Genomic DNA, 54,333 nt, shown 5'->3' with positions numbered 1-54,333 from the left:
TGCCGTTCCCGGTGGAACTGCTGCGGTTCCTGGAGAGCGCGACGGAGGTCCAGCAGCGGAACCTCCTGGCGGCCGCGGCGAGCGCGGCCGGGGCGAAGGCCGCGGAGGAGTCCGGTCTGGAGGGCGGCGAGGCCGAGCCCGGCGAGGACCGGCCGACGTCCGAACTGCCGTCGCTGGACGAGGTGCTGGAGCACTCGCCGCTGGACGGCGCCGACCCGTCCGGCACGGGGCCCGAGCACGGCAGGGCGGCTTGAGGACGGCCCGGAGGAGGCCCGCGGCCGCCCCGGTGGCGACCGTCGGCCGCCCGGACCACGATGGACAACGGGGACGGCAGGCACGTCAGGGAGGCGGACCATGACCAGAGCCAGCGACATCATGCACCCGGGCGCGGAGTGCATCCGCGAGCACGAGACGCTCGCCGCCGCCGCCCGGATCATGCGGGACCGGGGCGTCGGGGCGCTGCCCATCTGCGGCGAGAACGAGAAGCTGCTGGGCATCGTCACCGACCGCGACATCGTGCTCAAGTGCATCGCTGAGGGCCGGGACCCGTCCGCGGTGACGGCGGGCGAGCTCGCCGAGGGCCGGCCGATGACGGTGGAGGCGGACGAGGACACCGAGCAGGTGCTGCGCGTGATGGAGCAGTACCGGGTGCGTCGCCTCCCGGTGATCAACCACCCCGAGCACAAGCTGGTCGGGATGATCAGCGAGGCGGACATCGCGCGCGGGATGCCGCAGGCGCGGGTGGCGGAGTTCGTGTCTGCGGTGTGCGCGGAGGAGGAGCCCAAGACGGACGCGTGAGGCGCGTCCGCCCTTCGGGGGCGTCCGGTCAGGCGAGCGCGTAGACCGTGGTGGCGTGCGCGGCCGGCTCCTCGTCGCCCTCGGCGGTGAGCGTGATGTCGAGGAAGGCGATCCGCCGGCCGAGCTTGGTCACCCGGGCGCGCACCAGGACGTCCCGCTCGGCGACGGCGCGTTGGAAGGTCGTCGACTGCTGGACGGTGGTCATCGGACCGAAGCCGCCGCGGGCCGCCGACACGGCGATCACGCTCGCGGTGTCGGCGGCGGCCATCAGGGCCTGCCCCGACAACCCGCCGCCCTCCCGGGCCAGTCGCCCGGACCACGGCAGGCGCAGCACGGCGTGCCGCTCGCCGGTCCCGATCACCGACAGGCCGAGCTCCTGCACCCAGGGGGCGAAGGCGTCGGCCAGGATCTTGTCCGCCTCGGCGGTGGTGAGGGTCATCCTGCCATTGTGGCGCCGGTGGTGACCCCGTGTCAGCCACGTGGGGCGAGACTGCCGAGGCGCCGGCGCGGCGCCGCGATCGTTCGGCCTCGCCGCGGGCGCCCGCCCGGTCCGGCGCGCCATCGGCACCGGCTTCCCGGGCGAGGCCTCGGCCGTCGGCCACCGCGCCCTGTGCGGCGGCACGGCCTTCGGCCCCGGAAACCCGGGTCCTAGGGCTCCTTCCCCAGTCCCTCCGCGATCAGCTCGGCCAGGTGCAACGCTCGTCGGCCCCCGGTGAGTTGGGCGATCTGGGTGCGGCAGCTGAAGCCGTCGGCCAGGATCGCCGTGTCGGGGGCGGTGGCGCGCAGTTCGGGGAGGAGGACGCGTTCGGCGATCGCCTCGGAGATCTCGAAGTGTCCCTGCTCGAAGCCGAAGTTACCGGCCAGGCCGCAGCAGCCGGAGTCCATGACCCGGTTGTGCAGGCCCAGCCGGGCTTCGACGCGGCGGTCGGCGGCGGTGCCGAGGACGGCGTGCTGGTGGCAGTGGGTCTGGGTGACGGCGTCGCGCGGGATGCGGGGGAGCGGGGCGTCGGGGGCGTGTTCGTCGAGGAACTCGGCGAAGGTGAGCGTGCGTCGGGCGAGCGGGTGGCCGTCCGGGCCGAGCAGGCGGGGGAGGTCCTCGCGCAGACTGGCGGTGCAGCTCGGGTCGAGTCCCACCACGGGGGTGTCGGCGGGCAGGCCGGCCGCGTCGAGCGCCCGCAGGCTGCGGCGCAACACCCTCCGGGCGGAGTCGAGTTGGCCGGTGGAGTACCACGTGAGGCCGCAGCAGACCGGGCCGGCGGGCAGGTGGACGTCGAAGCCCAGGTGCTCCAGCACATCGACGGCCGCGCGCGCCACGTTCGGCTGGAGGTGGTCGGAGAACGTGTCCGGCCAGAGCAGGACGGGCGGTGCGCCCGCCGGGGCCGGGTGTGCGGCGCGGTGCCGGCGGTACCAGCGGGTGAAGGTCTCCGGCGGGAGGACGGGCAGGACGCGTCGCCGGTCGATCCCGCCGAGCCGCTTGAGCAGGGCGCCGGCCGGGGAGCGGGCGAGGGTGTTGGCGGCCCCGGGCGCGAGGGCGGCGGCGCGCAGCCAGAGCGGCAGCCGGCCCATCGAGTAGTGGGAGCGCGGGCGCAGGCGGTGCCGGTAGTGCTGGTGCAGGAACTCCGTCCGGTACGTCGCCATGTCGACGTGCACCGGGCAGTCGCTCGCACAGCCCTTGCAGCCCAGGCAGAGGTCCAGCGCCTCCCGGACCTCCTCCGAGCGCCAGCCGTCGGTGATCGCGGCCTCGGACCGGTGGCCGGGGGGCGTCCCGGCGCCGCGCAGCATCTCGGCGAGCAGCCGGGCCCGGCCCCGGGTGGAGTGCCGCTCCTCGCTCGTGGCCATGTAGCTCGGGCACATCACCCCGGTGGTGGTGTCCACGCACTTGGCGACCCCGACGCAGCGGTGCACGGCCTTCGTGAGGCTGCCGCCGTCCTGCTCGTACGGGAGGGCGAGCGGCAGGGCCCGGCGCGGGGCGGTGACGAAGCGCAGGTCGGCGTCGAGCGGGCGCGGGTCGACGAGGGCGCCCGGGTTGAGCAGGTTCTCCGGGTCCCAGATGTGCTTGAACTCGCGGAAGAGCGCCATGACGTCGGGCCGGTACATGCGCGGCAGCAGCTCGGCGCGGGCCTGTCCGTCGCCGTGCTCGCCGGAGAGCGAGCCGCCGTACGAGACGGCCAGATCGGCCGCCTGCTCCAGGAACTCCCGGAGGACCAGCACCCCTTGGGCCTCGCCGAGCGGGAAGTCGATCCGCAGGTGCACGCAGCCCTCGCCGAAGTGCCCGTACGGCACGCCGCGCAGGCTGTGCCGGCGCAGCAGCGCGCGCAGGTCGCGCAGGTAGTCGCCGAGCCGCTCGGGCGGGACGGCGGAGTCCTCCCAGCCCGGCCATGCCTCCCCGCCTCCCGGGAGCCGGGTGACGGTTCCGGCGCCGGCCTCCCGGACGGCCCACAGCTGCCGCTGCTCGACCGGGTCGGTGACGAGGGCGACGGCGGCCGACGCCTCGCGCCGCACCGCGTCGGCGAGTCGGCGGGCGGCCTGGTAGGCCTCGGTGCGGGTGGCGCCGCCGACCTCCAGGAACAGCCAGCAGGCGCCGGCGGGCAGCCGGTCGAGCGCGGGCGGGCGGGGGCCGGCGGCGAGGAGGGCCTCGATCAGGTCGGCCGCCATGCCCTCGGCGGTCAGCGGGCCGAGCGGCAGCAGGGCGGGGACCGCGTCGGCGGCAGCGCCCTCGTCCGGGTAGCCGGCCACGACGAGGGCGCGGGCGGGCGGGTCCTCGACGAGCCGGACGGTGGCGCCGAGAAGCAGCGCGCAGGTGCCCTCGGTACCGGTGAGCGCGCGGGCCAGGTCGTGGCCGTGCTCGGGGAGCAGCGCGTCCAGCGGGTAGCCGGAGCCGCGGCGCGGCAGGTGGGGCAGGCCCTGGCGGATGGTCGCGAGGTTGCGGTCGGTGAACTCCTGGAGCTGCGTGTGGAGTTGCCCGGCCCGCCCGGGCAGGGCGCGCAGCGCGTCGCGTTCGGCGGGGGCCAGCGGGCCGCCGACGGTCAGCTCGGTGCCGTCCGCGAGGAGCAGTTCCAGCCGTTCGACGCTGTCGGAGGTGCGCCCCCAGGCGAGCGAGTGCGAGCCGCAGGAGTCGTTGCCGATCATGCCGCCGATCGTGCAGCGGCTGTGCGTGGACGGGTCCGGGCCGAAGCGCAGCCCGTGCGGGCGGGCGGCGCGCTGGAGGTCGTCCAGGACGACACCGGGCTCGACCCGGGCCGTGCGCGCCTCGGGGTCGACGTCGAGCACCGCGCCCAGGTGGCGGCGGAAGTCCAGCACCACCGCGCCCGGCCCGATGGCCTGCCCGCCGATGCTCGTGCCCGCCCCACGGGCCACCACCGGCACCGCGTACCGGCGGCACAGCGCGAGCGCGGTGCGCACGTCGTCCAGGTCGGCCGGCTTGACGACGCCGAGCGGCAGGTGGCGGTAGTTGGAGGCGTCGTGGCCGTAGACCGTGCGTTCGGCGGCGCCGAAGCGGACCTCGCCGCGCAGTTCGGCGGCCAGCTCACGGGCCAGCTCGGCTCCGGGGACGGCGGACGGACGGCTCACCGGGTACCTCCGGGGCGGTGCGGCGACGGCTCCGGCCGATCATGACAGTTCGACCTGCCGCGCGGCAGTGGGCCACCCCGCTCGTTCCTCCGTCGGGGTGGCCGCCGTCGGAGGCGGCCCCGTGATCCCGGGATCAGGGCTTGCGCCGGTTGGCCCCCGTGAGCGTGCCGCGCGCGATGTGGGACAGCTTCGCCACCTCGAAGGCCGGGTACGCCCCGCCCGCCAGGAGCGTGAACTTGACACCCTCGCGCCCGCCCGGCTTCTTGTGCCCGGGCGGCAGGAAACGGCGGTGGTGCTCGGCGGCCCGGTGGAAGAACTGCGGCCGCTCGGCGCGCGTCACGCACCCGGCGAGGTCGAACACGAACAGGTAGTGCCGGATCATCCGGACGAACACCGCGTCGCGGACGGCGTACAGGTGCGGCTGGTCCTCCAGCAGCGCGAAGACGCGCTCGTACTGGTCGAAGAGGTCGAAGACGCTGCCGCCGGGCGAACCGGTCGGGTGGACGGTCTCCCGACGCCGCAGCTGCACGCACTCGCGCGGCAGGACGGCCACCCGCTGCGCGGCGAGCATCGCCTCGTACACGACCGGGATCTCCTCGTACCGGCCGTCGGGGAAGGCCAGCTTGAGCTCGGCCCAGTGGCCGCGGCGCACCAGGCGGTCCCAGATCAGCGGTGGTGCGCCGAGCAGCTCCGGGCGCTCGAACGGTCCGGCGACCTCGCCGCCGGCCGCGGCCAGCCGCTGCTCCGCGCCGCCGGCCCACTCGCGGCCGTTGTGCAGCCGGGTGTGCCCGAACTGCAGGACGTCCACCGGGCCGGTCTCGTCCAGCCGGTCCGCGAGCGCCTGGAGGCCGTCCGGCGGCAGCACGTGGTCGGCGTCCAGGAACAGCAGGTACTCGCCGGCCGCCCGCGCCGCTCCCGCGTTGCGCGCCACGCCCACCCCGACCGCGGCGTCCAGGTGCAGCACCGACACCTGCGGGTGCTTCGCCGCGAACGCGTCCACGAGGTCGCGCGGGGTCTCGGCGGAGCGGTCGGCGACCACGATCACCTCGACGTCCCGGAAGGACTGGCCGAGCAGCGAGTCCAAACAGTCCGCCAGCTGTTCGTGCTGGTCGTAAGCGGGGAGCACGACACTGATCAGGGGTGAGGGCATGACGCCGGAGCGTAAGAGGGCGCGCGAACCGTGGCAAAGCCCTGACGCCCCGTAATTCCGGGCAATCCCCGGCAAACCGCACGACCGTGCGCCATATCTTCACGCCGCCTTCCGGACGCGTCCACGCCAGAAACCTGGCCGTATCCGAACGGCGCGGGCCCGCGGCGCGATGCGCGCCACGGGCCCGTGGGGGTTCCGGAGGGGCCGGCTCGGTGCCGGCGGCCGGATCAGTACCAGTGGTGGGTCTGCCAGAAGGACCACGCGCCGCAGGGGCTGCCGTAGCGGGAGTTCATGTAGTCCAGGCCCCACTTGATCTGGGTGGCGGGGTTGGTGCGCCAGTCGGAGCCGGCGGAGGCCATCTTGGAGCCGGGGAGGGCCTGGACGAGGCCGTAGGCGCCGGAGGACGCGTTGACGGCGAGGGGGTTCCAGCTGCTCTCGCGGGAGACGATGTTGCTGAAGCACTGGAGCTGGCCGGCGGGCACGAGCTGGGCGGCGATCTGCTGCGGAGTGCCGGTGGGGGCCGCGGGGGCGGCGCTGAGGGTCTGGCGCTGCTGGGAGCGGGATGCGGCGGCGTCGGCATCGGCCTTCGCCTTGGCGTCCGCCTGGGCCTTCGCGTCCGCCTGGGCCTTCGCGTCGGCCTGAGCCTGAGCCTGGGCCTGGGCCTGGGCCTGCGCGGCTGCGGTGGCGTCGGCCTGGGGCTGCGCGGCGGCGGCGTTGGCCTGCGGGGCCTGCGGCGCCTGGGCGGCCTGGTCGGCGACCGAGACGGCGGCGACCGGGGTGGCGGCCTCGGCCGTGTCGCCGGCCTGCGGGATCGCCAGCGCGGCGGTGGCGGCACTCGCCACGACGAGGGTGGCGACACCGGTGATCAGGGAATTGCGGCGGGCATGGCTGAGCGGCATGACTGCGGAAGGTCCTTTTCCGTCGGGTGGCATCACGCGACCGTCCTCGGACGGCCGTGGCGCCCCGGCGGAACCGGCGGGGCGGGCCGGGCGGCGCGGCGGTGGGACCGTCGGTGCTGCCTGGCGACGAGCCATTCTTGGCAGGGCCGAGGACGGGTGGCAAAGGCGCTCGCTACTACGCCGGGTAGTGGGTGTGGCGCGGGGCGGCCGCCCGTTTTGAGTGGATTGCCCGAGTTGTGTGGTCGGAGGTCGCGGGTCGGTCGCGGGCGGTGATCCAGAGGGGGAACGGCGTGGTGGCCTGCGTTCTTCAGGCGGGGCGAGGCGGCGGGCGGGCCCGGGGTCGGGCGGGCCGGGCGCCCGGGGCGGGGCTTCTGCTACGGGGTGTCGTAGATGCGGAAACCCCTGTGGGCGGCCTCACATGTTTGGCGGCCGGAGTTCGGCGGAGAGTAGTCGAATGGTCACCGGGATGTGGCGGAATCCTACCTTGCCGTGTTCCTGCCAATCTCGGTCGGCAGGGCCCGACCCCTCCTGCCGCGCCACCGCGGCGCGCCACGCTCGATCCTCCCGACCTGTTCAGGAGGTATCGATGAAACGTCAATTCGGGAGGCTCGTCAGCCTGTTGGCCGGATTCGTGTGCGCTGCCGGCATGACGGCCCTGCCCGCGGCGGCCACCCCGGCGCCGTCCCGGACGGTCGTCGGCGGCACACCGGCCGCGCAGGGCGAGTTCCCGTTCATGGTGCGGCTCTCGATGGGCTGCGGTGGCGCGCTCTACGGCCCGCAGATCGTCCTCACCGCCGCGCACTGCGTGAACGGCACCGGCGCCGACACGAGCATCACGGCCACGCTCGGCGTCGTCGACCTCAACAGCCCCGACGCCGTCACCGCGCAGTCCGCATACGTCTACCAGTCGCCCGCCTTCAGCGGTGCGGAGAACGGCGACGACTGGGCGCTCGTCAAGCTGAGCGCGCCGGTCGGCGGCGCACAGGTGGCCACGCTGCCGATCACCGACTCCACCGCGTACGACGACGGCACCTTCACCATCGTGGGCTGGGGCGCGGCCGCGGAGGGTGGCGACCAGCAGCAGTACCTGCTGAAGGCCACCGTGCCGCACGTGGACGACGTGGCGTGCACCACCGCCTACCCGAACCTCGTCACCTCGGCCTCGCTGTGCGCGGGCTACGTCGACCGGGGTGGCGTCGACACCTGCCAGGGCGACTCCGGCGGCCCGATGTTCCGGGCCGACTCCGCCGGGCGGCCCGTCCAGGTCGGCATCGTCAGCTGGGGCAACGGCTGCGCCCGCCCGGGCTACCCCGGCGTCTACACCAAGGTGAGCACCTACGCCGCCGACATCGCGGCGGCCGCGGCCGCCCTCTGACCGGGGATGCGGAGAGGCGCCCGGGAGCCGGTCCTCGGCCCCCGGGCGCCGGCGCGTGCGGAAGGAGAAGAGGGGAGCAAGGGGGAGGTGAGAGGGGTGCGGCCTGGCGTGGCGCGGCCGGCTGAGGTGGACGGTTCGCGCCGGGCCGCGCGGGGGTGGGCGGGCCCGCCGCGAGGTCGCCGCTCGGGGCTTCCGGTTGGCGGCCGCGGCGCGGCCCGTCGGAGTGGGTGGTCCGCGAGCGGGCCGCGCGGGCGCCCTGGATCAGGGCACCGGGACGGGAGACAGCAGGCTGCGGGCCCGTCGGGCCTCGTGGGCGGTGCGGCCCGTCGGGGTGGGCGGCAGGTGGGTGAGGAGGGCGGTCGCGGCCTCCGGCTCGCCCGCGTGGGCGTGGGCGGTGGCCAGGCGGGCCGTGACGAGGGCGTGGTCGTGGGGGTGGGTGGACGGCGGCAGCTGGGTGAGTGCGGTGCTCAGGTGGGCCGCGGCGCTGCGGGCGTGGGACGGGCGGCCGAGGCTCGCGGCGAGGTCGCGGTGGCACGTGCCGTGGGCGACGGTCAGGACGAGGTGGGCGCGGGCCAGCCAGGGGCTCGGATCGTCGGCGCGCAGGGCCGCCCCGGTCAGCCGCTCGGCGTCGGCGAGGGCGCGCAGGGCGTCGGGGGCGGCACCGGCGCGGCCGTGCGCGTGGGCCTCGACGAGGGCGGCCCAGGCCTGGACGCCGGGGCGGGCGGGCAGGAGGATCGCGGCGGACCGGGCGGCGCCGGCGAGGGCCAGGGCCGTCGTGTGGTCGCCGTTCCACCAGTGCACCGAGCTCTGCCGGGCGAGCAGGTCGGCGACGGCGGCCCGGTCGCCGGCGGCGCGGGCCCAGGCGAGCCCGCGCCCGTACCAGGCGAGGGCGCGGGCGGCGCGGGCGCCGTCGAAGTGGGCCCAGCCGGCGAGCTCGGCGTAGCGGGCGGCGAGGGAGAGGACGCGGGCGTCCGGTCGCCAGCCGGCCAGGGTGCGGGTGTGGTGTTCGAGGACTGCGGTGAGGTCCTCGCCGCCGATGTGGCCGAGAGCGGCGCGGTAGACGGCCAGCAGGCCGCTCTGGACGTCGAGGGCGGCCGCGTCGGGCCGGACGGCGCCCGCGGCCCCGGGTGCGCCGGGCGGGCCGAGCACGCCGAGCTCGCCGAGGTGTTCGCGTTCCTGCCGCACGGGCTGCCAGAGCTCGGTGAGTTCGCCGCCGGTGCCGAGCAGTGCGTCGGCTCGGACGGCGAGTCCGGGCGGCGGCCAGCGGCGGGCGTTCTCGATCCGGCTGATGAGGGAGTCGTCGTAGCCGAGCCGGCGGCCGAGTTCGGCCTGGCTGAGGCCGTGGACCTCGCGCCAGTGCCGCAGCCGGTGGCCGAAGCGCAGCTGGGCGGAGACGGGGACGGGGGAGGGGACGAGGGGGAGCGGCACGGGGCCTCCCGGTGACGGTGGGGGTGCGCTCCGAGGGGGAAGCGCCATGCCGGGGTATCCCCATTGACGCTGACCCGTCAAACGGGCCGCGGCTCAAGCCACCGCTCAAGCCAGGGCGGACCCCCGGAACGCGGACCGGGCCCGGGAGCCTCCGCAACGGCTCCCGGGCCCGGCGTTCCTCACGCGCGGGGCGGACGGCTCAGGAATCCGCCGCCACCGCCGCCCGCCGCCGGCGGCCCACCACGGCCGAGGCCGCGAGCACGATCGCCGCGGCGACCAGCGACAGGTACATCTGCTTGCGCCCGTCGGAGTCGGTGAACATGTACGCCATCACGAACCCGATCATGCCGATCGCGGTCCAGGTCAGGTACGGGTACAGCCACATCCGGACGGTCAGCCGCTCGGGCATCTCGCGCTCGATGATCTTGCGCATCCGCAGCTGGGTGCCGCAGATCACCAGCCACACGAAGAGCGCGATCGCGCCGGAGGAGTTCAGCAGGAACGCGAACACCGTGTCGGGGGAGGTGTAGTTGAAGAAGACGGCGATGAAGCCGAACACCACCGAGGCCAGGATCGCGACCCGCGGCACGCCGCGCTTGGTGACGGTCGCGAACGCCTTGGGCGCGTCGCCGCGCTGGCCGAGCGAGAAGGCCATCCGGGAGGCCGTGTACATCCCGGAGTTGAGGCAGGACAGGACGGCCGTCAGCACGATCACGTCCATCACCTGGCCGGCGTGCGGGATGCCCACGTGGTTCAGCACCGCGACGTACGGGCTGGACTTGACCTCGGCGGAGTCCCACGGCAGCAGGGTGACGACGAGCAGGATCGAGCCCAGGTAGAAGACGCCGATGCGCCAGATCACGCTGTTGGTGGCCTTGGTGACGGCCTTCTCCGGGTCCTCGGACTCGCCGGCGGCGAGCGTGACGATCTCGCTGCCCATGAACGCGAACACGACGGTGAGCATGCCGGTGAACACCGCGCCGACGCCGTGCGGCAGGAAGCCGCCGTGGCCGGTGAGGTTGCTGGCGCCGACGGAGTGGGTGCCGGGCAGCAGGCCGAACACGGCGAGGATGCCGATCACCAGGAACGCGGCGATCGCGACGACCTTGATCCCGGCGAACCAGAACTCGAACTCGCCGTAGGACGACACCGAGGCGAGGTTGGTGGCGGTGAGCACCGCCATCACGATCAGCGCGAACGCCCACTGCGGCACGCCGGGCATCCACTGGTTGAGGATCTTCGCGCCGGCGGTCGCCTCGACCGCGAGCACCACGACCCAGAAGAACCAGTACAGCCAGCCGATGGTGAACCCGGCCCAGCGGCCGAGCGCGCGGTCCGCGTACGCCGAGAACGAGCCGCTCTGCGGGTCGGCCGCGGCCATCTCGCCGAGCATCCGCATCACCAGCACGACCAGCAGGCCGGCCAGCGCGTAGGAGAGCAGGATGCCGGGGCCGGTGGCCGCGATGCCCGCGCCGGAGCCGACGAACAGGCCGGCGCCGATCACGCCGCCGATGGCGATCATCGACAGGTGTCGGTTCTTGAGCCCGGCCTTCAGGTGGCCGTCGCCGCCGTGCCCGCCGTGCCCGTGCGGTCCCGCCTGGTGGGGGACCTTCGCCGTCGTCGCCGGCTTGGTGGTGTCCGCACTCATCAAGGGTGCCCTTTTGCCTTTCCCGCGCGGTGTGACCCTCGGCTCGTCTCGCCGGAGGGTTTGTGGGGACAGACCCGCGCATTGCGGTGCAACCTAACTTCTACGCCCGAGTATCGGAACAAGGCCTCGATAACTGTTCGGTAAGCGGACGAGAAACCGCAGGTCAGGGCAGGTGTAAAGGTGACGTGGAAGGCTCAAATCTGACGCAGCGTCAGATGTCGGGAGGGTGTTCCGGGAGGGAGGTCTATGCCTCTCGCAGCTCCAGGACGACGATCCGGCGGGCGTCCGCCGGCCGCCCGGTGAGGCGGGCCGCGAGGATCCGGGGGATGTCGCCCTCCTGTGCGTGGCCGGGGAGCAGGGTCACCTCCGCGCAGCGCACCCCGGGCTCCCCGCGGACGGCGTACGCCACCCGGTACGTCGTCCGCTCCGGCGGCGGCGTGCAGTGCTCCCGCCCGTCGACAGTCATCGGCACCCGCCTCCTCCGGGCCATTGTCGACCCGGTGTGGCCGAACGGGGCAAATCCGGGCAGAGTGGGATTCTCCGGAAGGGGTGGCCCTCATGCCCATGCAGACCACCTGGAAGGGGACGATCAGCTTCGGGCTGGTCAGCATCCCCGTTCACCTGTACTCGGCCACGCAGGAGCACGACGTCCCGCTGCACCAGGTGCACGCCAAGGACGGCGGGCGGGTACGGATGAAGCGGTACTGCGAGCGGGAGGAGAAGGAGGTCCCGTACGCGGAGATCGCCAAGGGCTACGAGTCGCCCGACGGCAGGACCGTCACGCTCACCGACGAGGACCTGGCCGACCTCCCGCTGCCCAGCAAGAAGATCATCGACGTGCTGGCCTTCGTCGACGCCGCCGAGATCGACCCGCTGATGTTCTCCAAGGCCTACTACGTCGGCGTCGCCGACAAGGGCGCCGCCAAGCCGTACGCCCTGCTGCGCGACGCGCTCGTCGAGTCCGGCCAGATCGCCGTCACCAAGATCGCGCTGCGCACCCGGGAGTCGCCCGCGGTGCTGCGCGTGCACGACGGCACCCTCGTGCTGCAGACCTGCATCTGGCCCGACGAGGTGCGCCCGGCGGCCGGGATCGCGCCGGAGGAGGACGTCAAGGTGCGGCCGCAGGAGCTGAAGATGGCGCGGTCGCTGATGGAGACGCTCTCCGAGGACTTCGACCTCTCCCAGCTCCACGACGACTACCAGCTGGCCCTGCAGCAGGTCGTCCAGGCCCGGCTGCAGGGCGTCGAGATCCCGCACGAGGAGGAGCCCGGCGAGGCGCCCGACAACGTGATCGACCTGATGGAGGCGCTGCGCACCAGCCTCAAGCAGGCCAAGGTCGCGCACGGCGGCGACGGGTCCGCGGGGGAGGGGCCCGCGCCGCCGCGCAAGCGGGCCGCCCCGGCGAAGAAGGCGGCGTCCGCGCAGCCGAAGGCCGACGCGAAGGAGACCGCCACCCCCAAGACCACCACCCGCAAGACCGCGGCCCGCAAGACCACCACCCGCAAGACCGCGGCTCCCCGCAAGGCCTCGTAGACCGTGCGGGGACAGCCGCGGACCAGGCAGTCCCCTTTCCCGACCGACGACGGGAGGCGATCCCGATGGACCTGCTGACCTACAAGGAAATCGACACCGGACCCGACGCCCCGGCACACCCGAGCCGGGCCCACCGGGCCTGGCACTGGCTGCTGAGCCTCACCCCGACCGCCGTGACGCTGATGGTCGCGCTGTCGCTCGGCCTGTGCATGGTCGCGGTGCAGGTGTCCCAGTGGTTCGTGCTCACGCTGATGTCCGTCTTCTGGGCCCTGACGTTCATCGCACTCGTGGGCATGGTCGCCCGCTGGATGACGACGCCGGGCCGGGGCAGGCACCGGATGGCCGCCTGACCCCGGCCCACGCAGGCGCGGGATCCCGGCGTGTTCAGCCGATCCACACCGTGGTGACGTTGCAGAACTCCCGGATCCCGTGCCCGGACAGCTCCCGCCCGAACCCGGAGCGCTTGACGCCGCCGAACGGCAGCGCCGGGTGGGAGGCGGTCATGCCGTTGAAGAACACCCCGCCCGCCTGGATGTCGCGCACGAAGCGCTCCTGCTCCGCCGCGTCCGTCGTCCAGACGTTGGAACTCAGGCCGAAGGGCGTGTCGTTGGCGAGCGCGACGGCCTCGTCGAGGTCGGCGACGCGGTAGACGGTGGCGACCGGCCCGAAGGTCTCCTCCAGGTGGATCCGCATGGCCGGGGTGATGCCGGTGAGCACCGTCGGCTCGTAGAAGTACCCGGTGTCCCAGCCCTCGGGGCGCCCGCCGCCGCACTCCACCCGGGCGCCGTGGGAGCGCGCGTCCTCGACGAGTTCCTCCAGGTCGTCCCGGCCCTGGCGGCTGGCGAGCGGGCCGACGTCGGTCGCCTCGTCCATCGGGTCGCCGACCCGCAGGGCGCGCATCGCCTCGGTGAAGCCGGCGGTGAAGGCGTCGTAGACGTCGGTGTGGACGATGAAGCGCTTGGCCGCGATGCAGGACTGGCCGTTGTTCTGCGCCCGGGCCCGGACGGCGGTGCGGACGGCCGCGTCGAGGTCGGCCGACGGCATCACCACGTACGGGTCGCTGCCGCCGAGCTCCAGGACGGCCTTCTTGACCTCGTCGGCCGCGGTGGCGGCGACGGCCCGCCCGGCCGGCTCGCTGCCGGTGAGGGTCACGGCGGCCACCCGGCGGTCCCGGATCACGCCCTCCACCGCGCCGGAACCGATCAGCAGGGTCTGGAAGCAGCCCTCGGGGAAGCCGGCCCGGCGGAACAGCTCCTCCAGCGCGACGGCCGTGCGGGGCACGTTGGACGCGTGCTTGAGCAGCCCGACGTTGCCCGCCATCAGCGCGGGCGCGGCGAACCGGATCACCTGCCAGAACGGGAAGTTCCACGGCATGACGGCCAGCACGGCGCCGATCGGGCGGTAGCGGACGTAGGCGCGGGCGGCGCCCGAGTCGGCGACGTCGGCCGGGGACGGGTGCTCGTCGGCGAGCAGCGCCTCGGCGTTGTCGGCGTACCAGCGCATCGCCTTCGCGCACTTGGCGGCCTCGGCCCTGGCCGCGGTGAGCGGTTTGCCCATCTCCTCGGTCATCGTGCGGGCGATCGCCTCCTGGTCCTGGTCGAGCAGGTCGGCGGCCCGGCGCAGCAGGGCTGCGCGGGAGGCGAAGGTGGTGGTCCGGTAGCTGTGGAAGGCGGCCTCGGCGAGTGCCAGGCACCGTTCGAGGCCGGCCGCGTCGAGGGGCTCGAACGTCTGCAGGATCTCGCCGGTCGCGGGGTTGACGCTTGCGATGGGCATGCGGGGGGCTCCCAGGGGGTCGGGGTAGGGCCTGTGCCCAAACCTGCCCGACCGGCCGTCCCCGGACACGCCACCGCCGCCCGGCGTGTCCCGCCGGGCGGTGCGTGGGGACGGCCGGCGCGGGCTACTCGGGCAGCGACTCGACCCGGGCGGCGGCCTCGCGCGCACGGGCCCCGGCCCGGGTACGGCCGGCCGTCACCAGGCGGTTCGGGAAGCGGTGCAGGTACTCGGCCTCCAGCTGGCCGGTGCGCAGGGTGTGGCGCTTGAGCGCTTCCTCGGAGCCGTACAGGAACGTCTCGTGGCGTGTGCGGTGCAGCTGTTCCAGCTCGTGCAGCAGGGTGTCGTTGCCCAGCGCGTGCGGGGAGACGCCCTCGGGCCTGAGCTGCGGGGCGGTGGAGTGCCGCATGTCCGTACCTCCTCGGCGAATGCCCCCCTTGTACCCGGTGCCCGGCTACCCGCTCCAGTACACGCGTTCGGGTGGCGGGCGGCATCTCGGGGTAGGCACCGTGCGGCGGGTCCGGGCAGGCTGTGATCACCGAACCTCGAAGCGAGACGTAGGATGAATCCTTCGTTTCCATAGATACCGCGCGGACGGATCGCTCATGCCCCTCCCCAAGGCCGAACTCCACCTGCACATCGAAGGCACGCTTGAGCCCGAGCTCGCGTTCACCCTCGCGGAGCGCAACGGTGTCCTGCTGCCGTACGCCGACACCGAGGAACTCCGCCAGGCGTACTCGTTCAGCGATCTGCAGTCCTTCCTGGACCTGTACTACGCGCTGATGGCCGTGCTGCGCACCGAGGAGGACTTCACGGACCTCGCCGACGCCTACCTCGCCCGCGCCGCGGAGCAGGGGGTCCGGCACGCGGAGATCTTCTTCGACCCGCAGGCGCATACCGCCCGCGGCGTGCCGATCGGCGTCGTCGTGGACGGGCTCACCCGGGCGCTCGGGCGCAGCGCGGAGCGGTACGGCATCAGCACGCAGCTGATCATGTGCTTCCTGCGGGACGAGTCCGCCGACTCGGCGCTGGAGACCTTCGAGGCCGCGCGCCCGTACTTCGACCGGATCGCGGGGATCGGCCTCGACTCGGCCGAGGTCGGCAACCCGCCGGCCAAGTTCCGCGAGGTGTACCGGCGCGCGGCCGAGGCCGGGCTGCGCCGCGTCGCCCACGCCGGGGAGGAGGGGCCGGCCGCGTACGTCACGGAGGCGCTGGACGTGCTGGGCGTCGAGCGGATCGACCACGGGCTGCGCTGCCTGGAGGACGGCGAACTGGTGGCCCGCCTGGTCCGCGACCAGGTGCCGCTGACCCTGTGCCCGCTGTCCAACGTCCGCCTGCGCTGCGTCGACACCCTCGCCGACCACCCGCTGAGGGAGATGCTGGACGCCGGGCTGCTGGTCACCGTCAACTCCGACGACCCGGCCTACTTCGGGGGCTACGTCGACGACAACTTCCGGGCCGTCCAGCAGGCCCTGGCGCTGGAACCGGAGACCCTGCGGCTGCTCGCCGCCAACTCCTTCCGCGCCTCCTTCATCGACGACGACCGGAAGGCGGAACTCCTGGCCGAGGTGGCCGCGTTCGCCTTCCCGCCGGTCGAGTTCTGACGGCGGGCCGCGCCTCCGCCCCGGGGCCGAGGGGCGCAGGCGCGGAGGCGCGGCAGGTCAGAGCAGGGTGCTCCAGTAGTACCAGAAGCGGTTGAGCACCAGCAGCGCGATCACCGCGTACCAGAGCGCCGGCACCACCCAGTGGTACCGCGCCGCCTCGCGCACCACCGGCCGCAGCCCGCGCCCGACCGGGATGACGCCCGAGCGCAGGTTGTGCAGCGTCGTGTACCAGAACATCGGAATCATCGCGGCCCACACCACCATGCAGTAGGGGCAGAGCGCGCCGATCCGGTAGAGCGCCTGGTACATCAGCCAGGTCACGAAGCCGATCCCGAACAGCGTCCCGGTCTGGAGGCCGAGCCAGAACCAGCGCCGGTACGCCGCCCCCGAGAGCAGGCCCGCGCCGATCGCCGCCACGACGGCGAAACCGGCCAGGCCGAGCAGCGAGTTGGGGAAGCCGAAGGCCTCGGCCTGCTCGCTGCGCATGATCGAGCCGCAGCTGATGATCGGGTTGAGGTTGCAGCTGGGGACGTACGACGGGTCCTTCAGCAGCCGGAGCTTGTCCAGCGTGAGGACCGCCGAGGCGAACAGGCCGACCGCGCCGCCGATCAGCAGCAGCCAGGCGAACGGCCGGCCCGCGTCGTACGTCCGCGCGGCGGGGGCAGGGGAGGTCACCCGGTCACCTGCTTGATCATCGCGGTGAACTGCTCGGGCCTGACGGCCTTCCCGCCGGTGAGGACCTCCAGCTTCTTGCCGTCCAGCTTGACGGTCGGGGTGCCGGTGACGTCGCTCTTGTTGAACTCCTCGTTCACCTTGGCCGCCCACGGCGCGTAGGTGCCGTCCTGGACGGCCTTGACGAAGGCGTCGGTCTTCAGGCCCGGTACCTGGCCGGCCAGGTCGAGGATCTTGTTGGTGTCGCCGAAGCCGTCGGTGCGCTCGTCGGGCTGGTTCTTGTAGAGCATGTCGTGGAAGGCCTTGAACTTGTCCACGCCCTCGTTCAGCGCGGCGCCGGCGGCGGCCAGCGCGGTGCGCGAGCCCTTGCCGCCGAGGTTGTTGTCCAGGAACGTCGCCAGGTGGTACTCGATCTTGTACGTGCCGGCGTCGGCGAGCTGCTGGATCGCCGTTCCGGTGGTGGTCTCCAGCTGTTCGCAGAACGGGCAGCGGAAGTCCTCGTAGATCTCCAGGGTATGCGGGGCGTCGGCCTTGCCGTAGGTGATCACGGTGCCGTCGGTGCCGCCGGCGTTGGCCGGGACGACCAGCGGGCCGCTCGCGGAGCCGTCGGACGCGCCGGAGGAGCCGTTCACGGCGAAGGCCACGCCGCCCACGATCGCGAGCAGGGCGACGGAGGCGGCACCGACCACGACGCGGCGGCGGACCCGGTCCGCGCGCTCGGCCTGCTCCCGGGCGGCGCGCATGCGCTCGGTGGCGGAGGTCTTGGTGCTGGTCTTGCGGGAGTTGCTCATGGGGTGTCGTCCTGTGCTCTCGGGTGCTCGCGGGCCTGCGGAGGAGTGCGCGCGGGCGTGCGGAAGGGCGGGTGCGCGCGGGTATCCGGCGCGCGGCGAGAGGACCGGTCGCGACCGTGGGTGCGGTCGCTCAGCCGGCCGGGGCGAACACCGGCGGACCGCGCCGCACGGCGGGGCCGAGCACGACGTCCTCGGCCGGGACGCGGACCCGGCTGGCCCGCGGGAAGGGCACCAGGAGCACCGGACGGGCCGGGACGGGCGCCGAGAGCAGCGACAGCAGACGGGCGGCGGCCGGCAGGTGGCGGTGCAGGAACTCGGCCGTCATCCGTGCCGAGCGGGCCAGGCCGGCCAGCGCGGCGTCCGCGCGGCGCAGCCAGAACGCGCCGGCCAGCGCGATCGCCGTGTGCAGCAGCAGGAGCAGCGCCAGCCCGGTGTGCGGGGAGACTCCGTGCCCGAGCAGGAGGCCGCCCAGGGAACCACCGCCGCACAGCAGCGGCTCGAAGCCCCGGGCGGCGCCGGGCGGCACGGACGGACAGCTCGCCTGGGCGTAGCCGAAGAGCGCGCTCACGCCCAGCTCCAGCGGCAGGAACACCGCGGCGACCGCCGGGTAGCCGCGCTCGCGGCCGGCGAGCGCGAAGGCCACCCCGAAGACGGCGGCGCAGGCGACGGCCAGCGTGCCGGCGGGCAGCGGGCGGCCGGTGACGAGCACCTGGCCGAGCCCGGCGAGCAGCACGACCAGCGCGGCGAAGACCGCCGCGCGGAGTGTCCTGGTGACCGGGCCGGAGTAGTGCATCGCACCCGAGTCTGCCACAGGTCGAAACCCGGACGCTTCGGCCGCCGGCCCCCTGTGGGGAGCCTCACCACCGGCTCTGAGCTGGGCTTATGTCGTCCTTACGCGATCACCGGGGAGGCGCCGCGGCGATCACCGGGCGGCGGCGACCCGCGCCTCGACCAGGTCCCGGAAGTGTTCGAGGTCGCCCCGCACGGCCCGCTCGATCGCCCCGGCCTGGGCGAAGCCGCGCGGCCCGCCGAAGGCCTCGTGGACGGCGTCCGGGTCGTACTCCACCCGGATCTGCAGGCGGGTGTGCCCCGCGTCGATGGGCAGCAGGGCGAACGCGCCGCGCAGCCGGACCCCGTCGAGCGTCCGCCAGGCCATCACCCGGCCCCGGCCGCGGTCGGTGATCTCGGTCTCGACGTCCCGCTCGGCGCCCCCGAACGCCACCCCGAGGTGGGCGAGGTTCCGCCCGTGCGGGTAGGCGCTGCGGACCCCGTCGACGAACCGCGGGTAGTCGTGCACCCGGTGCAGCTGCTCCCAGGCGGCGAGGACGGGGGCGGCTATGTCGATCTGCTCCTCCAGCATGCTCATGACTGGACCGGACCTCCTGGGGTTGGTCGCTCCGCCGGTTGATCGTGGAGTGCTTCCAGCCTGCGCTCCGGAGCGGCCGTGGGCAAAGGGCGCACGGGGGCGCACCCGCCGGGGCGCGGGGTGCGGGCCCGTGCGGGAGACTGGGCGCATGCCGGAGCTGCCCGAGGTCGAGGCGCTGTGCGCCTTCCTGCGCGAACGGCTGACCGGGCGGGTCGTCGCCCGGGTGCAGCCGGTGGCGATCAGCGCGCTGAAGACGTACGACCCACCGGTCACCGCCCTGGAGGGCCTGACGGTCGGGTCGGTCGCGCGGCACGGGAAGTTCCTGGACATCGAGGCCGGCGGGCTGCACCTCGTCATCCACCTCGCCCGCGCCGGGTGGCTGCGCTGGAAGGTCGGCCTGCCCGCCGAACCGCCGCACCCGAGCCCGAAGAACCCCCTCGCCCTGCGGGTGCGCCTGGCGGGCGAGGCCGCGGACGGCTTCGACCTCACCGAGGCCGGGACGAAGAAGGGACTCGCCGTCCACGTCGTCCGCGACCCGGCCGAGGTGCCCGGGGTGGCCCGGCTCGGCCCGGACCCACTGGACCCGGGCTTCGCCCTGGAGTCCTTCGCCGCGCTGCTGAGCGGCGAGCGGCGGCAGCTCAAGGGCGTCCTGCGGGACCAGACCGTGCTGGCGGGCGTGGGCAACGCCTATTCGGACGAGGTGCTGCACGCGGCCCGGATGTCGCCGTTCAAGCTGGCGTCGAGTCTGACCGAGGAGGAGACGGCGCGGCTGTACGCGGCGCTCGGTGACACGCTGCGCGACGCGGTGGAGCGCTCGCGCGGGCTCGCGGCGGGGGAACTGAAGGCGGAGAAGAAGCTGGGGATGCGGGTGCACGGCCGCACCGGGCAGCCGTGCCCGGTGTGCGGGGACACCGTGCGCGAGGTGTCCTTCGCGGACTCCTCGCTGCAGTACTGCCCGACCTGCCAGACCGGCGGGAAGCCGCTGGCGGACCGGCGGCTGTCCCGGCTGCTGAAGTGAGCGGTGCGGCAGCCGGGACGCGCGCAGGTGCGGGGGCGGTCGCTCAGCGCTTGATCGCGACGCCGCCCCAGTAGTACGCGGCCCACGGGTTGGCCGGCGGCGGGCCGTCCGGGCGCCAGGCGAGGACGGGGGTGACGCCCGGCTCGACGAGGTCCCAGCCGTCGAAGAAGCGCACGACGTCGTCGCGGGTGCGCGGCACGAGGGTCATCCCGCCGGCCCGGGCGGCCTCGGTGACCTGGCCGACGGCCACCGGGTCGAAGTCCTGGGTGGGGGTGGTGAGCGCGAGGCAGCTGCCGGAGGGCAGGGCGTCGCGCAGCTCGGCGACCCGGCCCCACGGGTCGTCCTCGTCGGCGATCAGCATCAGCACGGCGATCATCAGCAGGCCGACCGGCTGCTCCAGGTCGAGGGTCGCGGTGAGCGCCGGGTCGGAGAGCAGTTCCTCGGGCTTGCGCAGGTCGGCGTGGATGTAGGTGGTGCGGCTGGCCGGGGTGGAGACCATCAGGGCGCGGGCGTGGGCGAGCACGATCGGGTCGTTGTCGACGTACACCACGCGGGTGCCGGGGCTGACCTCCTCGGCGATCTCGTGGGTGTTGGGCGAGGTGGGGATGCCGGTGCCGAGGTCGAGGAACTGGCGGATGCCGTGCTCGCGGGCGAGGTGGCGCACGGCCCGGCCCTGGAAGGCGCGGTTGGCCCTGGCCATCTCCTTGATGCTGGGCACGGCCTTCTCGATGGCCTCGGCCATGGCGCGGTCGGGCGGGAAGTTGGTCTTGCCGCCCAGCCAGTGGTCGTAGACGCGGGCCGAGTGGGGAGTGGTGGTGTCGACGCCGAAACGTTCCCACCGGCTCAGCTCGGCGGGCTCGTCCTCGCGCTGGTCCCGGTCCGGGAAGTCCTGACTCGTCGTCATGGCCACGTCCTCTGATGGCAGATCATCACACTGGAGGGGGCCAGCGTAGCGGGCCTGTGCGGAACCTGTGCGTCCGCTGGGGGAAGGCCGGCGCCCTTGGGCCGTCGGAGTGGTGATCAGGTCCGTCGGGGTGCCGACCGGGAGCCGGGGTTCCGAGCGGGGGAAGCATCCACAATGCTGTCAGATCGTCTGATTACCTCTCGGATTACTGCGAACCCCGCCCCCGGGTCCCGATCGGGCCGCCCGTCCCGCAGGCTGCTGCTCGTCGCGGCCGGAATGTCGCTGCTCGGGGCGGCGGGCTGCCAGAACCCCTTCGACGGTGCGGATCCGCCGCCGGCGCCGCCCGCGCCGGACGCCGCCGACGCGGGTGCGGTCGGGGCCGCGCCGGTCGGGTCCCCCTCGCAGTGGGCATCGCCCACCGCGTCGCCGTCCGCGACCCCGTCGAAGGCCGCCTCGCCCGCCGCGACGGGCTCACCGGGCGCACAGACCGCGCAGGCCGCGCAGGCCGCCCAGCCCGTCCAGCCCGTGCACAAGGTGCTCACGCAGGCGGAGAGCAAGCCGGTGTACGAGCTCGACCCGTCGCGGAAGGTCGTGGCGCTCACCATCGACGACGGCCCGGACCCGAGGTACACGCCGGCCGTCCTCGACCTGCTCCAGAAGTACGGGATCCGGGCCACGTTCTTCCTGATCGGGGAGAACGCCGTCGAACACCCGGCGCTGGTGCGGGAGATCGCGGACCGCGGCCACCACATCGCCAACCACACGTGGACCCACCCGGACCTGCGGCACCTGTCCGACGCGAAGGTCAAGGACGAGCTGGAGCGCACCTCGGACCTGCTCCTCAAGACCACCGGCCGGCAGCCGACCTGGTTCCGCGCGCCCGGCGGGGACTGGTCGGACTCCTCGCTGCGGATCGCCGCCGACCTGGGGCTGCGGAACATGGCCTGGTCGGTGGACCCGCGGGACTGGGCCCGGCCGGGGACGTCGGCGATCATCGACACCATCCTCAAGGACGTCCGGCCCGGCTCGATCGTGCTCAACCACGACGGTGGCGGGGACCGGTCGCAGACGGTGGCGGCGATCAAGGCCTACCTGCCGGTGCTGGTCGACTCGGGGTACTTCTTCACGGCCCCGCCGAACTGAGTGCGGATGTTGGCGGCGGCTGGTGCGGCAGGTAGCGGCTTGCCTTCTTAAACCACTCGAAAGGGTGGATTGGAAGAACCGTTTCTGCGCTTTTTGGGCCCATAGGGTGATCTCGCACCAATTCACCAGGTACCACCGGGTACCACCTGAAAGGTCCTCAGTCATGCGTCTCCGCAACGCCGTACTGGCCTCCGCCAGCGCTCTCGCTCTCGTTCTCACCGTTCCCTCCTCGGCGAGTGCAGCCACCGGCGACTTCCTCTACAAGGTCGGCCCCGGGGTGCCGGCCGGCGTGGCCGACCCGGAGAGCGGCAAGTGCATCAACCTCTTCGGGGCCACGGAGAAGGACCCGGCCTTCGCGCCCGACAACTTCACGACCTCGACGGCCACGGTCTTCCTCGACTTCAACTGCGACGGCGACGTCTTCTACGTGATGAACCCGGGCAAGAAGCTCGGCGACCGCCTCAAGCTCCGCTCGGTCGTCTTCTCCTGACCGGCGGCGACGGGTGGGGTGGCCGGGGTCGGGCGGTCGGCGTAGCGTCGAACTGTCCGGCCCGGTCGCCGGTGCCTCGTCGTGCCCCGTGGTCGGGCGCCGCGGCCTGGGCAGAGCGAAGGAGGCCTGGGATGACCGGCAACGGCTACGCACACCCCGAGGCGCTGGTCCGCACCGACTGGCTGGCCCACCACCTGGACGACGGCACCATCAGGGTCGTCGAGGTGGACGAGGACTCCAGCGCGTACGAGCGGGACCACATCCCCGGCGCGGTCGGCTGGAACTGGGCCACCGACCTGCACAGCAGTGTCGGCCGCGACTACGTCGACCGGGCGGGCGTCCAGTACCTGCTGCGCGCGGCCGGGGTGGAGGACGACACGACCGTCGTGCTGTACGGCGGCAGCAACAACTGGTTCGCCGCGTACGCGTACTGGCTGCTGCGGCTGCGCGGGTTCGGGCCGGTGCGGCTGCTCGACGGCGGGCGCAAGAAGTGGGAGCTGGAGGGGCGCGAGCTCACCCACGAGGTCATGGACTACCAGCACACCTCGTACCGGCTGACCGGGCCCGAGCGGCCGGAGCTGCGCGCGCTGCGGGACGAAGTGCTGGGCAAGGCCGAGATGTTCGCGAAGCCGGGCACGGACGCGGTGCTGGTGGACGTCCGATCCCCGGCCGAGTTCCGGGGCGAGCTGATCGCGCCGCCGCACCTGCCGCAGGAGCAGGCCCAGGTGCCCGGCCACATCCCCGGCGCGCTGAACATCCCCTGGTCGCAGGCGGCCAACGAGGACGGGTCGTTCCGTTCGGCGGAGGAGCTGCGGGCGCTGTACGGGGGCCGGGGCGTCGGGCCGGAGCGCGAGGTCATCGCGTACTGCCGGATCGGCGAGCGCTCGGCGCACACGTGGTTCGCCCTGACCGAGCTGCTCGGGTACCCGCACGTCAAGAACTACGACGGCTCCTGGACGGAGTACGGCTCGCTGGTGCGGGCGCCGGTGGCGCTCGGGGCGTGAGGTCTCCGAAGCCGGCGTTCGGCTGGTTGCATCATTTCGGCTTGTTTCTTTGCATGAACATCTCATAATCCGGGAGTGGAGCCGGGCCCGCCGGGACAAGGATCGATCCGACCCTTCGTCCCAGCGATCCTGGAGGACCCGTTGCGCAAGAGGCTGATCGTCTCCGCTGCGAGTGCCATGGCCCTGTTCCTCGCCGTCCCCGCGTCGGCCGCCGACTTCCAGCCGGGCGCCCCCGGCATCGGCGACGCCTACTACCCGACTTACGGCAACGGCGGCTATCACGTCTCACACTACGACATCCGGCTGAAGTACCAGCCCGCCACCGACGAGCTGGAGGGCACCACCACCATCCTCGCCACCACCTCCCAGGACCTCTCGCGGTTCAACCTGGACTTCGCGCTCAACGTCCAGGAGGTCAGGGTCAACGGGCGGGCGGCCACCTTCACCACCAGCGGCGAGCAGGAGCTGGAGATCACGCCCGCCCGGCCGCTGGCCAAGGACAGCCAGGTCACCGTGGTCGTGCGCTACAAGGGCGTGCCGTCCACCGTGAAGCGCTACGGCTTCACCGCGTGGCAGCGCACCCCGGACGGCGCGGTCGCGGCCGGCGAGCCCGAGGCGGCGTGGTGGTGGTTCCCGAGCAACGACCACCCCAGCGACAAGGCCACCTTCGACGTCTCCGTCCAGGTGCCCGACGGCAACGAGGTGATCAGCAACGGCCTGCTCGTCGGCAAGAGTTCGAAGGCCGGGTGGACCCGCTTCAGCTGGCGCGAGAACAAGCCCCAGGCGACGTATCTCGCCACGCTGGCGGTCGGCAAGTTCGACGTCACCCAGGACACCACGGCGAGCGGCATCCCGGTCTACAACGCGTACAGCAGGGACCTCGGCGAGAACGGCGACGCCGCTCGCGCCAGCGTCGAGCGCACCGGCGAGCTCGTCGACTGGCTCAGCGGCTACTTCGGCGAGTACCCGTTCAGCTCGGCCGGCGGCTACGTGCCCAACGTCAAGGCCGGGTACGCGCTGGAGAACCAGACCCGGGTGTTCTACGGGCCCAAGCAGTTCGCGCGCGGTTCCAACACCTCGGTTGTCGTGCACGAGCTGGCGCACCAGTGGTACGGCGACAGCGTCTCCGTCGCGCACTGGAGCGACATCTGGCTCAACGAGGGCTTCGCGTCGTACGCGCAGTACCTGTGGTCCGAGCACGAGGGCGAGGGCACCGCGCAGGAACTCGCCGACTACGTCTACGCCTCGCACCCGGCCGGCGACAAGTTCTGGACCGTCGAGCCGGGCGATCCGGGCGCGGACAACCAGTTCGACTCCGCCGTCTACGACCGGGGCGCGGTGGCGATCCAGGCGCTGCGCAACACCGTCGGGGACGATGCCTTCTTCCGGATCCTGAAGGGCTGGCCCACCGAGCACCGCTACGGCAACGCGAGCGTCAAGGACTTCCAGGCGTACGCGGAGAAGGTCTCCGGGCAGTCGCTCGGGGACCTGTTCACCACCTGGCTGTTCACCCCGTCGAAGCCGGCCGTCGGCCCGGCGCCGAAGGCCGGCGCGGGCGGGGCGGCCTCGCTCGCGGCGCGCTCGGACGCGGCCGGTGCCGACGAGCCGCAGGCCGTCGTCGAGCCGAAGTCCTGGCAGAAGATCCAGGAGAGCCACTCCGTGCACGCCGACGGGCACTGACCCCGGCGTCGCGTCACACCCCCGCGCCGTCCGCCGCCGGCAGTTCACCGAGGCGGCGGACGGCGAAGGGGATGAGGTCACGGACCGGGAGCAGGCGGCACCGCGCGCTGCCGACCAGTGCCTCGCGGATGCCCGCCGGCTCCTCGAACTCCCGCCCCACGACCGGGAAGTGGGTGTCGTTGTCGTCTCCCACGTCGATCGTCTCGATCCAGACGCGCTAGCCCGCGACGGCCGTCGGGAAGCGGTGCAGCTTGCGGCGCGGGGCGGGCGTCAGCGACTCGGCGTCGTGCAGGGACGTGTTCCCGTTGGGCCGACGCCGAGCAGGAGCACGCGAGCGCCCGGGTGTGCTGCGTTCCGTCAGTTCACGGCGGGACTCCGGCGTTCGACGAGGACGACGTCGCGCCAGTGGCCGTCCAGGCGGCCGACGCGTTCGCGGGTGCCGACGGTGCGGAAGCCGGCGCGGTGGTGGAGAGCGAGGCTCGCGCCGTTCTCCGGGAAGATCCCGGCCTGGACGGTCCAGATGCCGGCGGCGTCGGTGGAAGCGAGCAGGGCCGACAGGAGGGTGCGTCCGACGCCGCGCCCGTGGGCGGCGGGAGCGACGTAGACGGAGTGCTCGACGACGCCCGCGTAGGCGCTGCGGGCGGACACGCGGGACACGGCCGCCCAGCCGAGGAGGGTGCCGTCGTCGTCGAGGGCGACCAGGCGGTGTTCGGGCAGGCGGGAGGCGTCGAAGGCGCGCCAGTCCGGGGCGGCGGTCTCGAAGGTCGCGTCGCCGGTGTCGATGCCCGCCTGGTAGACGGCGAGGACGGCCTCGGCGTGGTCGGCGGTCATGGCGGTGACGTTCACCGGGCGACCTCGTCGAGCGCGGCGAGGACGCGGGTCTCGTCCTCGGCGGTGAAGCCGTGGCCCAGGGGCGGTGCGCCGCGGTCGCGGTCCCAGGCGAGGACGTCGGCGGCGGTGACCGCGAGCGGGGTGGCGGGCAGGCCGGCCGCGCGGGCGCGGGAGGCGTCGCGCTGCTGGCCGGGCCAGAGCTCCTCCTCGCGGACCAGCGGGAAGAACGGCGACTGCGCTGTCTCCGGCGGCACCGGGACGATCTCGACCTCGGTGCCGGCGACCTCGGCGCAGGTGGCGATCACCCCGCCCAGCGTGACCGGTTCGGCCGGGCCGACGGCGTGGAACGCGCCGGGCCGCTCGTCCTGGACGAGCCGCAGCACGAAGCGGGCGAGGTCACGCGAGTCGACCAGCTGGACGGGCTGCTCCGGCCGCCCCGGGAGCGCGATCCGGCCGCCGCGCGCCGCCCGGCGCGCCCAGTAGGTGAGCCCGCGCTGGTCGTCGTGCGGCCCGGCCACTTTGCCGGGCCGCACGATCGTCGCCCGCTCGCCGTACCGGGCGACGACCTCGTCCTCGCAGGCGACCTTGAGCCGGCCGTAGGTCTCCTCGTCCAGGTCCTCGGCGTCCTGCAACGGCGCCCGGCGCGGGGTGGACTCGTCCGAGCCGGGGCCGACCCCGGCTCGCTCGTAGACCGCGTGGCTGGAGATGAACAGGTAGCGGCCGACGGCGTCGCCGAGCACGTCCATCGCCTCGGTGACCTGGCGGGGGAAGAAACCGCTCAGGTCCACCACTGCGTCCCAAGCGCCCCGCCGGAGGGCCGAGTAGTCGCCGGTGTCGCGGTCGCCGGTGAGGCGGGTCACGGCGGGGAACAGGCCGGGGTTCGTCCGGCCGCGGTTGAAGAGGGTGACGTCGGCCCCGGTGCGCAGGGCCTCGTCGGCGATGGTGCGGCCGATGAAGGAGGTACCGCCGAGGAGGAGAATTCGCATGCGGTCGAGCCTACTTCGGCGGTTCAAGCGGATTTCGGCGCGCGCCGGTCAGGCGCGCGTGGTCGGTGAAGCCGGCGGCGCCGCGGGTGTACGGGTGGGCCGGGTCGAAGGCGGTGGGCGGGCGGAGACGGCGAGGCGTTCGGGCAGGTCGGGGTTGGCGATGAAGGCGCGCCGTAGGGGACGAGTTCGGCGAGGCCGGGGTCGAGGACGGCCTCGCCGAGGGCGCGTTCGGTGGCGGCGCGGTTCTCGCCGGATTTGGCGATCGGCGGGCCGTGCCGGCGGGGCGGATGTCGGCGGGGGTGGGGTGGTCGTCGTTGTCGGTCAGGTTCGAGCGGTGGCCGGCGCCGCGGCCTCGTCGAGGACCAACTCCTCTATCCCGTAGAGGAATTCCTCCATGGCCGAGCGGGGGAGCACGGCCGGATCGGCGGTCATGACGAGGCTCAGCGCGTCGGCCGTCCGGACGGCGTCCAGGGCGTAGGTGAGGCCGGGGCGCGGCTCGAACTCGACGGGCCAGGTGAGTGTGGTGCGCTCGCCGCCCGCCGCTTCGGCGGGGACGGGCGGGGCCAGCTCGCGGGTGTCGTTGAAGACGCAGGACCGGTCGGCGAGCGGGACGCCCCCGGCGGCGAGGGCGGCGATCTCCTCGTCCAGGCGCAGCTTGTCGTAGTAGGCGTGGCGGTAGGTGCCGATCGCGGCGGCGTGCGTGCGGCGCACGATCCCGCCGAACTCGCCGGTGGCGTCCGGGAGGTGGAACAGGCCCTCGCCGGCGACGGTGCTCACTGCGTTCGCCAGTTCGGGCAGGAAGCGGTTGTTGACGACCACGTGCAGGACGGCCTCGGTGGAGCCGGAGAGCTTGGCGGTCATCGCGGCCGTGGCGGCCAGCAGGACGGAGGAGGTGCTCACCCGGTGTGCGGCGGCGACGAGTTCGACGGCGGCGGGCAGGGCGGGGGAGCGCAGCACGGCGTTGGGGAAGCGGGCCGCGGGAGCGTCGTTCGGCTGGGGGAAGAGGCGGGCCGGGCCGAGGCACAGCTTGCGCAGGAACTGCTTGCGGGCGCCCGCGTCCCGCCGCCTGCCGCGTTCGGAGGTCTGGAACTCGGCCTCTTCCAGCGGCTGTCGGGCGGGCTCGCGGAGCGCGGCCAGCTCGGCGGGCGCGGTGCCGAGACAGAGTGCGGTGAGGTCCGCGACGAGCCGGGTCATGCCGTTGCCGTCGACCGCGGTGTGGGCGAGCACCAGGCTGACGTGGCGGACCAGGCCGTCGTGCTCGACCACGCCGACGCGGATCGGCCACTCGCCGGAGCAGTCGAACGGGCGGGCCGCCAGCTCGTCGTGCAACCTGGTTCCTGCGGCCGCGAGTTGGTCCGGGGCGGGGCAGTGTTCGGTGTGCACGGCGAGTCGGCCGTCGGGGTCGACGAGCTGGCGCAGCCGTCCGTCCCCGTCCGGGACGAGCCGGGTGTGCAGCGCGTCGTGGAGGTGGAGCAGCCGGTCGAGGGCGGTGAGCAGGACGGGCAGTGGCAGGCCGGGGTCGAGTGGGGCGGCGGCGGTGATGTTGTAGCGCGGCGCGTCGCAGGGGGCGAGGTGCCGGACGGCGTCCCAGATGGCCTGTTGGCCCCAGGTGGCCGGCCCGGAACCGGACCGGCCGGACGAGAAGGCGATCTCCGACAGTTGACGAGTGGTCACCATGTGGCTCTCTCCGTGAGGGCGTGGCTCGGTACGTCCTGGCTGGTGCGGTGGGAGCGCGTGGGCCGTTCGGGGAGAGTGTGGCGCACCGGCCGCCGGGCCGTCGAGAGAGCGGGTGACGGGGCGTGCCTAGTGGACGTCCGCGGTGACCGCGTAGACGTCGGCGAGGCGGGCGTCGAAGGCGGGTCGGGTGAACAGGTAGTCCTGGCTGCCCGCCGACTCCAGGGCGTAGGCGGCGAGCACACAGCCGGTCCTGGCGGCCTGTTCGTCGTCGAGGCCGTCGGCCTTCGCGGCGAGGAAGCCGGCCCGGAACGCCCCGCCGCCGCCCGCGCCGTCGGGCAGCCGGGAGATCGGCGCGGCGGGGACGGCGATGGAGGGGCTGGTGGCGTAGTCGATCCAGACGCCTTCCGGGCCGAGGGTGGTGATCCAGGCCCCGACCCGGTTCAGCACGTCGGCCGCCGTCCAGCCGGCGTGCTCGAGGAGGGCGGCCCGCTCGCGGCGGTTGGTGACCAGGTAGGCGGCGCCGGCGAGGACGGCGTCGGCGCCGGACCGGCCGAGCTGCCCGGTGCGGCCGGCCACGTCGACCAGGTACGGAAGGCCGCGGCGGCGGCACTCGGCGGCCCGGGCGGCGAGCACCTCGGGCTCGGCGGGGCCGAGGAAGACCAGGCCGACGTCCTCGGGCCAGCCCTCGGGGCCGGGCGCGTCGTCCTCGGCGAGGGCGCCGGGGTGGTAGGAGACGATGCGGTTGTCGTCGGCGTCGGTGGTGCGGGTGTAGCGGGCGGTGGCCAGGCCGGTGGAGATCCGGACCCGCGAGGTGTCGACGCCGACCTCCTCCAGCCGGGCGCGGTACTCGCCGAAGTCCTTGCCGGCCGCGCCGAGCAGCAGCGGCGCGCGGCCGAGCCGGCCGAGGCCGAAGGCGACGTTGGCGGCCACGCCGCCGTAGCGGACCTCCAGGTCGTCGACGAGGAACGACAGGGACAGGTGCTGGAGCTGGGCCGGCAGCAGCTGGCTGGTGAAACGGCCGGGGAAGGTCATCAGGTTGTCGATGACGATCGGGCCGGTGACGGCGATTCTCATGGGGTGCCTCACCTGGGGTGAATTGGGTGCGAGCGGGACTGTGCCGGGGGAGGCGGGGGAAGGGCGGTCAGAGGGCCCAGAGGACCCAGGCCAGGAGGAGCAGGTTGGCGGTGCCCTGGGCGACGGCGCTCGCGAGCGCCGAGCCCGTCCAGGCGCGGCAGACGCCCAGGGCGACGCCCATCGCGAAGACGGACGGCAGGACGCCGCAGATCACCCGGGCGTTGAGCGGGTTGAGCCCGTAGTCGCCGAGGTGGACGAGGGCCCAGGCGGCCGAGGTGACGGCGATCGCGACGAGCGGGCCGCGGGTGCGGGCGACGGCCTCGTACAGCACGCCGCGGTAGCAGACCTCCTCGACCAGCGGCACCAGGAGGCCCATGCAGAGCACCATGGCGGTTCCGGCGACGACCGGCTGCCCGGGGGCCATCTGCCGGAAGAGTCCGGGGACGAGGGAGGTCCAGTTGTCGGCGCCCCGGCCGAACGCGGCCCGGGTGGCGAACACGGTGTCGGCGTAGGCGAGCACCACGAGGCCGGTCCCGGCGAGGGCCGGGAGGAAGCGGAAGCGGCGCAGGCCGGCCGCCGCCCACTCGGCCCGGTCCAGGACGGCGACGACGGCCGCGCTCAGGCCGACCGACAGCACCATCAGCGGCATCGACACCGCCCCGGCGATCCGGACGGTGGCGAGCACGGCGAACACCTTGGCGAAGGAGGAGGCCGGCGCCTCCCGGTGGTGCCGTCTCAGCCGGTGCAGGGGAGTGCGAACCCGCCCGGCGGTGGCCGGCGGGTTCGCACGGTCCGCGGTCACGGGCGGCTCACCCCGCCTTCACGGGGGAAGGGGCGGAGGAGCGGCGCAGGCTGGGCAGCCACCAGTTGTAGCGGCGGAACAGCAGCAGCGTCGCCGGGACGAACAGCATCCGGATCAGCGTGGCGTCCAGCAGGACGGCGAGGCCGAGGCCGACGCCGTACTCCTGGAGCATGATCGTCGAGGAGAGCGCCATGGTGCCGAGGCTGCCGGCCATGACCAGGCCGGCGGCGTTGATCACCCGGCCGGTGTCGACCACCGCCCCGACGGTCGCGCCCTCCTGGTCGGCCCCGCCGCGCACCAGGTCGCGGACGCGGGTGACCAGGAAGATCTCGTAGTCCATGCCGAGGCCCATCATCAGCACGGTGAGGAAGATCGGCAGGTCGTCGATGATCGCCTTGTCGAGCCAGAAGTGGAAGACCAGCACGGTGATGCCGATCGCCCAGACGTTGCTCATCATGATCGTGAGGATCAGCCGGACCGGGATCAGCAGCGAGCGCAGTGCGAACACCAGCATCACGAAGACGCCGACCGAGACGAGACCGATCATCTGCCAGAAGCTGGAGTCGAGCGCGTCGCCGTACTGCCGGTCGACCTGGGTGGCGCCGCCGACCGCGAGCGGGCCGACGTCGCGGGCCGCGGCGGTGACGTCCTGGATCCGGTCGACGGTGTGCACCGCGGCCTCGGTGTAGGGCTTGTCGGCGAGTTCGACGACGATCCGCAGCGCGCCGTCGTCGGACAGGTAGTCGCGGCGGACGTCCGGGCCGAGCGCGTCGAGGTCGGCGGCGCTCACCGGGGTGCCGAAGGGCCTGGTCACGGCGGAGACCCGGGCGACACCCGGCACCGCGGCCAGCTTGTCGGTGAGGTCGCTGACGGCCTTGCGCCCGCCGTCGGTGAGGTGGTGCTGCCCGTCCACCACACCGGAGTTCGGCCGGCCGACGACGAGCGTGGGCAGCACGGACGCGTCGCCCCACTCGCGGGCCACGAGGTCGAAACCCGTCCTGGAGTCGGTGGCCGGGCTGAGCGCGACCGGGTCCGCCGTGGAGCGGTGCTGGGCGGTGACCACCGCGAACGGGACCGTGACGGCCGCGAAGAGCAGCACGATCGCCACCTTGCGACGGCGGGCGAGGTCGGCGGCCCGCTTCAGGTGGCGGCCGAGCGCGCTGCCGTGCTCCAGGTCGGCCAGCGGGTCGCGGCCGAGCCAGAAGAAGCGGTCGCCGAGCAGCACCAGCAGGGCCGGGGTGAGCGTGAGCGCGGCGAGCAGCACGATCGGGATGCCGATCAGGCCGCCGTAGCCGAGCGGCGGGATCCAGTCGACGGGCGAGAACAGCGTGGCGCCGAAGGCCAGCACCACCGCGACCGCCGCGAGCAGCATCGACTCGCCCGCGTGCGCGGTGGCGTGCACGGCGGCGTCCCTGGGCGAGCGGCCGGCCAGCCGCTCCTGGCGGTAGCGGGAGGACAACAGCATGCTGTAGTCGACGCCGGCGCCCAGCATCACGAAGTTCATGATGGTGATGGTGAACTGGGTGAGCGTCACGCCGTGGCCGAGCGCGAACAGCGCGGCCTGGCTGACGGTCATCGCGAGGCCGATCGCCGCCACCGTGAGCACGGCCGGCACGACGGCCCGGAAGAACAGCAGCAGGACGACGAAGATGATCGCGTAGGCGACCGTCTCCATCAGCGCGTTGTCGTCCTCGGCCTTCTTGTAGGTGTCCTTGATCAGCGCCAGCTCGCCGGTGACGTGGGCCTCGACGTCCGGGCCGGCCCCGGCGGCGCGCTGGGCGCCGGCGATCGCCGAGCGCAGCCAGTCCACGTCCGGGTCGTGCCCGGCGCGCTTGGCGAAGCTGACCGAGACCAGGGTGGCCCTGCCGTCCTTGGCGACCAGCCGGTCGACGGCCTCGGCGGGAACCGGCACCGGGAAGGTGCGCCAGTCCGTCGCCTTGGTGAACGCGGCTGAAATCGGCAGGAGTTGGGCGTCGTCGGTGACGGCCGCCGCCTGGCGGGCCGGATCGGCGAGGGCCGCCGGGACCTGACCGGCCGCGACGGCGGCGTCCACTGCCTGCCGGCGGGTGTCCGGGGTCGCCGGGGTCTGCGCGGCGGCGAGCTGCTGGTCGACCTGGGTGCGCAGGCGCTCGAGGTACTCGGTGGTCGAGTCCCGGTACAGCGTGTACGCCGAGGTGGACTGCTGCACCTCGCCGGTGCGCACGCGCGCGGCGATCTGCTCGTCCAAGTCCGCCAGCATGGATCGCAGTTGAGTGCTGCGGACGTCCGGCGCGCCGATCGCGACGATGGACTCGCGCTGCGATCGGGCCGGGAACGACTCCTCGACGAGCCGGTCCGCCCGGGCACTGCTGGTGCCCGGCACGACCTTGGACGCCCCCTGTTCGGTGAGGACGTCGTTCAGTTGCGAGGCGAACGGGAAGCACACCGCGATGACCAGCGCCCAGATCACGAGCACGGTCTTCGGGCGGGCGGTGAGCCCCTCGGCGAGGCGCAGCAGCCGGTGCTGCACCGCGCCGTGGGTGGTCTCCGCCGGCGGTGCGGGTGTGGCGGTGGTGGTCATGCGCTGCGGACTCCCTCGCGGTGCCGGCCGCCCGGCCCGGTTCCGGTGGTGGTGCCCGGGTTGGTCCCGGTGACGACGACGAAGGTGTGCCGCAGCTCGAGTGCGCCGTGGCGGGCGACGTGTTCGGCGAGACCCTTGCGGATCAGCTCCAGGGCGTGCTCCTCGCGGCTCTGGTCGACGGCGTCCTTGAAGCCGGCCGCCGCGCCGGAGCGCTGGACCCACTCCAGGGCCTCCTCCGGGGTGGTGGCGGGCAGCACCTGGTGTCCGTCGCGCTGGACGTCCACGGTGAGGCCGGCCTTGGTGAACCAGCGGGCCACGGTGGCCGCGTCCTTGGGCAGGTTGACCCGGATCATGCCGGTGAGCAGCGACGGGTCGGCGGTGAACACCTTCTCCAGCTGCTCGATCAGGGTCTTGAGGGCGTCGCCGCGGGTCTCGATGACGACGATCCGGCCACCGGGGCGCAGGACGCGCCTGATCTGTTCCAGGAGTCTGACCGGCTTGCTGTAGCAGATCGCCCAGCCGACGACGACGAGGTCGGCGCTGTCGTTCGGCCGGGTGCGCAGGAACTCCTCCATGTCCCCCTCCTCCAGGGAGACGTCGAGGTCCGGTGAGCGCATCGCCTCGGGCAGGACCTTGGCCTTGGCGACGGACAGCATGCCGGGGGACTTGTCGACCGCGCGGACGGAGCCACGGCCCTCCAGCTTGCGGACGATCTCGTGGGTCAGGTGGCCGGTGCCGCAGGCGAGTTCGAGGACGTCGTCGCCGGGGCTGACGGTGACCTCGCGCAGGGCGGCGAGCGAGTGGACGCCCATGACGGGGCTGAAGTAGGTGTCGTAGCTGGAGCTCGCGGCGTCGTAGTCGGGCGTGGTGTCGGCGTTGGTCCGGCTCAGGGTCAGTCGCAGGGCGCGGGCGGCGAGTCCGAGGCGGCTCATGGCTGGCTCCTTGGGGGTCGGGACGGGTGCGGGCAACTGGGTCGGGTGGTGCTCGGATCGGTTCCTCTACGGGGCAGGGCTAGTCGCGGTGGGCCGTTGTCGCGGGGGTGCTGCGGTGGGCGAACCGTGCGGTGGAGCCGGGGCGTTGCACCGGGCGGGACAGGTCGGCGACGAGCAGCAGCCCGCCGGTCCCGGCGAGGGCGCCGAGCACGGCCGCCGTCGCCGCCGGGGCCGAGGCCGCGGCGACGGCCCCGGCGGCCAGTGCCGCGAGGGCACCCGCCGCGACCGCCGCGCGGGGCGCGGTCACGGCGGCGGTGAGGACCGCGGCCGAGGCGGCCAGGGCGGCGCACCACGGGCTGTCGGAGGTCGCGGCGGCCGGCAGCGCGCCGCCGACCAGCAGCAGTCCGGCGGCCGGCGCCCAGGCGGGCCGGCGCCGGTCCGCCCGCCGGTGGAGCGCGGCGGCCAGCAGGGCGAGCGCGGCCCCCACCGCCGCGGCGAGACACCACGGCAGGTCGGGCGCGTGCCCGTCGTTGTGGGCCAGGCCGGCGCCGAGGACGGCGCCGGCCGAGGCCCCGGCCAGGGCCGCGACGGCCGCCCGGAGCGCGGGCGGCGCCGGACGGCCCGCGGTGGCGGGGAGGCTGCCGGGTCGCGTGGCGGCGGTGTTCACGGCCGGGCCGCGGCGCCGGAGTCGGCGAGTTCGGCGAGCGCCTCGACCGCGTACCCGTCGTCGGCGTCCGGTTCGTCGTCGGCGAGGAAGTGTTCGGCGCGCGCGCCGAGCGCGTCCAGCACGCGGTCGAGGTGGTCGGTGGTGTGGGTGGCCATGAAGCTGAGCCGCAGCCGCGGGGACGCGGCGGGCGGCAGGACGGGGTTGGTGTAGACGCCGGCGTCGATGAGCTCCCGCCACAGCAGGAGGGTCTCGACGGTGCCGCGGGTGCGCAGCGGGATGACCGGGGTGGCGCTCTCGCCGGCGCTGATGCCCCGCTGGGCGAGGCCGGCCCGCATGTACTCGGCGTTCTGCTGGGCGCGTTCGGCCCGCCACGGCTCCTCGCGCAGGATGCGCAGGGCGGCCAGGGCGGAGGCGGCGCTGGCCGGGGTGGCCGAGGCGCTGAAGATCAGGCTGCGGGCGTGGTGCTTGAGGTAGTGGATGACGTCGTCGTCGCCGACGACCGCGCCGCCGAGGGAGGCGAGCGACTTGCTGAAGGTGACGGTGACGAGGTCGACCCGGTCGGTGAGCCCGAAGTAGGAGCAGGTGCCGCGGCCCTTGTCGAGCACGCCGAGGCCGTGGGCGTCGTCGACGATCAGGCGCGCGCCGCGCCGCTCGCACACCTCGACGATCTCCGGCAGGGCGCAGAGGTCGCCCTCCATCGAGTACACGCCGTCGACGACGACGAGCTTGCCGGCGCTGTCGGGGACGGAGGCGAGGGCGCGGTCGAGCGCGGCGGGGTCGTTGTGCCGGAAGCGTCTCAGCTTGGCGTCGCTGAGCCTGCCGCCGTCGACGACGGAGGCGTGCGCGTCGCGGTCGGCGAAGACCACGTCGCCGCGGCCCGCGAGTGCGCTGATGGTGCCGAGGTTGGCCTGGTAGCCGGTGGAGATGACGGCGGCCGCGGGCTTGCCGTAGAAGTCGGCGAGCTCGGCCTCCAACTGGTCGTGCAGGGCCAGGTTGCCGTTGAGGAACCGGGAACCGGTGCAGGAGGTGCCGAACTGCTCCACCGCCTGGGCGGCGGCCCGCTTGACGCGCGGGTCGGCGGTGAGGCCGAGGTAGTTGTTCGACCCGCACATGACCAGCTCGCGGTCACCGAGAGTGACCGTTGTGCCCTCGTTGCCGGTCAAGGGCAGGAAATACGGGTAGATGCCGGCCGCCATGGCATCGCGGGCGGCCGTGTAACCGGAGACTTTCGAGAATATGTCCACCATATTTCCCTCGAATTCAATGGGCGGTGCCCCGGCGGGCCCGGGCGCCGTGATTCACCGGCGCGCCGAACACGAAATGTCATGGACACCCGACCGCGGACGGGCAGGTGAAAGTGCCACGGGTGCGGGAGAGCGGCCCGGGCTGGGGACGGCGCGCCGTTGCGCTGTGCCCGGGCTCGGTGCACCCGGTCGTGCCGATGCTCGGCAGACGATCGACGGAGGATGGGTGAGAGGCGGGTCGGCAGAGTCAACGCCCAGGTTGGGAAGACTGCTTGGCTGCTCGCCAGTCAGTGCGGGAAGGGTCGTCCGCAGTCGTGCCGACCCTTGCCGGACCCGCGTGGGCGCAGCCGGAACCGCATGGCTCGCAATGATCCCCCGTGGATGTCGAAGAGCGTTCCCCCCGGCCCGGGTGAATTCCCGGGCCGCCTTTTCGATCATCGTGCGCAGCAAACATGAGGCCGCGGACAGTGGAGCTTCCGCCGTTTCTCCGCCGTCGGCCGAGGAAACGAAAGCATGCGCGATGGAGGCTGTCAACAACCATTCGGCGGTGGCGTGTTGGGGATTCTGTCTGATACTCGCCGGTCTGCTAGGCTGCGTCCGACCGTCTGGACGGTTTGTAACACGGAGAGAGGGAACCACCGGTGCGTGATCAACTGCTCGACGCCGTCGAGCGGCTTCTGATGCGCGGGGGTGTCGACGCGGTGCGCCTGGATGCCGTCGCCGTCGAGGCCGGCGTGAGCAAGGGCGGGCTGCTGCACCACTTCCCCAGCAAACGGGCGCTCGTGCAGGGCGTCGTCGAGCGCCTCGCGGACCGGTTCGAGGCCGTACTGCCCGGCCCGGACGCGCCGGCCGGCGCGTTCGCGCTCGCCTGGCTGGACGCCAGCATCCCGGCGGAGTCGCCCGCCGGGGACACCAGCGGCGCCGACCAGGTGCCGGTCGCCCTGCTCGCCGCCGCCGGCGGGCCCGAGGTGCTGGACGTGCTGCGGGAGCGCTACGACCGTTGGCAGCGGCGGCTCGTGGACAACGGACTGGATCCGGCCGTCGCGACGCTCGTCCGCTTCGCGGTCGACGGTTGGTGGACGTCCCGGCTGCTCGGCCTCGCCACCCCGCACGACGACCTGCACCGACGGCTGCGCGCACTGATCGTCGAACTCACGCAACGGGGAAGCGGGTTCACGCAGCAGGCGGACCCGGGCAACCGGGATTCCACGTAGTGCACGCGCCGGGTTCACACCGCACGACCCGAGTCCACCCCATCGCGAGTTCGTCGACTCAACCGTGGGGCGGGCGAGTTCACACCGCATGACCTGAGCACGACCCGAGTTCACACCGCACGGAGCCGGGCGATCGAGGGGGTCGCCCGGCCGGTCGACCCGGACGGGACCATCCCGTCCGGCCGAGTCACCACGACGGGGGACGGACGGCATGACGGCATACCTTCTGGTCGGAGCGGCGATCTGCGCCGAGGTCACGGCCACCCTGGCGCTGCGCGCCTCGCACGGTCTCACCCGGCTGATGCCCAGCGTGGTCGTCGCGATCGGCTACGTCGCGGCGTTCGTGCTGCTCGCGCAGGCGCTCAAGTCGCTGAACGTGGGCCCGGTGTACGCGGTCTGGTCCGGCCTGGGCACGGTCGGCGCGCTCGTCGGCGGGGTGGTCGCGTTCGGCGAGCCGGTCAAGCCCGCGTCGGTGGCCGGGGCGGTGCTGGTCGTGGCCGGCGTCGCGGTGATGTACCTCGGCGGGGGAATGAGTCACGAATGACGGTACGACCCGCGACGGAGGAGGCCCCATGCGTGCCACGCCCGCCCCGAGCCCGGTGCTGCGCTTCACGAAGGCGTCGATGCTCGTCACGGACGTCGGCTTCCTGGTCTACTGGGCGGCCACATTGCTGGCCCTCGTCCCGGCCGAGTACGCGTACAAGGACTACGACAACCCGGTCCTGAGCGACTGGAACTACTCGTTCGTGCTGCTGGACGTGCTCGCGAGCGCCACCGGCCTGACCGCACTGCGGCTCGGCCGCTGCGGCGCGGCGGGCGGGGCCCGGCCGCTCATGCTGGTGTCGCTCGCGCTCACCAGCACGGCCGGGCTGCAGGCGGTCGCGTTCTGGGCGTTGCGCGGGGACTTCTCGGTGACCTGGTGGCTGCCGAACCTGTTCCTGCTGCTCTTCCCGGTGCCCGGCATCGTGCACCTCGCGCGGCGGATGGCGGTCGAGGCGGGCCGGACGCCGGCCTGAACCTGCTTGCCCGGTGGGCCCGTTGGAGGTGATGACGGTGCTCTCCGCGGCACCGTCAACCGTGGTTCAGGTCGTCGAGGGCGCGACGGACGGGGGGCTCCTTGCCGTGCGGGACCAGGTGGTGGTGGTACGCGCGACCCGGCCGGCGCGACCCGGGTGGCCGGGCCGCGCCGGCCGGTGCTCAGGAACGGTCGGCGGTCACGACGTGGTAGTCGAGCAGGCCGTCCCGCCAGGCGCCGACGAAGTTGCGCGACCAGTGCCCGGCCGGGACGGCGTCCGCCAGGTAGCGGTCGAATCCCGGCCACACGTCCGCGCCGATCGACTCCGCGGTGACACCGGTGAACCCGGCCGCCGCGAGGTCCGCCGTGAAGCCGTCGAGCGGGTGGGCCACGTCCAGCCCGTCGGCGAAGCTGCTCAGCAGGAGGCTCAGCCGCTCGGCGGCCTCCGGGCCGGCGGCGGCGAAGAACGTCGTCACCACCAGCCGCCCGCCCGGTCGCAGCACCCGGGCCGCCTCGTGGGCGAAGCCCGTCAGCTCGCGGAAGTGCTGGGCCGCCTCGACGGAGTAGAGTCCGTCCAACGCGCCTGCAGGGAAAGGAAGTTCCTCGGCAGCGCCGAGGGTGTAGGCGAGCCGGTCCGGGTACGTGGCGAGCGCCTTGGCGTTCACCGTTCGGGCGCGCTCGATCTGGTCCGGGTGGATGTCGACGCCCGTCACGGCCGCGAATCTGAACTCGCGCAGCGCGAGCGCCGCGCCCAGTCCGCGCCCGCAGCCGACCTCCGCCAGCCGCAGCTGGTCGCGGGGTTCGGGGAAGGCGCGCAGCACCCTCCGGTACAGCTGCTCCTGGCTGTGCACCCGTTCCTCCGGCGTCGGCGCGGCGAGGTCGATCCCGTGCCAGTCGCCGAAGTTGATGAAGCCGCCCGCGAAGACGGCGGCCCGGCTCAGGTCGTCCGTGCCGTACGTCCGGTGGACGGTGGGAGGGATCCGGCTCTGGTTCATGGGGTCCTGCCTTCGGGGTGTCGTCGGTCCGCAGGGTCGTTGCGCGCGCCGCTTGCCCGGCGCGCCGCGGTACGTACCCAAACCGGTGCGGATGTGAACACAGTGGAGTCGAACGATCACGCAGAGGTGTCGGGGAAATGCGGTGCCCGTGGGGGCCGCCGTCGGTTACAGTCCGCCCTGATCTCGCGGACCGAGGAGAGAGCGACGACATGGACACCGGCAACCGCCCCAAGCCCCCGCTGGTCGGCGGCGAACGCGAGACGCTGCGCGCGTTCCTCGACTTCCACCGCGCGACGCTCGCCATGAAGTGCGAGGGCCTGACCGACGAACAGCTGCGCCTCCAGTCCAGCCCGCCGTCCACCCTCAGCCTGCTCGGGCTGGTGCGGCACATGGCCGAGGTCGAGCGCACGTGGTTCCGGCGGGTCATCGGCGGCGAGGACGTCCCCTTCGTCTGGTCGCCGGAGGGCGACTACCAGGCCGCGTACGACGCCACCGGCGCCACCCGCGAGGAGGCCTTCACCGCCTGGCGGACCGAGGTCGAGCACGCGCGCCGGATCGAGCGCGAGGCGCAGTCCCTGGACGTGACGGGCTACCAGCCGCGCTGGGGGGAGACGGTCTCGCTGCGCCTCGTGATGCTGCACCTCGTCCACGAGTACGCCCGGCACAACGGGCACGCCGACTTCCTGCGCGAGGGCATCGACGGCACCGTGGGGGCGTAGGGGGCGGTTCGCCGGAGTGTCGGGGATCACAGCGGCCTTCGCGTGCGCGGCGAAATGCGCCGGCCGTCGGGACGGTTGGCACGGGCAACCGTTCACGATTCCGTGCACACCCCCGGTACCCACGAGGAACCCCATGACCGTCACCGAGCCCGCCGCGTCCGCCGACCCCGCCGCCCGCGCCGCCGGGATCCTGTCCCGGCCCGTCACGATCAACGGGCTGACCGTGCCCAACCGCATCGTGATGGCGCCCATGACGCGCAGGTTCTCCCCGGGCGGCGTGCCCGGCGAGGACGTGCGGTCGTACTACGCCCGGCGCGCCGCCGCGGGCGTCGGCCTGATCGTCACCGAGGGCACGTACGTCGGCCACGAGTCGGCCGGCCAGGCCGACGACGTCCCGCGCTTCCACGGCGAGGAGCAGCTGGCCGGGTGGGCCCGGGTCGCCGAGGACGTCCACGCGGCGGGCGGCACGATCGTGCCGCAGCTCTGGCACATCGGCATGGTCCGCAAGCAGGGCGACCCGCCGGTCGCCGGCGCCCCCGCCGTCGGCCCCTCCGGCATCCGCCTGGACGGCACCGAGGGCACCGGCCGGGCGATGACCCGCGCCGACCTCGACGACGTGATCGGTGCCTTCGCCGAGGCCGCCGCGGCCGCCGAGCGCATCGGCTTCGACGGCGTCGAGCTGCACGGTGCCCACGGCTACCTGATCGACCAGTTCCTGTGGGCCGGGACGAACCGCCGCACCGACGCCTACGGCGGCGACCCGGTCGCCCGGACGAAGTTCGCCGCCGAGATCGTCGCGGCGGTCCGCGAGGCCGTCTCGGCGGAGTTCCCGGTGATCTTCCGCTACTCGCAGTGGAAGTCGGAGAACTACGACGCCCGTCTCGCCGGGACGCCGGAGGAGCTGGAGGCGATCCTCGCCCCGCTCGCCGAGGCCGGCGTGGACGCCTTCCACGCCTCGACCCGCCGCTACTGGGTCCCCGAGTTCGAGGGCTCCGACCTCAACCTGGCCGGCTGGAGCCGCAAGCTCACCGGCCGCCCGGCCGTCACCGTCGGCTCGGTCGGCCTCGACGGCGACTTCGTCCGCGCCTTCATGGGCGAGGGAGCCCCCGTCCAGGGCATCGACGACCTGCTCGACCGCCTGGAGCGCGACGAGTTCGACCTGGTCGCCGTGGGCCGCGCCCTCCTCCAGGACCCGGAGTGGGCCGCCAAGGTCCTCGCCGGCCGCTTCGACGACCTCCGCTCCTACGACGCCGCCGCGGTCCGCACGCTCAGCTGACCTTCCCGGCAGTGCACGAGGCCCCGACCGCCCGCGCGGTCGGGGCCTCGTGCGCGTGGAGCTCACCAGCCGAGGAGGTGGGCGCCCTCGCGCAGTGCGGTCAGGATCGTCTCGGCGGCGGCCTCGGGGGTGCCGGGGGCGTCGGCTTCGAGGGCCACGTAGTGCAGGGCGGCGCCGGTCGTGCGGCTCTCGCGGCGGAAGGTGTCGAGGGCAGGCGGTGCGGCCGGGCACTCCACGACGACCTGGTAACCGCCGGTCGCGTACGCGAACGCCGCCTGTGCGGCGGCCGCCAGCGCCGTCGCGCCCTGGCGCTCGGCCCCCGGCACGCCGGGGGCGAGCCGGCCCCGGCGGATGACGCGCAGGAAGTCGTCCGTCCGCAGGTGGACGCTCGGGTGCAGCTCCTCGGCGAGCAGCGCGGCCACCCGGCTCTGTCCGGCGCCCGACGGGTCGACGAGGACGACGACACCGCCGGCGCCCCGGCCGCCCCCGAGCTCCGGCCCACCTACGGTCGTACGGTTCACAGCTGCTGATCCCTTCGCGGGCCGGGGACGGTCGGGTAGCCGGGGCGAGGCGGTCGGAGTGCGAGCGGGCCGGTCGGCCCGGATGCGGACAGCCGACCGCCTCGTCCCTACGACTGATGCTTTCGGGGATCAACCTAGTCCACCCGGGTGCCCCGAGTCGTCCCCCGTCCGGTCCTGGACCGCTCTCGGCCGTCGCCGGTGCGCATGCCTACCGGTCCTCGGCGCGCAGCACGATCGGGTTGGTCAGGGCCGCCATCGGGCCCCACGGCAGGTCCTCGCCCATCGTGTTGCCCCGGCCCGGCGAGCCGTCCGCCCGCGGGTGGCGCACCTCGGCCCGGACGTACGCGGCGAGCGAGGCCGTCGTCCGCCACACGACCGTGCCCGCGCCGCCCGCGGGCAGCGACTCCTGGTGCATCTGGCCCTCGTCGGTCAGGAACCGCACCGTCCCGCCCGGCACTCCGGACACGGCGAGCCGCACGTCCAGCGGCGCGTCCGCCGGGACGGCCAGCTCCTCGCCGATGCCGGCCCGGCGGCCGTCCCCGGTGACGGTGAAGTCCAGGTGCACGGCGGCCGATTCGGCCAGCCAGCTGCGCCCGGCGCGCAGCCCGTCGAGGACCGCGTCCCGGGTGAGGTCCTCGGCCAGCACCACGTTGTGCGGCAGGCCGATCACCTGCGGGGCGCTGTGCGCGTCGCTGTTGCCCATCGCCGGCAGCCACGACCGGCCGTCCCGCAGGGCGACCGCGAGCCGCGCGTCCCACGTGTCCACGGCCGACTCGTCGTCGTACGTCCAGGGCCCGTTCCACACCTCGACCGCGTCCGCCTGCTCGTAGCCGAACTTCCACTGGCACGCGACGTACGGGCAGTACGGGTGCGCGGGTACCACCAGGCCGCCGGAGCGGTGCACCTGGCGGACGAAGCGCGGGAGGACATCGTCGCGCGAGCGGTAGCGCCAGTCGACGAACTCGCCCGCGGGGAGGCCGAGCGCCAGCCAGTGGCCGTTGCGGGTGGTGATCTCCTCGCCCGGGACGATCAGCAGGTCGGGGCCGGCCAGCGGGCCCCACACGGCGTGCGAGGAGCTGGTGTTGTGGTCGGTGGAGACGATGAAGTCCAGGCCGGCGGCGCGGGCTCCCGCCGCCACCTCCTCCGGCAGCCGCCGGCCGTCCGAGTGCACGGTGTGCAGATGGCAGTCGCCCCGGTACCAGGCGCGGCCGCGGCCCCGGGCCCGCTCGGCCGGGTACGACGGCGTGAACTCCGGGCCCGGTTCGCCGAACCGGAGGGTGACGTCGACCCGGTAGTCGAGGCCCTGCGGTGCCACCTGGTACGGGCCGAGCACCACGTGCCAGGTGCCCGCGCCGACCGGGCCCGGCAGGTAGCCCGGGGTCGCGGAGTCGCGCGCGATGCGGAACTCCGTGCGGAAGCCGCCGGACCAGCCGCGGAAGCCCGGGCCGCCGAGGTCCGTGCCGCGCTCGTCGAAGACGCCGATGTCGCAGGAGTTGCCCGGGGTGCCGGCCGGCACCGGGGGTTTGTCGTAGGCGTAGGACACGGCGATCTCGCGGACGCCGTCCGGCACTTCGACGGGGAGGTGGACGAAGTCGGGGGAGCCGGTGGGGAGGTGGCCGGTGAGGGTGAGGGTCCGGTCGGTGCTCCGGGGCGCTGCTGCTGCGGCGGGGGTGGCGACCGCGGCCGCGGTGGTCGAGCCGAGGGCGGTGGCGAGGCCGGTGGCGAGGCCGCTGCGGAGGACGTTGCGGCGGGCGGGGTGGCGGTCGGTCTCGGGGAGCTCGGGGTGCTGGGGCTGTTCGGGGTGCTGGGGCTGCTCGGGGCGCTGGGGCTGCTCGGGGGTGGCGGGCATCGGGGTCTCCGGTGTCGGGCGGGGTGCGGCTTCGCCCACGCCCCTACCCGCGGCGGTGAACCCCGGGTGAGCCGGGCCCCACGGCGGCGGGGCGGGCCGGTGAAAGCGGGCTCGGCCGCGGTCGGCGGGCCGTGTCGCTACGGCGGCGGCGGGTTGCGGCGGGCGAGGATCGACCGGTTCATAGAAGCAGACGGTCGGGCAGTCGGATCATCGTGGAGGTCGGTGTGTCACTCAGTCGGCGGGCCCTGCTGGCGGCGGTGGCCGGGAGCGCGCTGACGGGGTGCGGGACGGCGAAGGGGGGCGTGGGGGCGGCGTCCGCTTCGGTGGGGGTGGGCTCGGTGGGCGTGGCTTCGGTGGGGGTGGCTTCGCCCTCGGTTCCGGGTTCGCCGTCTGCATCTGCGTCTGCGTCCGTCGCCGTCTCACCGACGGCCACCGCCTCCGCCGCGCCGCACGAGCTCACCAGGGCGGAGGCCGTCGCCCGGTACGGCGGCGCGGTGCCGACCGAGTGGGGGCTGGACGTCGCCGGGGTGACGGGCGAGCTGCCCGCCGGGCAGCAGGCGACCGCGCTCACGTTCGACGCCTGCGGCGGCTCCGGCGGCAGCGGGTACGACGCCGACCTGATCGACTTCCTGCGTGCGCACGCGGTGCCCGCCACGCTCTTCCTCAACGCCCGCTGGATCGACGCCAACCCCGCCGAGTTCGAGCGCCTGGCCGCCGACCCGCTCTTCGAGATCGGCAACCACGGCACCGTCCACCGCCCGCTCTCCGTCACCGGCCGTTCCGCCTACGGCATCGCCGGCACCCGGGACGTCGGCGAGGTGTACGACGAGGTCGCCGGCAACGCCCACAAGCTCACCGACCTGCTCGGTCACCCGCCCCGCTTCTTCCGGTCCGGCACCGCCCACTACGACGACGTCGCCACCCGGGTGGTCGCCGACCTCGGGGAGCGCGTCGCGGGCTTCACCGTCAACGGCGACGGCGGGGCCACCCTCACCGCCGCCGAGGTCCGGCAGGAGGTGGCGGCGGCCCCGCCGGGGTCGATCGTCATCGCCCACATGAACCAACCGGGCGGCGGCACCGCCCGCGGTTTCGCGGCGGCGCTGCCCGGGCTGCTGGCGGCGGGGCGGCGGTTCGTGCGGCTGTCGGACGTGTTCTGAAGGGTGCCCCGGCCTCAGGTGAGGCGCAGGCCGCCGGGGAGCTCCTCCTCGATGATCCGCACCAGCCAGTCGAACACCGTCGGGCCGCGGCCGGCCCGGGCCTCGGCGAGGTCGGCGGCCACGCGTTCCCGGTTGGTGGGGTGGCAGCGGGTGAGGCGATGCTCCAGCTGGCGGACCGTCTCGGGGTAGCCGAGGTTGCGCCGCGACACCTCGTGGTGCTGCCACTCGATCGCGTAGTCGCCGTCGTCGGGGGTGCCGAAGCCGCCGCGCAGGCAGTCGGCGAAGGCGTCGAGGTTCCGCCCGAAGTAGCCGCCGCAGCCGATGGATTCGCCCACGACCTTCCAGAAGTCGTCGAGGTTGCCGACCAGGGAGCCATCGATCACATAAGTCACGGTCACACGGCGAGGATAGTGCGGGGCCGCTGCGGGTTCCGCTGCGCGGGGCTTGGGGTGTGGTTGTGGGCTTTCGGGTGGGTGGGGTTCGCCGGGGGTGGCTGCGGGGGTGGCCGCTCCGGGGGCTGGGTGATTTTCAGACTGCCGACTCTGTGGGTGGGGTGTTCTCGCCGTTGGCAGTCTGAAAATCACCCGTCACGCCCCTCTCCGCGGCCACCCCCTCCGCCACCCCCTCCCGCAGCGCACCCTCTCGCTGGGGGGAGGGGAAGGGGGGAGGGTGCGGGGGAGGGGGTGGTTGAGGTGGCTGGGAGGGTGCGGGGGAGGGCGTGGGGGTTTTGGGGTGGGGCGTCCGGTCAGGGGGTGACGGCTATGGCGGTGGCGAGGAGGCCGTCGCGGACCATCCAGCGGCCCTCGAAGCCGTCGATCCGGCGGGTGCCGACGGTCGGGCCGGGGACGAGGAGGCGGGCTGTGAAGGTGCCGTCGGGGGAGAGGACGAGGTCGGCCTCGCTGGTGTCCAGGAACTTGCCGGTCAGCGGGAACCACGCCTTGTAGACGGACTCCTTGGCGCTGAACAGGATGCGGTCCCACGGGATGTCGGGGCGCAGGAGCAGCAGCGAGGCGATCCGCTTCCGCTCGTCGGGGAGGGCGATGATCTCCAGCACGTCGTCCGGGAGCGGCAGCGCGGGTTCGGCGTCGATGCCGACGGAGGCGAGGTCGTCGGCGTGGGCGACGACGGCGGCGCGGAACCCGTCGCAGTGGGTGAGGCTGCCGACGACGCCGTCCGGCCAGCTCGGCGCGCCCAGGTGGCCGGGGACGATGGGCCGGTAGGCGACGCCGAGGCGGGCGAGCGCGGCGCGGGCGCAGTGGCGGGCGGTGGTGAACTCGCGGCGGCGCTTGTCGACGGCCTTGGCGACGACGGCGGCCTCGGCGGGTTCGAGTCGGGCCTCCGGCGGGTCGTCGTACGCGACTTCGGCCGCCACGACGTCCGGCAGCAGGTCCCCGATCAATGCGCCCTCCCCTGGGTCGACCGCGCGGGCCTCGCCGCACGGTGTCGAGCCTAACGCGCCGGGGGCTGCGGGAACCGGGACTTGGCGATCTCGGCGGCGGTCACTCGAAGGCGGCCGCCGCCGCTCGGACTACTGCCCCAGGAGCCGGGCGAAGTCCAGCCCGAGGCTGCCGAGCACCGGCAGTGCGCCGAGGTCGGTGACGCCGCCCACGGGGATGCTGTAGCCCTGGTTCACTTCGCGGGCCTGGGGCGCGGCGGTCGCAGCGGCGGGGACGGCGAGGGCGCCGAGGAGCAAGGCGCTGAGCAGGGCGGTGCGCATGGCGGGCCTCCGGAGGCTGGCGTGATGGCCTGACAACACCGGCGGGGGCGGCGCGGTCACGCGGCTTCGCCCCTTCGGCCGTATTCGTCATGATTCCCGACTTGTGTTCATGGCCGTACGGAGGCGGTTCGGTGAGGACCGTGCGCGCATGAACCACCGTGCCCCCTAGGCGCGTTGGAGCATAGTGAGAGCACCACTTCCTGCGGGCACCCGGTGGGCGCCCCCGAGTCCGGGAGTACGGATGAGCCTCATGCCCCGTCGCACAGCCCTGAAGGCCGGTGCCGTCGCGCTCGCCGCCGGCGCGGTGACCACCCCCGCGGTCGCGGCGGACCGCGTGCCGCGCGCCGCGGAGGTCGACGACCGGGAGTGGATGGGCCGCCTCGACGACGGCGTCCCGCTGACCGGCCTGACCGTCCCGGGCACCCACGACTCCTGTTGCACCGACCCCCTGCACGGCACGGAGTGGTCGCACACCCAGAACTGGGGCATCCCCGACCAACTCCAGCGCGGCATCCGGTTCCTGGACATCCGCTGCAACGGACTCGAGGGCACCGCCAGCGAGTTGGGGATCTACCACAGCGACAACTACCAGTACATCCGGCTCCAGGACGTGCTCAACCAGTGCACCTCGTTCCTGAGCGCGCATTCGGGAGAGGTCGTGGTGATGCGGATCAAGAACGAGTACGCGGGCGGCAACAGGCTCGACGGGGCCGAGTTCCGGCGCCGGATCGACTACTACCTGGACGACTTCGGCTTCCGGCGCTGGTTCTGGACGGACGGCCGCTGGCCCGCCCTGGGCGAGGCACGCGGGAGGATCGTGCTGGCGGCCGACTTCGACAATCCGTGGCCCGTCATCCAGTGGTCCAGCGGCACCAACGACTGGTTCGACACCCAGGACCGCTGGGACGGCATCGAGAACTCCCAGAAGGCGCGACTCGTCACGGCCCAGTTCGACAAGGCCTTCCTCGATCCGGGCGCGGCACGGATGTTCGCGAACTTCACGAGCTTCTCCGGCGGCCTCAACTTCCCGCGCCACAACGCCCGGTTCATCATGCCGGAGGTGTTCGCCTACCTCGACGCACGGAAGACCCAACGGGCCCGGTTCGGCATCGTCCCGATGGACTTCCCCGACCAGTACCCGGCGATCCTCCGGCTGCTGATCGACAAGAACTTCGTCTGAGGAACCGGGGCCGGTCCGTGCGCCGCCACCCGGTGCCGGGTGACGGCGCACGGACGGGAGTCACCGCAGGACGCCGTGCACGGCTTCCGGGTCGGTGGGCGACAGCGGCGCCGCCGGGGCCGCGGTCTTGGCGGTGAAGGCGGGCGGCGGCGTCACCAGGACGGGGGTCGGATCGGCCTCCGGGGCGCAGGTCTTGGCGATGCGGCCCTTGCCGTCGGGGAGGCTGCCGTCGCGCAGGTAGGCGGTGAAGGTGTCGTCCAGGCACGCGTTGCCGTGGAACAGTATCTCGTGGAAGCTGCCGCCGTCCTGCACGACCAGCTTGCTGCCCGGAAGCGCGTCGTGCATCGCGAGGCCGCCCTCGTACGGGGTGGCGGCGTCCTCGGTGGCCTGGAAGAGGAGGACGGGGGGCAGGCCCTTGCCGGTGATCCTCAGCCGGCCGGCCTGGTTGCCCTGGTAGGGCCAGAACATGCAGGCGGCGTTGTACCACATGTTGTTATACGTGTAGAAGGGCGCTTCGGCGTCGACCTTGGCCTGGTCCTTCTTCCAGGTCTCCCAGTCGCGCGGCCACGCGTTCTCCGTGCACTGGGCGGCGTTGTAGGCGGGGAAGGTGCCGTCGTCGGAGCCGGGCGCGGCGTACTTGTTGTAGGCGATGTTCAGCGGCCGGGGGTCGTGCTGGACGAGGTAGGAGGACAGGACGGTCGCCATCCGCGGCCAGCGCAGGAAGTTGTAGCCGCCGCCGTAGAAGGTGTCCTCGAACTCGGCCGGGCCGATCTTGCCGGGTGCCGGTGCGGCGTCGACCGGGTCCTTCCGCAGGGCGTCCTCGACCTGGGCGTACGCCCTCTCGACGGCGGCCCGGTCGGTGCCGAGGTGGTAGACGGAGTCGGCCTTGGCGGCCCAGTCGGCGAAGGCGTCGAAGCGGCGCTGGTGCTCCTTGTCCTGCAGGATGTTGTGGTCGTACCAGCTGATGGTCGGTCCGACGATGCTGTCGAGCACCATCCGGCGGACGTGCTTCGGGAAGAGCTGGCCGTACGTCGAGCCCAGTGACGTGCCCCACGAGCCGCCGTAGAAGTTGATCTTCTGGACGCCCAGGGCGCGGCGGATGCTGTCCATGTCGCGCGCGTTGTCGACCGTCGTCATGTGCGGCAGCAGCCAGGACCAGTCGGCCGCGCAGTCGGCGGCGTATCCGGCGGCCTTCTTCAGCCACGCCTTCGTCGTGCCCTGGCTCACCTGGTAGTCGGGCCGCTCGCCGTCGAAGTAGTGGGCGTCGCAGACGACATGGGGGTCGCTGGCGTTGGTGCCGCGCGGGTCGAAGCCGATCCAGTCGTAGGTGGAGGCGACGTCCTGCGGGATCTGCCCGGAGATGTAGGCGGGCATCCAGAGGCCGGAGTCGCCGGGGCCGCCGGGGTTGAGCAGGATCGGACCCTGCTGCTTGTCCTTGGGGGCCGTGGCGGGCAGCCGGTTCAGCTTGATCTTGATCTTCCGGCCGTGCGGGTCGGCGTAGTTCACGGGCACGTCGAGCATCGCGCACTGGAGCGCCGGCGTGGTGGTGTCGTTGCAGGAGCTCCAGACGAGGCTGCCCTGGCCGGTGTCCTCCGGGGAGGCGGTGTCGGGCTCGGCGGCGGAGGCGGCTCCGCCCAGGGCGGCGACGGCTGCGGCGGCCGAGAGGAGGGCGATGACTTTTCTCATGGGGAGCATGATGTGATACGTGAAATGGTACTGCCAGGGGCCTGGCCGGACTTTACCAAGGCTTGACCGGCGTGGAGCCGGGCAGGACGCGGGCGCCGGACCTCCCGGGACGCCGGGGCAGAACCTGCCGGCACGGTGATCGATCCGGCCTGCCGTTCCTGGCGCCGTGGCGGTGTTCCGCCCTGGGGTCGGGGAGGAGCATCCGGGCGGGTCGGCGAGGATGCGGGAGGGTGTTCGCACGCCCGTTCGGCGGCGCGCGCGGTGCGGCGGGCGCGCGGGCCCGGCACGGTGGTGCTGTGCCGAGGACGACGCTCGTGGGCCTGTGCGCCCTGCTGCTCTGCGCACCCGCCGCCGGGGCGTACGCGGTCGAGCCCGGCTGGGCGGTGGCCGTCGTCGACCAGGCGTCGCGGCGCGTGCTCGTCCTGCAGAGCGCCGAGGAGCTGATGGCCTACCAGGGCCCCGATCGGCTGCCCGTCGTCTGGAGCTGGAGCGCCGATCGGGCACCAGACCTCGCCGACCTCACGCCCGCCACGACGTGGACCTCTCCGGACGAGGTCAAGAGCCGAATACGCGGCGGCCGGCGCTTCCTGCTCGTCACCGCCTCCGGCGGCCTCGCCGCCGTCATCGACACCACCACCGGCGCGACCCGCTGGGCGACCGACGCCGGGGCGGCCGCCAACCCGCACAGCATCGAGCTGCTCCCCGACGGCAACGTCGCCGTCGCCGCGAGCGACGGCGGCTGGGTGCGCGTCTACACCGCCTCGCAGGGGCCGCGGGCCACCGCGCACGCCGAGTACCCGCTCCCCGGGGCGCACGGCGTCCAGTGGGACCGGCGCACCGGCCTGCTCTGGGCGCTCGGCGACGACGAACTGGACGCCCTCCGCGTCGGCGGCACCCCGGCCGCGCCCACGTTGACCGCCGTCCGCGCCGTCCCGCTGCCCGGCCGCGGCGGGCACGACCTCGCGCCGGTCCTCGCCGCGCCGGGACGGTTCTGGGTGAGCACGCTGGGCGCGCTCTGGCAGTTCGACACCGCCGCCGGCCGCTTCACCCCCGTCCGGCTGGCCTCCCGCGCGGCCGAGCGGGACCTCAAGAGCGTCGGCGACGAACCCGGCACCGGACGCCTCCTCACCGTCGCCCCCGAGCACACCGCGCCGTGCGACTGGTGCACCTCCGTCCTGACCTTCCACCGGCCCGGCGGCACCCGCGTCCTGCGCGGTACCCACCTCTACAAGGCGCGCTGGTGGGGCGGGGGTTGGTGACGGCGGCAACCGCACCAGGGGTGGCGGAGGGTGGCGAATACACGCCCCGCGCCGGGGCATTCGGCTGATGTGGCATATTTTGTGCCCCGCCAAACTACTCCAATGGAAGTGAGTTTCCCGGGAGCGTCCGCAAACCTGTCGCGGGCCGTGCGGGCTGGGATAGCGTCCGTTTCACCCGGGGGTGATCCGACCGTTCCCCCGGCGTAATCCGACGCATTCGACCAGGGCCGGACCCTGCCCTGCCGCGACTTATCCGGGAGAAAACATGCGCAATTGCGTTTCCGAACAGCAGCCCGCCGCGGTCGACGATCTGCGCCTCGCGGTCGACTCGCTGGCCGCCTTCCCGGCCCGCAGCGCGGCCGGCGGCTCCGACGTCACCGAGCGCCTGGCCGCCGTGGCCGAACTCTGCCACTCGGTCGACGCGGTACTCGACAGCCTGGTCGTGCAGGCCGCCGCCGAGGCCGCCGAGGAGGGCTGGACCGCGGCCCGCATGGCGAGCGAACAGTCCGCCTACTATGCCAGGTTGCAGCGGGCGCTGCTCCCCGCCGAGGCCGGCGCCGGGCTGACGCAGCAGTGAGCGCCCTGCACCCGGGCGCGCACGTGCTGGCCTGCCCCACCCGATGGAGCGACGTCGACGAGAACGGGCACATCAACAACGCCCGGCTGGTCGGCTACGTCCAGGAGGGGATTTACGACCTGTTCCGCCACCACGCGACCGCCGTGCGGGAATCGCTCTTCCCGTCCGGATTCATCATCGCGCGGCACGAGATCGATTACCTGGAACAGGTGCACCACCGGCCCGAGCCATTGTCCGTGAGGCTCTCCGTCGAACGGATCGGGCGCAGTTCCGCGCACGTCGAGGTGAATGTGTGCCGGGAACCGCTGATCTTTATGCGGGCCCGTACCGTGGTGGTCGCCAGGGACCGCGAATCCGGGCGATCGCGGAAACTCAGCCAGAGTGAACGGCGTTTTCTCTCCGGGTTTATGCCGGAGTCCCCGCGGGTCGACGCGGTCGCGCCGACGGCGCCGCCGTCCGGGTCCCCGCAGTGGGTTCCGGCCAGGGCCGGCGGGCCCGCCACGGCGCGCCGCACGCGTCGGCGGTGCCGCGCCTCCGCGGCCTGACGGCCGCGCGGACCGGGCCCGGTCCGGGTGTGATCGACAACGGCGTCGATCCGCCCGCCCGCCCTCCCGCAGTACGCTGAGCAGCACGGGCACCGGTCACGTTCGGCGTCGGCCATGTGCTGCGACGGTCACGTGCTGCGACGGTCCCCCGCACGCTGCAGGTCGCAGTCCGTTCCTGGCCTCCGCAGCAGTCGTGGGCGCCGCCGATCCCCGCCGGCACCCACCGGGCGGAAGGAGGACGCGATGACCATTTCCTCGGAGGACTTCCTCGACCGCGTCGTCGAACGCGGGGAGTACGGGGGCCGCGCGGAAGCCGACCACGCCACCCGCGTCGTGCTCGCCCTGCTCGGCGAGCACCTGGTCGGCGGCGAACGGGCCGAGCTCGCCGAGGCCCTGCCCGGCGCCTACGCCACCATCCTGCGCGACGCCGCACCGACCTGCGCACCGCTGACCGCCGAGCGCTTCGTCGAGGCCGTCGTCGGCTGGATCGACGGAGCCACGCCGGCGACCGCGAAGTGGGACATCGGGGCCGTCCTGAGCACCACCGCCGACCTCGCGCCCGGCGGCCTCGTCGACCGCGTGCTCGACCAGCTCCCCGACGGCTACGACCTGCTCTTCGGCCACCCGCTGCCCGCCTGAGCCGGCGCGCCGGTGGTGGCGCGGAACACCTCGGCGTCCGGGCCGGTCAGCCACACCGGCCCGGCGCCCGGGCGCAGGTAGGCGGCGGCTCCGCGGGGGAGGTCGAGGACGGCTCCGTCGAGGGACCGGAGGCGGGCTTCGGCTTCGGTGCAGAGGAGGATCTGGGGGGTGGGGAGGTCCGCGCGGGCGGGGGACTCGGTGGGGTGGAGTCTGGAGAGACTGAATTCTCCGCTGGGAGTCGGGAATTCTCCCTCGTCGGTGGGGTCGAGGACGTCTGCTTCGGACGGGTGGAAGGACGTCACGGCGAGGAGACCGTCGACGTCGACGTGCTTCGGAGTGAGGCCGCAGCGCAGCACGTTGTCCGAGTTCGCCATCAACTCCACGCCCATGCCTCGCAGATACGCGTGGGGGACTCCGGCTCCGAGGTGGAGCGCCTGGCCGGGGGCCAGTCGGACGTGGTTGAGGAGCAGGGCGGCGACGAGGCCGGGGTCGCCGGGGTACTCGTCAGCGGCGCGGGCGTAGGCGGCGCAGGCCTCGGCGTGTGGGCTCCCGGTTGCGGCGACTCGGCGCAAGTGTGCAGTGACGGTGGCGAGTTCGGAGTGGGTTGGGCGCGTTCCGGCGAGGACGTCGTAGAGCAGGTCGCGGAGGACCTCGGTGGCGGGACGGCGGCGGAGAGCGCCGGCCCAGGGGGTGAGCAGCGGGACGCCGAGGGTGTCCAGGAGGTCGGCGGTGGCGGCGGTCGGCCTGAAGCCGCACAGGGCCTCGAAGTCGGTGAGGGCACAGAGCAGTTCGGGCTTGTGCTCGCGATCCCTGTACGTCCGATCGGGTGCGTTGAGCGGGATGCCGCGCGCCTCCTCGTCGTCGTACCCGGCGGCCGCCTGCGCGCGGGTGGGGTGCACCTGGATGGACAGCGGCCGGTCGGCGGCGAGCACCTTGAGGAGGAACGGGAGCGCCGGGCCGAAGCGGCGGACGGTGGCGGGGCCGAGCAGGGTGTCCGGGTCCGTGGCGATCAGTTCGTCGAGTGGGCGCGGGGCGGTGGGGCCCTCCAGGAGGGAGGGGGCGGACGGATGTGCGCCCATCCACAGCTCGGCCTGCGGCTCGCCGGTCGGTGCCGTGCCGGTCAGCTCGGGGATCGCGGTGGGGGAGCCCCAGGCGTAGGTGCGGACGGGGTTGTGCAGCAGGGCGAAGGGAGGGAGAAGGTGCATGACGGGTCTCCCGGGGCTAAGGGCGCAAGGTCAGCGGCAGAGGGCGGCGGCGCCGATCAGGCCTGCATCGGTGCCGAGTTCGGCGTGGCGGACGTCGAGGCCCCGGACGTACGGCAGGGCGGCGTACTCGTCGAGGTGGCGGGCGAGCGGGGTGAACAGCAGCTCCCCGGCGGTGGCGACTCCGCCGCCGATCACCACCCGGTCGAGGTCCACGAGCGTGGCGGTGGCGGCGATGCCGGCCGCCAGAGCCCTGGCGGCACGGTCGAAGGAGGCCAGCGCGATCCGGTCGCCGGCGGTGGCGGCTTCGGCGACGGCGCGGGCCGAACGGTCCTCGCCGGCCGGCTGCCAGCCCTCGGCGAGTGCCCGGCGGGCGATCGCCGTTCCGCTGGCGATGCCCTCCAGACAGCCCCGCGAACCGCACGGGCAGGCCGCGCCGTCCAGGTCGACCGTGATGTGGCCGAGGTGGCCTGCGTTGCCGCTCGGGCCGGGGCGGACGGAGCCGTCCAGGACCAGGCCCGCGCCGACGCCCGTCGACACCACCAGGCACAACGCGTTCGCGGCACCCCTCGCGGCACCCCGCCAGTGCTCGGCGGCGGCCATCGCGACACCGTCCCCGGCCAGGTGCACCGGCATTTCGCGGGCCGCCAGGGCCGGGTGCGCGGCGACCTCGGCGACGAGCGGGAAGCCGCGCCAGCCGGGGATGTTGACCGGACTCACCGTGCCCTCGACGAGGTCCACCGGGCCGGCGCTGCCGATGCCGAGGGCGGTCACTGCCGCCCAGTCCGGTGTCCCGGCCAACTGGTCCAGCACCTTGTGGACGACAGCGAACACGGCCCCGGCCGGCTCCTGAGCGGGGGTCGGCAGCTGGACCCGGTGGTGGAGCCGCCCGAGGTCGTCGACCAGCGCCCCGGCGATCTTCGTGCCGCCGATGTCGATGGCGGCGAACAGGGGGGCGGGGGTGTTGGCGGGGGCGGCGGGCATCGGGGACGGCTCCTGGGGGTGGGGGGAGGCGGGGTGGTGGTTAGCGTACTGGGGGGCCGCTGCGCGGGGCTTGGGGTGCGGGGCTTGGGGTGTGGTTGTGGGCTTTCGGGTGGGTGGGGTTCGCCGGGGGTGGCTGCGGGGGTGGCCGCTCCGGGGGCTGGGTGATTTTCCGACTGCCGACT

Annotated in this window: 55 protein-coding genes (1 of these 55 only partly in view); 22 read left to right on the top strand and 33 right to left on the bottom strand. The window is 73.7% G+C overall.

The window, feature by feature from the left end; genetic code table 11:
• Positions 1-254 carry the 3' end of a slipin family protein gene (locus AB0C76_RS12515; protein WP_359963660.1) on the top strand. The gene continues 715 nt to the left of window position 1, outside the view, so 254 of the gene's 969 nt are visible here — the last part of the coding sequence; its start codon lies beyond the left edge, outside the window; it ends in the stop codon at positions 252-254.
• 100 nt (positions 255-354) lie between these two features.
• Complete coding sequence (locus tag AB0C76_RS12510) at positions 355-798, top strand: CBS domain-containing protein (protein ID WP_359963658.1); 444 nt, start codon at positions 355-357, stop codon at positions 796-798.
• A gap of 28 nt (positions 799-826) precedes the next feature.
• Here the strand turns inward: AB0C76_RS12510 and AB0C76_RS12505 are convergent, their stop codons facing one another.
• From AB0C76_RS12505 to AB0C76_RS12490, 4 genes are all read right to left on the bottom strand, one after another.
• Entirely contained in the window at positions 827-1,237 is a 411-nt protein-coding gene (locus AB0C76_RS12505; RefSeq protein ID WP_359963656.1) for a PaaI family thioesterase, read from the bottom strand.
• 209 nt (positions 1,238-1,446) lie between these two features.
• Positions 1,447-4,368 (bottom strand): FAD-binding and (Fe-S)-binding domain-containing protein, encoded by a 2,922-nt coding sequence (locus AB0C76_RS12500; protein WP_359963654.1) that lies wholly within the window; start codon positions 4,366-4,368, stop codon positions 1,447-1,449.
• A 133-nt stretch (positions 4,369-4,501) separates the two neighbouring features.
• Positions 4,502-5,518 carry a glycosyltransferase family 2 protein gene (locus tag AB0C76_RS12495; protein WP_359963652.1) on the bottom strand — a complete coding sequence of 339 codons (1,017 nt, stop codon included), beginning with the start codon at positions 5,516-5,518 and terminating at the stop codon, positions 4,502-4,504.
• Positions 5,519-5,745: 227 nt separating this feature from the next.
• Positions 5,746-6,417, bottom strand: coding sequence for a transglycosylase SLT domain-containing protein (locus tag AB0C76_RS12490; protein ID WP_359963650.1), 672 nt, complete (start codon positions 6,415-6,417; stop codon positions 5,746-5,748).
• Between the two features lie 646 nt (positions 6,418-7,063).
• Between AB0C76_RS12490 and AB0C76_RS12485 the strand changes: the two genes are divergently transcribed.
• Positions 7,064-7,792, top strand: a complete 729-nt coding sequence (locus AB0C76_RS12485; RefSeq protein ID WP_359963810.1) for a serine protease — start codon at positions 7,064-7,066, stop codon at positions 7,790-7,792.
• Between the two features lie 261 nt (positions 7,793-8,053).
• Here the strand turns inward: AB0C76_RS12485 and AB0C76_RS12480 are convergent, their stop codons facing one another.
• The 3 genes from AB0C76_RS12480 to AB0C76_RS12470 all read right to left on the bottom strand — a co-directional run bounded on the left by AB0C76_RS12480 (position 8,054) and on the right by AB0C76_RS12470 (position 11,334).
• Complete coding sequence (locus AB0C76_RS12480; protein ID WP_359963648.1) at positions 8,054-9,220, bottom strand: helix-turn-helix transcriptional regulator; 1,167 nt, start codon at positions 9,218-9,220, stop codon at positions 8,054-8,056.
• Between the two features lie 199 nt (positions 9,221-9,419).
• The gene (locus tag AB0C76_RS12475) at positions 9,420-10,868 is read right to left on the bottom strand and encodes an amino acid permease (protein ID WP_359963646.1); all 1,449 of its coding nucleotides are present in this window, start codon (positions 10,866-10,868) and stop codon (positions 9,420-9,422) included.
• 244 nt (positions 10,869-11,112) lie between these two features.
• Positions 11,113-11,334: a hypothetical protein gene (locus tag AB0C76_RS12470; protein WP_359963644.1), complete on the bottom strand. Its 222-nt coding sequence runs from the start codon at positions 11,332-11,334 to the stop codon at positions 11,113-11,115.
• A gap of 98 nt (positions 11,335-11,432) precedes the next feature.
• Between AB0C76_RS12470 and AB0C76_RS12465 the strand changes: the two genes are divergently transcribed.
• Together AB0C76_RS12465 and AB0C76_RS12460 are read left to right on the top strand one after the other, a co-directional pair.
• Positions 11,433-12,401: a Ku protein gene (locus AB0C76_RS12465; RefSeq protein ID WP_359963808.1), complete on the top strand. Its 969-nt coding sequence runs from the start codon at positions 11,433-11,435 to the stop codon at positions 12,399-12,401.
• A gap of 65 nt (positions 12,402-12,466) precedes the next feature.
• Positions 12,467-12,751, top strand: a complete 285-nt coding sequence (locus AB0C76_RS12460; protein WP_359963642.1) for a hypothetical protein — start codon at positions 12,467-12,469, stop codon at positions 12,749-12,751.
• Positions 12,752-12,785: 34 nt separating this feature from the next.
• Here AB0C76_RS12460 and AB0C76_RS12455 read toward each other — a convergent pair whose 3' ends face one another.
• Positions 12,786-14,174 carry an NADP-dependent succinic semialdehyde dehydrogenase gene (locus AB0C76_RS12455; RefSeq protein ID WP_359963640.1) on the bottom strand — a complete coding sequence of 463 codons (1,389 nt, stop codon included), beginning with the start codon at positions 14,172-14,174 and terminating at the stop codon, positions 12,786-12,788.
• A 124-nt stretch (positions 14,175-14,298) separates the two neighbouring features.
• Positions 14,299-14,580, bottom strand: coding sequence for a DUF6158 family protein (locus tag AB0C76_RS12450; protein WP_359963639.1), 282 nt, complete (start codon positions 14,578-14,580; stop codon positions 14,299-14,301).
• Positions 14,581-14,776: 196 nt separating this feature from the next.
• Here AB0C76_RS12450 and AB0C76_RS12445 point away from each other — a divergent pair, with 196 nt between their 5' ends.
• Positions 14,777-15,775: an adenosine deaminase gene (locus AB0C76_RS12445; protein ID WP_359963637.1), complete on the top strand. Its 999-nt coding sequence runs from the start codon at positions 14,777-14,779 to the stop codon at positions 15,773-15,775.
• 57 nt (positions 15,776-15,832) lie between these two features.
• On the opposite strand, the gene AB0C76_RS12440 is transcribed toward AB0C76_RS12445, so the two are convergent.
• The 4 genes from AB0C76_RS12440 to AB0C76_RS12425 all read right to left on the bottom strand — a co-directional run bounded on the left by AB0C76_RS12440 (position 15,833) and on the right by AB0C76_RS12425 (position 18,604).
• A complete protein-coding gene (locus AB0C76_RS12440; RefSeq protein ID WP_359963635.1) occupies positions 15,833-16,450 on the bottom strand; it encodes a vitamin K epoxide reductase family protein in 618 nt (205 codons plus the stop codon).
• Positions 16,447-17,238: a thioredoxin domain-containing protein gene (locus tag AB0C76_RS12435; RefSeq protein ID WP_359963633.1), complete on the bottom strand. Its 792-nt coding sequence runs from the start codon at positions 17,236-17,238 to the stop codon at positions 16,447-16,449. Before AB0C76_RS12435 ends, AB0C76_RS12440 begins: the two co-directional genes overlap by 4 nt.
• A 130-nt stretch (positions 17,239-17,368) precedes the next feature.
• Complete coding sequence (locus tag AB0C76_RS12430; protein WP_359963631.1) at positions 17,369-18,031, bottom strand: hypothetical protein; 663 nt, start codon at positions 18,029-18,031, stop codon at positions 17,369-17,371.
• A 129-nt stretch (positions 18,032-18,160) separates the two neighbouring features.
• Positions 18,161-18,604: an SRPBCC family protein gene (locus AB0C76_RS12425; protein ID WP_359963629.1), complete on the bottom strand. Its 444-nt coding sequence runs from the start codon at positions 18,602-18,604 to the stop codon at positions 18,161-18,163.
• A 148-nt stretch (positions 18,605-18,752) separates the two neighbouring features.
• Here AB0C76_RS12425 and AB0C76_RS12420 point away from each other — a divergent pair, with 148 nt between their 5' ends.
• On the top strand, positions 18,753-19,622 hold the full coding sequence (locus tag AB0C76_RS12420; RefSeq protein ID WP_359963627.1) for a DNA-formamidopyrimidine glycosylase family protein: 870 nt from the start codon (positions 18,753-18,755) through the stop codon (positions 19,620-19,622).
• Between the two features lie 43 nt (positions 19,623-19,665).
• On the opposite strand, the gene AB0C76_RS12415 is transcribed toward AB0C76_RS12420, so the two are convergent.
• Positions 19,666-20,526, bottom strand: coding sequence for an SAM-dependent methyltransferase (locus tag AB0C76_RS12415; RefSeq protein WP_359963625.1), 861 nt, complete (start codon positions 20,524-20,526; stop codon positions 19,666-19,668).
• Positions 20,527-20,802: 276 nt separating this feature from the next.
• On the opposite strand from AB0C76_RS12415, the gene AB0C76_RS12410 reads away from it, so the two are divergent.
• The 4 genes from AB0C76_RS12410 (at position 20,803) to AB0C76_RS12395 (ending at position 24,843) form a co-directional block, all read left to right on the top strand.
• Complete coding sequence (locus AB0C76_RS12410) at positions 20,803-21,669, top strand: polysaccharide deacetylase family protein (protein WP_359963623.1); 867 nt, start codon at positions 20,803-20,805, stop codon at positions 21,667-21,669.
• Between the two features lie 163 nt (positions 21,670-21,832).
• A complete protein-coding gene (locus AB0C76_RS12405) occupies positions 21,833-22,159 on the top strand; it encodes a hypothetical protein (protein WP_359963621.1) in 327 nt (108 codons plus the stop codon).
• A 131-nt stretch (positions 22,160-22,290) separates the two neighbouring features.
• A complete protein-coding gene (locus AB0C76_RS12400) occupies positions 22,291-23,163 on the top strand; it encodes a sulfurtransferase (RefSeq protein WP_359963619.1) in 873 nt (290 codons plus the stop codon).
• Between the two features lie 141 nt (positions 23,164-23,304).
• The gene (locus AB0C76_RS12395; RefSeq protein WP_359963617.1) at positions 23,305-24,843 is read left to right on the top strand and encodes a M1 family metallopeptidase; all 1,539 of its coding nucleotides are present in this window, start codon (positions 23,305-23,307) and stop codon (positions 24,841-24,843) included.
• 13 nt (positions 24,844-24,856) lie between these two features.
• On the opposite strand, the gene AB0C76_RS12390 is transcribed toward AB0C76_RS12395, so the two are convergent.
• From AB0C76_RS12390 to AB0C76_RS12345, 10 genes are all read right to left on the bottom strand, one after another.
• The gene (locus tag AB0C76_RS12390) at positions 24,857-25,051 is read right to left on the bottom strand and encodes a hypothetical protein (protein ID WP_359963806.1); all 195 of its coding nucleotides are present in this window, start codon (positions 25,049-25,051) and stop codon (positions 24,857-24,859) included.
• 149 nt (positions 25,052-25,200) lie between these two features.
• On the bottom strand, positions 25,201-25,674 hold the full coding sequence (locus tag AB0C76_RS12385) for an N-acetyltransferase family protein (RefSeq protein ID WP_359963804.1): 474 nt from the start codon (positions 25,672-25,674) through the stop codon (positions 25,201-25,203).
• An 11-nt stretch (positions 25,675-25,685) separates the two neighbouring features.
• Positions 25,686-26,660 carry an NAD-dependent epimerase/dehydratase family protein gene (locus tag AB0C76_RS12380; protein WP_359963615.1) on the bottom strand — a complete coding sequence of 325 codons (975 nt, stop codon included), beginning with the start codon at positions 26,658-26,660 and terminating at the stop codon, positions 25,686-25,688.
• A gap of 321 nt (positions 26,661-26,981) precedes the next feature.
• Positions 26,982-28,337, bottom strand: coding sequence for a condensation domain-containing protein (locus tag AB0C76_RS12375; protein ID WP_359963613.1), 1,356 nt, complete (start codon positions 28,335-28,337; stop codon positions 26,982-26,984).
• Positions 28,338-28,463: 126 nt separating this feature from the next.
• Positions 28,464-29,411 carry a PfkB family carbohydrate kinase gene (locus AB0C76_RS12370; RefSeq protein ID WP_359963611.1) on the bottom strand — a complete coding sequence of 316 codons (948 nt, stop codon included), beginning with the start codon at positions 29,409-29,411 and terminating at the stop codon, positions 28,464-28,466.
• A 67-nt stretch (positions 29,412-29,478) separates the two neighbouring features.
• Positions 29,479-30,213 carry a CPBP family intramembrane glutamic endopeptidase gene (locus tag AB0C76_RS12365; protein WP_359963609.1) on the bottom strand — a complete coding sequence of 245 codons (735 nt, stop codon included), beginning with the start codon at positions 30,211-30,213 and terminating at the stop codon, positions 29,479-29,481.
• 7 nt (positions 30,214-30,220) lie between these two features.
• The gene (locus AB0C76_RS12360; RefSeq protein ID WP_359963607.1) at positions 30,221-32,773 is read right to left on the bottom strand and encodes an MMPL family transporter; all 2,553 of its coding nucleotides are present in this window, start codon (positions 32,771-32,773) and stop codon (positions 30,221-30,223) included.
• Positions 32,770-33,705, bottom strand: a complete 936-nt coding sequence (locus tag AB0C76_RS12355) for a methyltransferase domain-containing protein (protein WP_359963605.1) — start codon at positions 33,703-33,705, stop codon at positions 32,770-32,772. The genes AB0C76_RS12360 and AB0C76_RS12355 overlap by 4 nt, the downstream gene beginning before the upstream one ends.
• Positions 33,706-33,784: 79 nt before the next feature.
• Positions 33,785-34,372, bottom strand: coding sequence for a hypothetical protein (locus AB0C76_RS12350; RefSeq protein ID WP_359963603.1), 588 nt, complete (start codon positions 34,370-34,372; stop codon positions 33,785-33,787).
• On the bottom strand, positions 34,369-35,619 hold the full coding sequence (locus tag AB0C76_RS12345) for an aminotransferase class I/II-fold pyridoxal phosphate-dependent enzyme (protein ID WP_359963601.1): 1,251 nt from the start codon (positions 35,617-35,619) through the stop codon (positions 34,369-34,371). Before AB0C76_RS12345 ends, AB0C76_RS12350 begins: the two co-directional genes overlap by 4 nt.
• Positions 35,620-36,257: 638 nt before the next feature.
• Between AB0C76_RS12345 and AB0C76_RS12340 the strand changes: the two genes are divergently transcribed.
• The 3 genes from AB0C76_RS12340 to AB0C76_RS12330 all read left to right on the top strand — a co-directional run bounded on the left by AB0C76_RS12340 (position 36,258) and on the right by AB0C76_RS12330 (position 37,846).
• Entirely contained in the window at positions 36,258-36,830 is a 573-nt protein-coding gene (locus AB0C76_RS12340; protein ID WP_359963598.1) for a TetR/AcrR family transcriptional regulator, read from the top strand.
• A gap of 211 nt (positions 36,831-37,041) precedes the next feature.
• Positions 37,042-37,374, top strand: a complete 333-nt coding sequence (locus AB0C76_RS12335; protein WP_329929503.1) for a multidrug efflux SMR transporter — start codon at positions 37,042-37,044, stop codon at positions 37,372-37,374.
• Between the two features lie 28 nt (positions 37,375-37,402).
• On the top strand, positions 37,403-37,846 hold the full coding sequence (locus tag AB0C76_RS12330; RefSeq protein WP_359963595.1) for a DUF5360 family protein: 444 nt from the start codon (positions 37,403-37,405) through the stop codon (positions 37,844-37,846).
• A 181-nt stretch (positions 37,847-38,027) separates the two neighbouring features.
• Here AB0C76_RS12330 and AB0C76_RS12325 read toward each other — a convergent pair whose 3' ends face one another.
• The gene (locus AB0C76_RS12325) at positions 38,028-38,840 is read right to left on the bottom strand and encodes a class I SAM-dependent methyltransferase (protein ID WP_359963591.1); all 813 of its coding nucleotides are present in this window, start codon (positions 38,838-38,840) and stop codon (positions 38,028-38,030) included.
• 209 nt (positions 38,841-39,049) lie between these two features.
• Between AB0C76_RS12325 and AB0C76_RS12320 the strand changes: the two genes are divergently transcribed.
• Entirely contained in the window at positions 39,050-39,559 is a 510-nt protein-coding gene (locus tag AB0C76_RS12320) for a DinB family protein (RefSeq protein ID WP_359963588.1), read from the top strand.
• Positions 39,560-39,692: 133 nt separating this feature from the next.
• Positions 39,693-40,835, top strand: a complete 1,143-nt coding sequence (locus tag AB0C76_RS12315) for an NADH:flavin oxidoreductase (protein ID WP_359963585.1) — start codon at positions 39,693-39,695, stop codon at positions 40,833-40,835.
• Between the two features lie 62 nt (positions 40,836-40,897).
• Here the strand turns inward: AB0C76_RS12315 and AB0C76_RS12310 are convergent, their stop codons facing one another.
• Positions 40,898-41,356 (bottom strand): hypothetical protein, encoded by a 459-nt coding sequence (locus AB0C76_RS12310; protein WP_359963582.1) that lies wholly within the window; start codon positions 41,354-41,356, stop codon positions 40,898-40,900.
• A gap of 208 nt (positions 41,357-41,564) precedes the next feature.
• Positions 41,565-43,205: a CehA/McbA family metallohydrolase gene (locus AB0C76_RS12305; protein WP_359963579.1), complete on the bottom strand. Its 1,641-nt coding sequence runs from the start codon at positions 43,203-43,205 to the stop codon at positions 41,565-41,567.
• A gap of 494 nt (positions 43,206-43,699) precedes the next feature.
• On the opposite strand from AB0C76_RS12305, the gene AB0C76_RS12300 reads away from it, so the two are divergent.
• On the top strand, positions 43,700-44,362 hold the full coding sequence (locus tag AB0C76_RS12300; RefSeq protein WP_359963576.1) for a polysaccharide deacetylase family protein: 663 nt from the start codon (positions 43,700-43,702) through the stop codon (positions 44,360-44,362).
• 14 nt (positions 44,363-44,376) lie between these two features.
• Here the strand turns inward: AB0C76_RS12300 and AB0C76_RS12295 are convergent, their stop codons facing one another.
• From AB0C76_RS12295 to AB0C76_RS12285, 3 genes are all read right to left on the bottom strand, one after another.
• Positions 44,377-44,760 carry a barstar family protein gene (locus tag AB0C76_RS12295; RefSeq protein WP_359963573.1) on the bottom strand — a complete coding sequence of 128 codons (384 nt, stop codon included), beginning with the start codon at positions 44,758-44,760 and terminating at the stop codon, positions 44,377-44,379.
• 347 nt (positions 44,761-45,107) lie between these two features.
• A complete protein-coding gene (locus AB0C76_RS12290) occupies positions 45,108-45,761 on the bottom strand; it encodes a 4'-phosphopantetheinyl transferase superfamily protein (protein ID WP_359963570.1) in 654 nt (217 codons plus the stop codon).
• Positions 45,762-45,890: 129 nt separating this feature from the next.
• Positions 45,891-46,079, bottom strand: coding sequence for a hypothetical protein (locus tag AB0C76_RS12285; protein ID WP_359963568.1), 189 nt, complete (start codon positions 46,077-46,079; stop codon positions 45,891-45,893).
• A gap of 250 nt (positions 46,080-46,329) precedes the next feature.
• Between AB0C76_RS12285 and AB0C76_RS12280 the strand changes: the two genes are divergently transcribed.
• Positions 46,330-47,259, top strand: coding sequence for a phosphatidylinositol-specific phospholipase C (locus AB0C76_RS12280; RefSeq protein WP_359963566.1), 930 nt, complete (start codon positions 46,330-46,332; stop codon positions 47,257-47,259).
• 60 nt (positions 47,260-47,319) lie between these two features.
• Here AB0C76_RS12280 and AB0C76_RS12275 read toward each other — a convergent pair whose 3' ends face one another.
• Positions 47,320-48,945, bottom strand: coding sequence for an alpha/beta hydrolase (locus tag AB0C76_RS12275; protein ID WP_359963564.1), 1,626 nt, complete (start codon positions 48,943-48,945; stop codon positions 47,320-47,322).
• Positions 48,946-49,241: 296 nt separating this feature from the next.
• Here AB0C76_RS12275 and AB0C76_RS12270 point away from each other — a divergent pair, with 296 nt between their 5' ends.
• From AB0C76_RS12270 to AB0C76_RS12255, 4 genes are all read left to right on the top strand, one after another.
• Positions 49,242-50,204 carry a DUF6528 family protein gene (locus AB0C76_RS12270; RefSeq protein WP_359963562.1) on the top strand — a complete coding sequence of 321 codons (963 nt, stop codon included), beginning with the start codon at positions 49,242-49,244 and terminating at the stop codon, positions 50,202-50,204.
• Between the two features lie 265 nt (positions 50,205-50,469).
• On the top strand, positions 50,470-50,781 hold the full coding sequence (locus AB0C76_RS12265) for a hypothetical protein (RefSeq protein ID WP_359963559.1): 312 nt from the start codon (positions 50,470-50,472) through the stop codon (positions 50,779-50,781).
• On the top strand, positions 50,778-51,326 hold the full coding sequence (locus tag AB0C76_RS12260; protein WP_359963556.1) for a thioesterase family protein: 549 nt from the start codon (positions 50,778-50,780) through the stop codon (positions 51,324-51,326). Before AB0C76_RS12265 ends, AB0C76_RS12260 begins: the two co-directional genes overlap by 4 nt.
• 243 nt (positions 51,327-51,569) lie before the next feature.
• The gene (locus tag AB0C76_RS12255) at positions 51,570-51,965 is read left to right on the top strand and encodes a DUF2267 domain-containing protein (protein ID WP_359963553.1); all 396 of its coding nucleotides are present in this window, start codon (positions 51,570-51,572) and stop codon (positions 51,963-51,965) included.
• Here AB0C76_RS12255 and manA read toward each other — a convergent pair.
• Both manA and AB0C76_RS12245 read right to left on the bottom strand, forming a co-directional pair.
• Positions 51,929-53,170, bottom strand: coding sequence for a mannose-6-phosphate isomerase, class I (gene manA, locus AB0C76_RS12250; protein ID WP_359963550.1), 1,242 nt, complete (start codon positions 53,168-53,170; stop codon positions 51,929-51,931). The genes AB0C76_RS12255 and manA overlap by 37 nt on opposite strands.
• A gap of 30 nt (positions 53,171-53,200) precedes the next feature.
• Entirely contained in the window at positions 53,201-54,151 is a 951-nt protein-coding gene (locus AB0C76_RS12245; RefSeq protein WP_359963547.1) for an ROK family protein, read from the bottom strand.
• Positions 54,152-54,333 lie beyond the last annotated feature (182 nt).

Origin of the sequence: Kitasatospora sp. NPDC048722, from assembly GCF_040650235.1 — a bacterium.
Classification (GTDB): domain Bacteria; phylum Actinomycetota; class Actinomycetes; order Streptomycetales; family Streptomycetaceae; genus Kitasatospora.
The sequence above is the reverse complement of the archived record's forward strand: the minus strand, read 5'-3'. Positions and strand labels throughout refer to the sequence as shown.

What these genes read in the sequence shown, in the direction of transcription:
- AB0C76_RS12510 (WP_359963658.1), top strand. Translation starts at nt 355, where the DNA reads ATGACCAGAGCCAGCGACATCATGCACCCGGGCGCGGAGTGCATCCGC.
- AB0C76_RS12505 (WP_359963656.1), bottom strand. Translation starts at nt 1,237, where the DNA reads ATGACCCTCACCACCGCCGAGGCGGACAAGATCCTGGCCGACGCCTTC.
- AB0C76_RS12495 (WP_359963652.1), bottom strand. Translation starts at nt 5,518, where the DNA reads ATGCCCTCACCCCTGATCAGTGTCGTGCTCCCCGCTTACGACCAGCAC.
- AB0C76_RS12490 (WP_359963650.1), bottom strand. Translation starts at nt 6,417, where the DNA reads ATGCCGCTCAGCCATGCCCGCCGCAATTCCCTGATCACCGGTGTCGCC.
- AB0C76_RS12485 (WP_359963810.1), top strand. Translation starts at nt 7,064, where the DNA reads ATGACGGCCCTGCCCGCGGCGGCCACCCCGGCGCCGTCCCGGACGGTC.
- AB0C76_RS12475 (WP_359963646.1), bottom strand. Translation starts at nt 10,868, where the DNA reads ATGAGTGCGGACACCACCAAGCCGGCGACGACGGCGAAGGTCCCCCAC.
- AB0C76_RS12470 (WP_359963644.1), bottom strand. Translation starts at nt 11,334, where the DNA reads ATGACTGTCGACGGGCGGGAGCACTGCACGCCGCCGCCGGAGCGGACG.
- AB0C76_RS12465 (WP_359963808.1), top strand. Translation starts at nt 11,433, where the DNA reads ATGCAGACCACCTGGAAGGGGACGATCAGCTTCGGGCTGGTCAGCATC.
- AB0C76_RS12460 (WP_359963642.1), top strand. Translation starts at nt 12,467, where the DNA reads ATGGACCTGCTGACCTACAAGGAAATCGACACCGGACCCGACGCCCCG.
- AB0C76_RS12455 (WP_359963640.1), bottom strand. Translation starts at nt 14,174, where the DNA reads ATGCCCATCGCAAGCGTCAACCCCGCGACCGGCGAGATCCTGCAGACG.
- AB0C76_RS12450 (WP_359963639.1), bottom strand. Translation starts at nt 14,580, where the DNA reads ATGCGGCACTCCACCGCCCCGCAGCTCAGGCCCGAGGGCGTCTCCCCG.
- AB0C76_RS12445 (WP_359963637.1), top strand. Translation starts at nt 14,777, where the DNA reads ATGCCCCTCCCCAAGGCCGAACTCCACCTGCACATCGAAGGCACGCTT.
- AB0C76_RS12435 (WP_359963633.1), bottom strand. Translation starts at nt 17,238, where the DNA reads ATGAGCAACTCCCGCAAGACCAGCACCAAGACCTCCGCCACCGAGCGC.
- AB0C76_RS12430 (WP_359963631.1), bottom strand. Translation starts at nt 18,031, where the DNA reads ATGCACTACTCCGGCCCGGTCACCAGGACACTCCGCGCGGCGGTCTTC.
- AB0C76_RS12425 (WP_359963629.1), bottom strand. Translation starts at nt 18,604, where the DNA reads ATGAGCATGCTGGAGGAGCAGATCGACATAGCCGCCCCCGTCCTCGCC.
- AB0C76_RS12420 (WP_359963627.1), top strand. Translation starts at nt 18,753, where the DNA reads ATGCCGGAGCTGCCCGAGGTCGAGGCGCTGTGCGCCTTCCTGCGCGAA.
- AB0C76_RS12415 (WP_359963625.1), bottom strand. Translation starts at nt 20,526, where the DNA reads ATGACGACGAGTCAGGACTTCCCGGACCGGGACCAGCGCGAGGACGAG.
- AB0C76_RS12410 (WP_359963623.1), top strand. Translation starts at nt 20,803, where the DNA reads ATGTCGCTGCTCGGGGCGGCGGGCTGCCAGAACCCCTTCGACGGTGCG.
- AB0C76_RS12405 (WP_359963621.1), top strand. Translation starts at nt 21,833, where the DNA reads ATGCGTCTCCGCAACGCCGTACTGGCCTCCGCCAGCGCTCTCGCTCTC.
- AB0C76_RS12400 (WP_359963619.1), top strand. Translation starts at nt 22,291, where the DNA reads ATGACCGGCAACGGCTACGCACACCCCGAGGCGCTGGTCCGCACCGAC.
- AB0C76_RS12385 (WP_359963804.1), bottom strand. Translation starts at nt 25,674, where the DNA reads ATGACCGCCGACCACGCCGAGGCCGTCCTCGCCGTCTACCAGGCGGGC.
- AB0C76_RS12380 (WP_359963615.1), bottom strand. Translation starts at nt 26,660, where the DNA reads ATGCGAATTCTCCTCCTCGGCGGTACCTCCTTCATCGGCCGCACCATC.
- AB0C76_RS12375 (WP_359963613.1), bottom strand. Translation starts at nt 28,337, where the DNA reads ATGGTGACCACTCGTCAACTGTCGGAGATCGCCTTCTCGTCCGGCCGG.
- AB0C76_RS12370 (WP_359963611.1), bottom strand. Translation starts at nt 29,411, where the DNA reads ATGAGAATCGCCGTCACCGGCCCGATCGTCATCGACAACCTGATGACC.
- AB0C76_RS12360 (WP_359963607.1), bottom strand. Translation starts at nt 32,773, where the DNA reads ATGACCACCACCGCCACACCCGCACCGCCGGCGGAGACCACCCACGGC.
- AB0C76_RS12355 (WP_359963605.1), bottom strand. Translation starts at nt 33,705, where the DNA reads ATGAGCCGCCTCGGACTCGCCGCCCGCGCCCTGCGACTGACCCTGAGC.
- AB0C76_RS12345 (WP_359963601.1), bottom strand. Translation starts at nt 35,619, where the DNA reads ATGGTGGACATATTCTCGAAAGTCTCCGGTTACACGGCCGCCCGCGAT.
- AB0C76_RS12335 (WP_329929503.1), top strand. Translation starts at nt 37,042, where the DNA reads ATGACGGCATACCTTCTGGTCGGAGCGGCGATCTGCGCCGAGGTCACG.
- AB0C76_RS12330 (WP_359963595.1), top strand. Translation starts at nt 37,403, where the DNA reads ATGCGTGCCACGCCCGCCCCGAGCCCGGTGCTGCGCTTCACGAAGGCG.
- AB0C76_RS12325 (WP_359963591.1), bottom strand. Translation starts at nt 38,840, where the DNA reads ATGAACCAGAGCCGGATCCCTCCCACCGTCCACCGGACGTACGGCACG.
- AB0C76_RS12320 (WP_359963588.1), top strand. Translation starts at nt 39,050, where the DNA reads ATGGACACCGGCAACCGCCCCAAGCCCCCGCTGGTCGGCGGCGAACGC.
- AB0C76_RS12315 (WP_359963585.1), top strand. Translation starts at nt 39,693, where the DNA reads ATGACCGTCACCGAGCCCGCCGCGTCCGCCGACCCCGCCGCCCGCGCC.
- AB0C76_RS12305 (WP_359963579.1), bottom strand. Translation starts at nt 43,205, where the DNA reads ATGCCCGCCACCCCCGAGCAGCCCCAGCGCCCCGAGCAGCCCCAGCAC.
- AB0C76_RS12285 (WP_359963568.1), bottom strand. Translation starts at nt 46,079, where the DNA reads ATGCGCACCGCCCTGCTCAGCGCCTTGCTCCTCGGCGCCCTCGCCGTC.
- AB0C76_RS12280 (WP_359963566.1), top strand. Translation starts at nt 46,330, where the DNA reads ATGCCCCGTCGCACAGCCCTGAAGGCCGGTGCCGTCGCGCTCGCCGCC.
- AB0C76_RS12275 (WP_359963564.1), bottom strand. Translation starts at nt 48,945, where the DNA reads ATGAGAAAAGTCATCGCCCTCCTCTCGGCCGCCGCAGCCGTCGCCGCC.
- AB0C76_RS12265 (WP_359963559.1), top strand. Translation starts at nt 50,470, where the DNA reads ATGCGCAATTGCGTTTCCGAACAGCAGCCCGCCGCGGTCGACGATCTG.
- AB0C76_RS12255 (WP_359963553.1), top strand. Translation starts at nt 51,570, where the DNA reads ATGACCATTTCCTCGGAGGACTTCCTCGACCGCGTCGTCGAACGCGGG.
- manA (WP_359963550.1), bottom strand. Translation starts at nt 53,170, where the DNA reads ATGCACCTTCTCCCTCCCTTCGCCCTGCTGCACAACCCCGTCCGCACC.
- AB0C76_RS12245 (WP_359963547.1), bottom strand. Translation starts at nt 54,151, where the DNA reads ATGCCCGCCGCCCCCGCCAACACCCCCGCCCCCCTGTTCGCCGCCATC.